Origin of the sequence: Rhodonellum sp., from assembly GCF_030656585.1 — a bacterium.
GTDB classification, from domain to species: domain Bacteria; phylum Bacteroidota; class Bacteroidia; order Cytophagales; family Cyclobacteriaceae; genus Rhodonellum; species Rhodonellum psychrophilum.
In genome coordinates, this window is sequence record NZ_JAUSPP010000066.1 from 1 (window position 1) to 57,671 (window position 57,671).

Here is a 57,671-nt window from a genome sequence, read left to right on the forward strand (position 1 = left end):
AAATTAGTTCGGTATAGGCTTCAATAGAGAAATTTTAAAAGCTAGTGGCGAAAAAAAAGAAAGCGACTAAGTCACTCTTGTCAATGACTTAGTCGCTTTCAAAATTTTACCTTCAGTTTTAGCTACTTTTTCAGTGGCCTCAAAAACATGCGCTCCTTTTTTGTTGCATCCCTATTATTTTACTCCTTTTTCGGGATACTTCGGAGTGACGGTCCGCGCAAAAACTTTCAATTCCTCAATTTGTTCATCCATATTTCCATTGGGATAAAGGACTGGACCGATGCCGGCCTCTTTCTTCTTGTAATCCAGATATCCTACTGCAATTGGGACCTCAGCGCCCATGGCGATGTGGTAAAAGCCGGATTTCCATTTGGGCGCATAATTCCTTGTTCCTTCTGGGGTTACCATAATGACCAATTCATCCGCATTTTTGAGCATGTTGATCATGGCCTCGGTATAAGTTTGTTTCCTTCCGCCGGGAATCCTTTTTCGATCTATCGCGATCCCCCCCACGGCTTTGATCAACCAACCCAAAGGACCTACCATCACTTCTTTTTTGATAGTGAATTTGACGGGGATATCCATCAGGAAAAAGGCAGCTCTTGCATACAGAAGATCCCAATTGCTGGTATGGGGAACGGCAATCAAAACACCTTTTTTCAATCCTTCCGGCCATCCGTAAGTCAATTTCCAACCGCTGATCCAAAAGATCAATCTTGACAAAAACTTCATCATTTTATCTGGTTTTTGGTATATGTTGTTGAATATTCCTTCAAGTCTTCATTTTCCTCAATAAAGGACAGTGTTTCCTGATAGCCTGCCTCGAAAATTTCATTTGCTTTTTTGATGTCAAAAACTCCGAATCTAGCCAATCCTGGAGGCTCAATAAAGAAATCGCATTTGCTTTTTCGGCTGTAGACATTGTAATTCATGGACATGACCACCGACCTTTCGATAAGGCTCTTGATGTTTTTGATATTGTGTTGCTCGGGCAATTGGTTACAGTTGACGCCAATGATGACATCACAGAAACCATCCAGAGGCTCCACCGGAAGATTGTTTAGCACCCCTCCATCGACGAAATAATTATCTCCGATGGCGATGGGGTCGAACATACCAGGAATACAAGAGGAAGCCATCAATGCCTTGATCAAGGAACCTTCCGAAAAGTAGACCACTTTTCCCCTTTTGATATCCGTGGCGGCTACGCTCAGGGGGATTTTTAAGGAGGCAAAATCATTTTCTGGAAGGTATTTTTGATAGAGGCTTTCGACAATGTCCATTTTCAGAATACCTGTCCAACTGATGGCCGGACGCATAAACTTGAAGTAATTGGTCTTGACGATGATGTCCTTGATTTCCTCAGGCGCATATCCATGGCAATACATTGCTCCAGCGATCGCTCCAGCACTTGTGCCACTTACTTTGGTCGGGAAAATTCCATTTTCATTCAAGGCCTTCAAAACGCCGAGATGGGCAATGCCCCTTACCCCCCCGCCGGAAAGCGCTATTCCGATTTTTGTTTTAGAGTTCATGGAGTGAGAATGTTTTGTCAAGTCTTACGCCTTTTTCTGTCATTTTTACAGTGCAGCATTCATTGATGGGGTCGTGTTCCAAAAATATCACATAATTGTTGAGGGCTGCTTCTTCGAGGAATTTTCCTTTTTCTTCCAATGTGATCAAAGGCCTGGTATCATATCCCATGACGTAAGGCAGCGGAATATGACCAACGGACGGTAAAAGATCGGCAGCAAATACCACTGTTCTTCCTTTGTACTGGATTTTGGGGATCATTTGCTTGTCCGTGTGCCCATCAGCAGTGAAGAAATCAAAGCCAGGAAAGAGTTGACCCTTGTTCAATTCAAGAAATTCCAGCTGTCCGCTTTCCTGCATGGGGAGAATGTTTTCTTTGAGAAAGGAAGCTTTTTCTCTCAGATTTGGAACAGTCGCCCATTTCCAATGGGCTTCATTTGTCCAATATTTTGCTTGGGGAAAAGTCATTCCGAATCGATTCGGATTATTTTCCACATACTTCACTCCACCTCCACAATGGTCAAAGTGAAGATGGGTCAGGAAATTGTCTGTGATGTCCTCGTGACCAAAGCCTTTGGCTTTCAAGGAACTTTCCAGGGAATCATTTCCATGGAGATAATAATGAGAGAAAAACTTTGCATCCTGTTTGTCACCAATGCCGTTGTCAACCAAGACAAGACGGTTTCCCTCTTCCACCAAGAGGCATCTCATCGCCCATGTGCAAAGGTTGTTTTCATCGGAAGGATTGGTTCTGGACCAAAGCGTTTTGGGGACAACCCCAAACATGGCCCCTCCATCCAATTTAAAAAATCCAGTATTGATTACGTGAAGCTTCATTTGCTATCGGATCCCATTTAAATTGCCGTAAAATAAAATTTCCCACAAGACAGGAAGATCCACGGAGATCACAAGATCTCTGTCAGCTTTCTGGCCTTGTGGGAAAGGAAAATGTGTATTTTTAACCTTCAATGAATTCTCCCATTGAACAGAATTTCTCTATTCTTTGCTCGATTCTGGTTTCGGGTTTGATTTTATCAAGTTCTTTCAGTGCCTCCAAAATGGTTTTCTTAAGGTTCTTGGCCATTCCTTTCATGTCCTTATGGGCACCTCCGAGAGGTTCTTCAATGATTCCGTCCACCAGACCATTGTTTTTCATGTCAATGGAAGAAAGTTTTAAAGCCTCTGCAGCCTGCTCTTTGTAATCCCAACTTCTCCACAATATGGAAGAGCAAGATTCTGGTGAAATAACGGAATACCAAGTGTTTTCCAGCATGAGCACCCGATCACCAATGGCAATACCCAAAGCTCCACCAGAAGCACCTTCACCGATAATGATACAGATTACGGGAACCTTCAGCATAAACATTTCCCTCAAGTTCCTTGCAATGGCTTCCCCTTGACCTCTTTCCTCCGCTTCAATCCCCGGGAAAGCACCTGGGGTATCAATAAGCGCAACGATCGGTTTCCCGAATTTTTCGGCCATTTTCATCAATCGCAGCGCCTTTCGGTATCCTTCCGGGTTGGCCATGCCAAAATTCCGTTCTTGTCTTTGTTTGGTATTTCTCCCTTTTTGCTGACCGATAAACATCACGGAACGTCCATCGATGTCTCCCAGTCCACCGATCATGGCTTTGTCATCCTTTACCGATCGATCTCCATGAAGCTCTATAAAATCATTGGTGATTTCAAAAATGTAATCGAGCGCATAAGGGCGGTCGGCATGTCTGGAAAGCTGAACTTTTTGCCAACGGGTTAAATTTTGGAAGGTTTCTTTTTTCAGAGATTGGATTCTATCTTCCAAAGTCTGGATATCTGCGGATAAATCTATGTTCTTCCCTTTTGCCAAATCTTTCATTTCCTGAAGCTTAAGTTCAAGATTGGCAATTGGCTTTTCAAATTCTAATACCATAGTGAGCGTTTTTGACTTAGACAAAGATAAAAATATTATTTCGAAGAAAAATAATTTAAAATGATTTGGGAGAAATCGAATGGAAATTAAAGCAAAGTGGGGATTTTAGGCCTATCAAAATTCAAGTTCCAAAAAATTATATGATTGAAAAAGAATGAAATAGAATCAATCTTCACTTTTTTTGGGCTTCATCATTGCAATAAAGGATCAAACAGCTACCTTTGCATCACTTCAAACGAGAAGAACATTAATGGAGTGGTAGTTCAGCTGGTTAGAATGTCCCGTTTCTCGGGAAGATCGCTGGTTCGAGTTCAATCTTCGAAAAACAATGGAGTGGTAGTTCAGCTGGTTAGAAAGTCCCGTTTCCCGGGAAGGTCGCTGGTTCGAGTTTAATCTTCGAAAACAATGGAGTGGTAGTTCAGCTGGTTATAAAGTCCCGTTTCTCGGGAAGGTCGCTGGTTCGAGTTCAATCTTCGAAAAACAATGGAGTGGTAGTTCAGCTGGTTAGAATGCCTGCCTGTCACGCAGGAGGTCGCGGGTTCGAGTCCCGTCCATTCCGCTTAATATTGAAAAATTGATCTGTGACAATCAATTGGGTTAGATTAAAGGGAAAATAAGTTTTCCAGATTAAAAATTATTGGAGTGCTAGTTCAGCTGGTTAGAAAGTCCCGTTTCCAGGGAAGTTCGCTGATTTGAGTTCAATCTTCGAAAAACAATGGAGTGGTAGTTCAGCTGGTTAGAATGCCTGCCTGTCACGCAGGAGGTCGCGGGTTCGAGTCCCGTCCATTCCGCAAAAGTCCTTGAGAAATCAAGGACTTTTTGCTTTTATACCCATCCCAAAATCCTATAACGAACATCAAATATTCATTGGAGTGCTCGTTCAGCTGGTTAGAAAGTCCCGTTTTTACGGGAAGGTCGCGGGTTTGCCTCCTCCCGTTCTTACGGGACAGGCTGTCCATTCCGCAAAAGTCCTTGAGAAATCAAGGACTTTTTGCTTTTGTAGTCTTTTCAAATCATTGACTGTGATTCAATGCTCAAAATAATGGAATAATAGTTCCACCCTATTCATCCAAGAATCAGTCTTCTTTCGTTCTGTTCCCACAAAATTCTAATTCTCCTCTCCTCTCCAATTTTTTCACTACCTCCTAAAAATTTTCCCATAAACAAGAATAGACCAATGGCTTTTCAAGGTCTTGAGGTAACAATAACTCCAAGATGCTCATTTACTCAGATGTAGAAAAACTAAAAAGAAAACATTAAGCAAATTTTGACTGTTAAGTTTAGGTATTAATTAAATTTACCATGAAAAATTATCTATTTATGAATCGAATCAAGCAAGTGGCAATGCTACTTATTATGGCTTCGACTTTTTTGGCTTGTAACGACGATAACAATCCAACAATTGATCCCGAGGCAATTTTCACGGGACAAACAAAAAGTTATGATTTGGACCCTGTTGCAAATTCAGGTGTCAGCGGAACAGCTTTAATGGAAGAAACTTCCACAGGAAATACCAAGTTGACCATTACGTTGGAAGGAACGCCTGATGGCGGTCAACACCCCGCGCACATTCATTTTAATTCCGCAGCAGTCGGTGGGGGAATCGCTATTTCTCTGACTCCAGTAAATGGAACCACAGGTGTGAGTGAAACCAACATTATGCAAAAAGACGATGGTACGGCCATTAAATTCAATGACTTACTATCATTTGATGGATATATCAACGTGCACCTAAGCGCCAATGATCTAGCCACAGTAGTGGCCCAAGGCGATATAGGATCCAATGAATTGACAGGTGTATTTAAAACTTATGACTTGAATGAGGCAGCAGTGGCTGGAATCTCCGGAGAAATAACTTTTCACGAAAGGATGAATGGTTTTGCATTGGCAACCATCACTTTAGCTGGCACTCCTGATGGAGGAATGCATCCAGCACATATTCATGCAAACGCTGCCGCAATAGGTGGAGGAATTGAATTTACCTTCAATCCAGTGAATGGAACGACAGGATTGAGCAGAACAGATACAAGGGCTGGAATGATGGATGGAGAAGCCAGTTTTACTTATGCTGAAATATTGGAAGTTGATGGTTACGTGAATGTACACCTGAGCGCCGATGACCTAGAAACAATAGTTGCCCAAGGTGATATAGGGTCAAATGAGTTGACGGGTGAGTCAAAAACCTACCCATTGAATGAAAGTGCAGTAGCTGGAATCTCAGGACAAATCATTTTCCAAGAGAGAATCAATGGTTTTGCATTGGCGACAATTACCCTTTCAGGAACTCCTGATGGAGGGATGCATCCAGCCCATATCCATCAGAATAGTGCTGCTGTAGGTGGTGGAATTCTCTTTACCTTCAAGCCTGTCAATGGAACTACTGGCATGAGCGTAAGTGATACCAGATCAGGAATGATGGACAATGAAGCAAGCTATACCTATGCACAAATCTTAACAGTTGATGGCTATGTCAATGTTCATTTGAGTGCGGCAAACCTAGCCACAATCGTGGCCCAAGGAAATATCGGATCGAATTTTCAATAATTAGAAAGCTCTATTTCCAAATAGAGCTAAAATAAATACTGCTATTCTTAGGGGAATCTTTGAAAGCATAAGACACTCTCAGACTGCCTTCCAAGACAGTCTGAGAGTTTTTTTTTTGATCACCTTGTATAGGATCATTGAATAATTGGTTATTTGATAAGCAGTATTTGGATTAAGATTTTAAACCTTTGTTTTAACTTCCTACTTCAAATATTTTTATAGTTTAAATATTGACAATACAATCCAAAATCAATAAGTTAGGATTTTCTTAAATACGCATTCCAAAATACGATTCCTTTGAAAAATGAATTCTTCAATACCTTCTCAATTTTGTTCCTTGCCCTATTTTTGGTGCTCATAAGTTGTCAGGAAAAGACACCACTAGAAGACAATCAATCCTACAGTCTCTTTGCAGGGGAAGATGGAGGGGAAATAATCATCGACAAATTTACCCGTGGGGATACTCCTGTTTGGTTGGGGGCAATGGATGATATCAGACGGTTGGAATTATTGTTGAAGGATCTCGACAGTGTTTTCCATACCCGCATTGGCTACTTTGGGGAACCGATATTGGATAAAACCAAGGAAGAGCTTTTAGCCTTTTTTGAGCTGAAACCCGAAGCTTCGAATAACAGGGGTTATCAATTCCTGGAAAGCGAAAATCTGAGGTTAATCACAAGAGAAAATCGGGTCCTGGGCATGGTGTTTAAGCAACCTGAAAAAGTCACCATTGACGGAGTATTCTTATCGAACATGGATATATTGGCTTTTAAGAAAGCCTATCCGAAATCATACGCGATGCGGAACTACCACGGAGATGAGTATAGGATTAATTTTTCCGACAGTGTTCCGGAAGTCTATGATTTCGCCATCCTGAAAATTTCCGAAATGGATAAAAAGTTACAATTGCGATGGATTGATGGTGAAATCATCGATGCGAAACTGGTTTGGTACGACTGATCCGGACACCTCACTTTCCGTTGTATTCCATAAAAAGGTTTCTCCCCCACTCTTCCCTTTCCAAATTCCCATTGATTTTCAATCTCCCCAAATTTGGGCACCGCTTCACTTTTCCGAATGAAAAGATTAAACCCGTTTTATGCATCATCAATTCTATTCCGGCCTAAAATCACCTAATAATCAGTCAGTTGTTTATTGTTTTTTACTTCACCTGATTAGATGACACATTATTCACCAAACAGTCTGATTTTCTTTCCGTTACAATGCCATTAGTTAGCCTAATCCATATTTCGGGTTAAACGAAACTCTTTTCCCTTGTAAACATTCAAAGCCAACTTGGAAATGAACGTTGATTCATTTTTGACAACATTGGTCTTTGCATCAGCGATAAACCTTTGATAACATTTTTTTCAAGATCCATTTTATTTATTTTTAGATTAAGGCTCCAAAGCTGGTAGATATCAGCAATTAACCCAAAACAACCATGAAAAAAGTAGCTGCTCCAGGGAAGGATATTTCAAGAAGGGATTTTGTAAAAGGGGCCGCACTCTCCGCGGCAGGATTTATGATCGTCCCGAGGCATGTTTTGGGAGGTAAAGATTTTACCGCTCCCAGTGACCAAGTGAGTTTGGGCATCATCGGGGCAGGTGGCAAAGGGCGGCAAAATGTTGAAGATTTCATGGTCTTGCCCAATGTCCGCATCACAGCCCTTTCAGATCCTTCCAATTATTGGAATCTGGCGGATTTTTATTATAAATCAGAAGCCGGGCGAGGTCCGGTAATCGAGCTATTGGAAGACCATTATGCGCAGCAAAATATCACTGCCAAAATAGGTGAATACATTGATTTCAGGGAAATGATGGAGAAGGAAAAAGGCCTCGATGGCATCATTTGCTCCACTCCCGACCATACCCACGCTTACATTTCCTTGATGGCGCTGAAAGCTGGCAAACATGTGTACTGCGAAAAACCCCTGACCCACAACATCTGGGAAGCCCGAGAAGTGGCCAAAGTCGCAAAAGAAAGTGGTCTTGCCACCCAAATGGGCAATCCTGGCCACAGCACCGATGGGATTCGGGAAACGGTGGAGTATCTCCGGGCAGGGGTGATCGGAAAAGTCACCGAAGCCTATGCTTGGGTTCCTGCCGGCAGATGGCTATCGGGATTGCAAGGACTTCCACAAGGCAAAACCACTTTGCCGGTGGGTTTTGATTGGGACCAATGGATCGGGCCAAGGGAAAAAGTGGACTTCCACAAAGATTATGTTCCTGTCACCTGGAGGGATTTTTGGGCCTACGGCTGTGGCGCTTTGGGTGATTTTGGCTGCCATGATTTGGATGCTGCCACCTGGGCATTCAACTTGAAAGCGCCTGAATCTGTCCAGATCTTTCCTGCGGGATTTAGCAACTCCGAAATTGCACCTTATGGCGAGATCGGTTATTATCATTTTGCGGAGAAGGGTGACCAGAAAGCGCTGAAGCTGACTTGGTATTCCGGTGGATTGACTCCAGACCTCCACCCTATGTTACCCAGAGGCTACACCTATCCGAGAAGAGGCTCCATGTTTGTGGGAGAAAAGGGCGTGATTATCAACGATGGTGGCAACCGGACCCCTCAGGTATTCCCCGAAAATGTCAGGAACAATATCAAAGCACCCAAACCAACCCTGGAACGGTCAAAAGGTCATTACAGCGACTGGATTGAGGCCATCAAAACCGGAAAACCTGCCAGTTCAAATTTTGAGTATGGCGCAAGGTTGACGGAGTTGACACTGCTGGGCGTGCTGTCTCTGAGATTGGGAGGAAAACGAATTGAATGGGATTATGAAAACATGAAGGCAAAAGGAATGCCCGAAGCGGATCAATATATCCGGGAAAGCGTTCGTCCTGGTTGGGAAATGTAGGGCATTGACACGAAAAAATCCATGCAGATCAAGATTCCCCAGTGCCGGTATTGGCTTGATGGAAAGATTTGGGTCTGCACGGACTAGCTTTTTTCTGGTTGTTTTTTTACTTGCTCAGCGAAGCCATATCGATGACAAATCGGTAATGCACGTCACCTGCAATGGTCCGCTCATAGGCCTCATTGATTTGGTCGATGTTGATGACTTCCACATCTGAAACAATGTTGTGTTCGGCACAGAAATCCAGCATTTCCTGGGTTTCCTTGATACCGCCCACCAAAGAACCGACAAGGCTTTTTCTTCCTCCGATCAAAGCGCCTGCATGGATGGTTTCCGGCATTGGGGGAACACCCAAAAGCACCATTACCCCATCGGTTTTCAATAGGGAAAGATATTCCATGTAATTGTGTTGTCCCGAAACGGTATCGATGATATGGCTGAAACTGTTCGCCATTTTCTTAAGGTTTGCTGGGTCGGTGGTCAGTTCAAAATGATGGGCACCCAATCTTTCGGCATCCTTGGCTTTTCCTGCTGATCTGCTCAGCATCGTCACTTCTGCTCCCATGGCAGCGGCGATTTTGACAGCCATATGGCCCAATCCACCCAAACCTACTACAGCTATCTTATCTCCTTTTTGAACATTCCAATGTCTCAAAGGAGAGTAGGTCGTGATCCCTGCACAAAGCAGGGGCGCAACGGCTTCCAAAGGCAGCTTGTCAGAAACCTTCAAGACAAACTTCTCGGTTACCACGATATGTGTGGAATATCCACCGTAGGTGATGGTTTTTTTGTCCTGCAAAAGGGAATTGTAAGTTTGGGAATGTCCGTTTTCACAGTATTGTTCCAAATCCTCCTCACAATTGTTGCAATGCCCGCAAGAATCCACAAAACAGCCCACGCCAACAGTATCACCGATTTTGTGGTTCGTAACCTCAGCACCAATTCTGGTGACTTTCCCGACGATTTCGTGGCCGGGGACGATTGGGTACATGGTTCCTCCCCATTCGTTTCGGGCAACGTGAATGTCAGAGTGACAAACACCGCAATACAAAATCTCAATTTCAACGTCCTTTAGTCCTGGCTCTCTTCTTTCAAGTTGAAAAGGTGCCAAAGGTTGGTCTGCTTTCTGGGCAGCGTATGCTTTTACTTGTGTCATGTATGTTTTATTTTAATGTATGGATGGACTAAGCCAAAATTTTTGAATCAAATGAAAATACCGCTCTACCGTAATGTACAATCCAGGAAAATCGGCTGATCCTATAAAAATTTAGTTTCAAATGAAAATCATTCGAATGGAAATGAAAATAAAATTTCTTTTCCTCTTGTCGAAAGGAATAACCACAGAACCAGTTTTAAAGTGCCAAAATCAGGAATGATTTTTATGATTCAGGATTGGAAAAAAAAATCATTTTGAACCCAAATCTATTTCCCAGTGCAAAAAAATAGCCCTGATTTCTCAGGGCTATCGCTATTGGTGGTTATAAACTTGTTCGATTATTTCAACACGCGGGATTCTTCCAGCTTCTGCTGCCATTTCCAGGAATCCCTCAGAGAATCCTCTAGGCTGTATTGGGCTTTCCATCCAAGCTTGCTGTTAATTTTATCTGTATTTGCCCAGGTTTTTTCAACATCTCCTGGCCTTCTTGGGCCCACTTGGTAATTCAGCGGCATGCCTGAAACTTTTTCAAAAGCATGAATTACTTCCAAAACGGTATTGCCGTTTCCAGTACCTACATTGAAGAGGTCAAAAAAATCGAGTTCCTGTTGGGCAAGATACTCAAGGGCTTTGACATGGGCATCTGCCAGATCCATGACATGGATGTAATCCCGCACACAGGTACCGTCTACGGTGTCGTAATCATTTCCATAAAGCGTCAGTTTCTCCCTGATCCCAACAGCCGTCTGGGTGATAAAGGGAACCAAGTTCGCCGGTACACCGAGCGGCAATTCTCCAATGGCTGCACTGGGATGTGCACCAATCGGATTGAAATAACGCAAAGCAATCGCTCTTGCGCCAGGCTTGCTCTTGATATAATCACGGAGAATGTCCTCCCCTATTTTTTTTGTGTTCCCGTAAGGGCTTTCGGCATCTTTTCTTGGGGTGCTTTCCAAAACTGGAAGCACATCCGGCTGGCCATAAACGGTGCATGAAGAGGAAAAAACAAGATTCTTGACCTCAAATTTTTCCATGGTTTCCAAAAGGACGAGCAAAGAACCAATGTTGTTGGCATAATACTTCAGTGGTTTTTGGGTGCTTTCTCCAACGGCCTTGAAGGCTGCAAAGTGAATGACGCCCAAAAAATCATTTTCTGCAAAAACCTGCTCGAGATAGGTCTTGTCATTGCAATTTCCTTCGTAACATTGGATATCCCGACCTAGAATATCCCTCAACCCAACAAGCATTGATTTTTCTGAGTTTGAAAAATCATCCAATATGACAGGTTCAAAACCTGAATTGACCATTGCAATTGCTGTATGGGATCCAATGTATCCGGCACCACCGGTAATGAGTATTTTTTTCATCGCCATCAAAGGGGTTAAACATTAAGTATTTCAAAAGTAAACCAATTCTTAAACAATCCATTCAATTCTTTGGGTAATTGCATATCGGCCAAAGAATTTCCTTAATTATTGATCAAGGTAAAGACTCCCCTGATTTGTCGCTTTTGGATTTCGTTTTCCAGGGTGAAGGAATACTACGTCAGGTAAGTATAGGTTCCGGTTGGCACCACATTCCCTTTGACTTTTCCATCCCAACCCTGCGTTCCCACATAGATCAATTCTCCCCATTTATTGAAGACCATCAATTGGAAACTGATATCACAATTGCTTACGCCTTGGAACAATCCGTCCAGTGGATTGAAGCCCGTCGGCATTCTCACCTGTGGGGCAGTCTCCCGCATTTCCCCATAAACTGTCTGGTTGCACCCCCTTGCGTCAGTGATGTTCAGTCCATAATTCCCACTGGAAATACCCGTGAGCGAAATCCCGGAAGTCCCGTCATGGAGCCAAGAAAGCGTGTAGGGCCCCACACCTCCCTGAGGGGTGGCCAATAGATTTCCATTGGAAAATCCCGGGCAGGGAAACCTCGCCACCTCAAATTCGGCGGACAAGGGAGGTGGTGAGGCAATACTGAAACTGATGGGGAATTCGCAATTGAGTTGGTCAAAAACACTTAAACTATATTCTCCTACGCTAAGATTAAATACTTGAATTTCATTACTTAATGATATTGCATCTGTAGTATTGATTGTATAGGGAGGCAGCCCACCTATAATTTTAATCGTTGCCGTACCATCCGCAGAGATGAAGCAAGTTGCGGGTGTGGTTTGGATTTCCCCGAACAGTTCCATTTCAGAGGATTCCTGTATGGAGAGTGATTCAAAGAACACCTCGCATCCTCCCGCATCCGATACTTTGACCTGATAAATCCCTGCAGGCAACTGATCGGCAAGGGGTGCATTCAAGGTCGAATCATGTGACCATTCGTACGTATAAATCCCTGAACCTCCCTTTGCCTCCACCTCGATTTTTCCCGTGCCGGAACCAAAGCAAATAAAATCGGTGATTTCTTTGACCGTGGCTTCCATGGGCGGATTGACTTTGACCACCAGTTTTTTGGATACCCCTCCACAGGAAGGATTCAGTTCGCTAAATTCCTCATACCAAATCAGGCCCTCTGTCCCGACGCCCGACCACTGGATTTCTACTTCCGGTTCAGTCCCACCGGACAGGAGGATTCCTCCCTCTACAAACCATTTGTATTTCCTGTCGTTGACCAAATCTTTGACTTGGTAGGAATATTTTTCATTCTCCAAAAAACAAATCTGATCGGGCCCTTTTGCCAATCCGGGCACGATGCTTTCGTTGACAAAAACCTCAAACAAAACAGGTACTCCCCTGCAACCCTCCTGGGTAATGGGAATGGCCCTGACTTTTGCATCTGGATTGGCATTTCCCCATAGGATGCGCACCGAAAAATCCGTTGCCTCGGTGATTTCTCCGCCTTCGACCTCCCAATCCACCCGAGCTGTATTTTCAGGGTTCTCGAAAACATAAAGTGATTCATCGATCAAGGGACAAACGTTTTCGGGCCCTTCTATTTTCCCGCTTGTTTCAACCACTGTGACCTCAAAAAAAGCTTCTTCGATTTGACTGCAGGATCTGTCTCCAGACAAGGCAACTATTTTGACTTGATAGGTTCCGGCATTCTCGAATTTGTGGTTGACTGTTTTTCCTTCCTGCATCGGCGTTCCATCCCCAAAGGTCCATTCGAATATTTCAAACAATGGATTTTGGGGAATTGCGGTCCAGCTCCCTGTTTCGCCCAAACAGGCCACTTTATCGCCTTCCACCTCAAAATCGTATTCGACTTCGGTTTCAAAATTGAGATTGTTCAAACTTGCTCCGGCAGCATAGGCATAGGATTCGATAAAGCCCGAGCCGTAGACATATCCGATGAGACCTTCCGGATTGGATAAGGTGTGGCTACCAGAAGAGATTTCCACCTGTGCAAAGGCGTATTCTGGATTTCCGGGAACGGGTAAGAATTGTCCTCCTATAGGGGATCCATCCAAGAGCGTATTGGCAGCACTGGAGGTTTTGGTGATGACATTGACATAGTGGTTGACAATTCCGACTACGGAAACGGCTGAAAAAACAACCCTCTTGATCAATTGGGGATTGGGACTGTAGGTGACCATGGAAGGATCTCCAAGACTGGCCAAAGGTCCATTCTGGATATTGCAGCCCTGACTTTTGGCAAAGGCTGTAACAGCTGTAGGTTTGGAAGTGGTAATATTTGCGAATTCATCCTGGCCAAAAACCAAGGAGGCGAATTTCCCAGCATTCAAGGTACTTTTCAAATCCCCATTGACAAAAACCTGGGTGTTGTTTTCAGAAGCCAATACCTTGATCATTTCGCCGGAAGTCCTTCCCTTGAAAGGAATATGGATGTATTCTTTTCCCCAAGCAAAAGTTGGGTAAATCTGTTGAAACAAATGATCCCCTGTCGTCCCTTCGCAATCCGTCCCGATACTGGTCATTTTATTCCCCCCAAAAACCACTATGTTTTTGCAATTCTCAGCATCAGACCCTACCACGCTAACCCTTGAACCGGTGAGGTCCCTTGTTCCTTTGATCTGATAACTTTGCCCTTTGTTCAGGGTTACATTGATGGGTGCTCCCGCGGGGATCGTATTCACTGTGGGAGAAGCTGGGACGATCACGATATCCGTATTGTCCTCGATGGCAATGACCAAAAGCGTGCTTTCAAAATTGACATTTCCGCCTCCCAAAACACCAGGCGCAAAATCTTCCTGGTGCGCGGTCACCCAATAATCCTTTCCCAAGGAAGCCAAGGGTAAAATAATGGTGCCGTCTGCTGATCGATCCCGAAAATTGAAGGCGTGGACAGCGATATTCCCGGAGGACCCAATATAAACACCTTTATTTTCGACCAGACCTGATGTGCGGTGAATGATGTCCAAACCATCCACAGGGAATTTATACACAAACTGCTCTCCTGCGGCCAGTGAAAATTCTATGGTAGCATTGGTATATTGAATGACTCCGGCGGCATCCTCATTTGCGGAAATGACAATGGAGGCTAGGTCAGGTCTATTGGGTTCAATCCGGTTATTTTCCATAAAACCCAAATAGAACTCCCTGCCAACGGTGGAAAGCTGTGCATGGACGACATTGAAATAAGAAAGCCCCAACAGCATCCAACAGACCAACAAAACAACTTTCCCCAATCGATGCATACAAAAATTTGGCTTTTCTAGCAGACCCTCTAATTTATCGATTTATTTTCAAACCTTTCCAATTTTGACTTAAGACACATAAAAAACTAAAATTCAGATTATTGACCAATGAGAATAGGCTTATAAAATGATTTTTTTATCGGAGGAGACTGAAAAGGCCTTTGGTTTCTTTCTTGGTCTGTTCGCCATTGAGGTTGTATTCATATTGAATGATATAAATATAAGTTCCCAAAGGAGCTTCTTGGTCTTGGACGGTCCCGTCCCAGCCCTTGGATCCCAGGTAAATAAGTTCGCCCCAACGATTGTAAATCGATAATTGATAGGACAATAAACAATTGGAAACCCCTTCATACAACCCTTCCTCTGGTCGGAAACCGGTGGGCATTCTCATTTTTGGTTCTTCCTCCAACATTTCTCCGGTACCGATGCTGATACAGCCTCGACTGTCTTGAACGTTTACCACATACGCGCCTTTCTGAACGCCGGTCAACACCATGTTTTGAGAACCATCATGATCCCAGAGATAAGCAAAGGGACCAAAATCACCGGTTGGCTCCACGATCAGTTCCCCATTGGCTTCGCCGGGACAACTGAATTTCTGTATCCTGACGTCTGCAGTGAGCGGTACCGGGGAGTCAATGGTAAAAGAAATCGGCAATTGACAACCATTGACATCTGTGACTATTCCTGAAAATTCCCTTCCTTCCAAATTCAAAAAAGAAATCTCCGATCCATTGATGTTGGCGCCAGGGATATCGAGCGCATATGGTGGCAATCCTCCCTGGATTTGGATCACCGCTTCTCCATCGGAGCGTCCAAAACATGAAACGCCCTGTGTAGAAATGCTGAGCACTTCCAAAACATCCGGCTGTGTGATCAGAATATTGTCCAATATGAATTGACAACCAAAATCATCCGTAACGGTTACGGAATAGGTTCCTACAAGCAAATTATCCACTTCAGAAATATTCAAGGAAGCCGCATGGCTCCATGAGTAGGTATATGGAGCAACACCCCCAAGCACTTCCACAGCGATGCGGCCATTGTTTCCGGCAAAGCAACGCACATCTGTTTGACTGAATGTTGCGGTTAACTCCGCGCTGATTTGCACTGCCAATTTGGGTGATTCACCTGCGCAGAAATCATCGGAAACACTTCTCTCGATATAGGCTACCTGACCAATTGTACCAGGGATATTCCACCTTATTTCCACGGTGGGGGACTCGCCACCAGAAACGATTTCCCCGCCTTCAACCAACCATTCAAATTTTCTCCCTGCAAAAGGATTCGGCACGGAATATTGGGAAGTAACGGTTGGATCGAAACAAACCTTAACTTCTCCTTCTGGCGCTTTCGGTTCGAGGAGGGGATTGATATTGATCCCCAAGGTGACTGAAGTGCCGGGACAACCTTGGGCAGTAAACGGTGTCGCCATCAGCGATGCATCGGGATTGGTATCTCCCCAGAGTACCGTTACAGACAAACCATCTTCCTTGACAATTACACCGCCCACTACGCTCCAATCGATAGTGGTAAATTCAACCTCCGACACAAAATCATAAGTAGTTTCCTCCACATTGGGACAAACTGCCAGCATTCCCTCAATCACACCCGTGATTTCTAGCACTTCTACCTCAAATACCACTTCTTCCTGCAAATCACAGGAAACTTGGCTGATGGCAGCCTTAATTTTCACCTCATACGTTCCCGGTTTTGTAAAAGTATGGTTCACTTCCTTGCCGATTTTGGATGCTGTGCCATCCCCAAAATCCCAGATGAAATAGGTGAAAATCGGGTTTTCCGGATTGATTTCCCAAAGGGCATTGGCATTTAAGCAAGCCACTTTTTCCCCTTGCACATCAAACTCGTATTCTGGTTCCACTTGAAAATTCAAGTTGTCCAAAGTGGCTCCGACTGCAAAACCATAAGATTCCAAAAATCCAAAACCATAGACGTAAGCAATAAAACCTTCTGGATTAGAAAGCTTATGGACACCTTGCTGAATATTGATTCTTGCATAGGAGAAATCAGGGGATTGGGGCAAAGGCAAAAATTGATTGCCAATATCTGCTCCATCTAATCGGGTACCGCCAACAGTCGCCGTGCTGGTGACCACATTGACATAATGGTTGGTGATGGAAGGGAGTTGAAGTGCATTGAAGGTAATGTCCTTCAGCAATTGCTGGTTGGGGCTATAGGTAATCATAAAGGGATCTCCATTGACCCAATCCGCCAAATTAATGTCATTGCATTCTTGGCTTTTTGCAAAAACAGTAACAGATGAGGGCTTGTTGGTTTGGATGCTGGCCAATTGATCCTGATCAAAATCAAAAGTCTGGAATTCTCCTGCATCGATCGTCCCCACCAGGTTTCCATCCAAGGTGATGGTTGTACCTGGTTCAGAAGCCAACACTTTGACCAATTCCCCAGAGGTTCGTCCCAATAGAGGAATATGGAAAAAATCTGTCCCCCAGGTATTCGTTGGATAGGCCTGCTGAAAAAGATGATCATTTGCCCCTCCACAATCTCCAACACTTGTCCATTTGTTTCCGCCAAAAACCGCAATGTTTTTACAGTCAGCAGCATCGTCGCCGACAACCCTCACCCTTGTTCCCGTAAGGTCCGCCCGAGCTTTCAACTGGTAGGTTTGACCCATGTTCAAATTTATGAAGAATGGATTATTGGGCGCATTGCCATTCAGGGTAAAGACCGAAGGGGTGATCTCAATGCGCGTATTGTTTTCCACTGCTACCACCAAGAGCGTACTTTCATTATTGATGTTGGGATTGAACTGAACTGGAACATTCATGGTCTCAAAGTGAGAAGTAACATAATAGTCTTTTCCCAGAGTGCCCAATGGGAGGATGACTGTACCGTCTGCACTTCTGTATCGCTCATTGAATGCATAAACCGAAACATTTCCTGTCGAAGAAATATAAATACTTTTGTTCTCTACCACGCCTGAGCTGCGGTGCAACATGTCGGTATCATCCATATTCAGCACAAATTGCTGACCTTGGTTCAATGAAAAATTGACCGAATTGCCGGCATACACAATCGAACCCGTGGTGGTTTCACTTGCAGTAACGATGACCACACCCCTATCCCGTGCATCTGGCAAAACGGCATTGTTTTCCATGAAACCGAACCAAAATTCTTTGCCAACGGTCGTCAACTGTGCGTGCGTCTGATGGGCTCCCAAAAAAAAGATCAGGGAAAAAAGAAAAATTGTCCTAACTTTTTTGAGGAGCTCAATCATAATTTGTTCTTTTCGAAAATATCGTTCAATATAATTATCTATTTTAAAAACATCGTTGTGAGGAGTGCAAAAATCTATTGAATTTAAAGCTGGTACTTTTTAGGGTCGACGTTTGGACTAATCTTCTCAATAGAAACCACCTAACAATTTCATGAAAGGTGAATTTTGATTTTTATAAGTAAAGATTGCTTAAGGTTGTTCAGATCCAAATTTTTTAATAGAAAGGTACCGATCAGCCTGCTCCCTTGGTTTTTTCCCATCAGTAATTAAGGATAAACCCTTCTCTTATAAATCCAGTCCGATTTCATCATCAGGAAGAAAGCAATATTGATTTCAAAATGCATTTTGGTTTCAAAAAAACGATTAACTTTTATCTTCCAAAAAATATTCTCATTCCTGTTCCAATACCCTTGACATGGATACCAAAAAATTCTGCTTAGCGCTGGATCTGAAAAATGATCCCAACCTCATATCCGAATACGAAAACCATCATCGTGCGGTTTGGCCCGGAATTCTGGAAAGCATCCGGGATTCTGGTGTCGTTTCCATGGAAATATTCCGGTGGGAAAACCGGTTATTCATGATCATGGAAACGCAAATGGATTTTTCATTTGAAACCAAATCCAAGATGGATGCAGCCAACCCTAAAGTTCAGGAATGGGAGACACATTTGTGGAAATACCAACAGGGCTTACCCGGCACCAAAAAAGGAGCGAAATGGCAGCTCATGGATAGGATTTTTAACTGGTCATCGGAATGAAGAAATGTTTTGATTTCAATCTGTTCGGAAGAGCTATGGGCTTATCTACTGGATTTTCTCCAAAACCAATCGGAAAGGGTGTATGCAGTCTGATTTCCATGGTCTTGTAATTTAATTAGACGCATCAAAAACCCAGCAGGGAAGGAAATATTTTGTCTTTCCAATTTTAGGTCAAAAAATCCGGACAAATGTGGGTATTTCACCTGTCCACTTAAAGATTTATTTGCTATTTTTGATTTTTACAAATTGCTGAATAAGAAGGTGCCTTACAAAGAACGGGAAATAGAGAAAAAGTATTACTCCATAGGAGAAGTTGCTACAATGTTTAAAGTAGCTCCTTCCCTCATCCGCTATTGGGAGGGAGAGTTTGAAAGTATCCGTCCAAAAAAAGACAAAAAAGGCAACCGAAGGTTTACCAAAGATGACATCGAAAAAATCCGATACATTTATCATTTGGTAAAAGTCAAAGGTTTTACGCTTCAGGGGGCTCAAGAAGTCATCAAAAAAGAAGCGCATCAGGTATATGACAAGTCCGCCATGGTGGACAGACTCAATCAAATCAAAGGTTTTTTAATTGATATCAGGGACTCACTACATGCCAAATCCCCAGAATGAAACACAGCTTTACCAAATAGCATTAAGTCTGATTCCAAAAATTGGTCCAGCGACCTATAGAAATATCATCGCCTACAGTGGCTCTGCATCCTCATTTTTCAACCTTCCTGCCGGCAAGGCTTCCAAAATCCCAAGGATCGGCGCAAAACTTGCCGAAATCGTTAAAAACAAAAATCAATACCTCAGAGAGGCCGAGGAAATACTGAACAATTGCCATAAAAAAAACATCAGAGTACTCACCCTTCAGGATCCTGACTTCCCCTCCAGATTAAAAGCCTTGGAAGATTCTCCTTTGGTTCTTTTCATCAAGGGAAATGCGGCATTGAATCCCGCCAGAGCCATTGGGATCGTGGGCACGAGACAAGCATCCGAATACGGAAAAAACATCACCAGAAAAATAATTGAAGACCTCATTCCCTACCAACCCACCATCATCAGTGGCTTGGCTTATGGCATTGACATCGAGGCGCACAAAGCCGCCCTCCAATATGATCTCCCAACCATTGGGATATTGGGTTCTTCGGTAGACAATATTTATCCTTCCATCCATAAAAACACCGCAATGTCCATGTTGGAAAACGGTGGACTTTTGAGCGAATTCCAGCCAGGAAGTGAAATGCACCCCGGCAACTTCCCCAAAAGGAATAGGATCATTTCCGGGCTTTCGGATGCACTGATTGTAGTGGAAGCAGCGAAAAAAGGTGGCGCATTGATCACCGCTGAAATCGCCTACAGCTACAACAAGGAAGTTTTCGCCGTTCCAGGCAATCTTCAATCCATTTATTCCGAAGGATGCAACAACCTTATCAGATCCATGAAGGCATCCATTTTTACAGGGGTGAAGGATTTGGAAGAGGCACTTTCTTGGTCCAAAGAGAATCCTTTGGAAAGTCGAGAAACAAAAATCCAAAGTTGGGAGAGCTTCCCTATCGAGGAGCAGCAAATCCTAGGACTCTTGCAGCAGAAAAAAGAAATGGAAATCGATCAACTTTCCCTTCAACTCGAGATGTCCATTTCCATTTTGGCATCCAAACTTTTGGGACTGGAGTTTGAAGGAATCATCAAATCCTTACCTGGAAAAAAATACAGGCTGATTTTATAAGACATAAAAAAAGGAGCGTTTCTGCTCCTTTTTTTATGTCTTTATCTTTTCCCTCCTTTAGGCATCATTGCACCGAGGGCTTTTTGGGCACCGCCCATTTTATTCATCTGTTTCATGAGTTTCCTCATGTCGTTGAACTGTTTCATCAGGTTGTTCACCTCCACGATCGTCCTTCCACTTCCGTTGGCAAGTCTTTTTCGTCTGCTGCCATCGATCATGTCTGGGTTTTCACGTTCTACAGGAGTCATGCTCCTGATGATCGCTTCGATCGGTTTGAACGAATCGTCATCGATATCCATTCCTTTCATGGCTTTTCCCATTCCAGGGATCATGCCCATGATGTCCTTCAGGTTACCCATTTTCTTGATCTGCTCCAACTGAGAAAGAAAATCATCGAAATTGAATTGGTTTTTTCTGATTTTGGAATTGATCCTTACCGCTTCTTCCTCGTCAAAGGACTGCTGGGCACGTTCCACCAAAGAAATGACATCCCCCATTCCGAGGATTCTTTGCGCCATTCTATCCGGATGGAAAACATCGATGTTTTCCATTTTCTCTCCAGTGGAGATAAACTTGATTGGTTTATTCACTACGTGGCGGATCGAAATCGCTGCACCACCCCTGGAATCACCATCCAATTTGGTCAACACGACGCCATCGAAATTCAACCTTTCGTCAAATGTCTTGGCAGTATTCACAGCATCCTGACCTGTCATGGAATCGACCACAAACAATGTCTCGGAAGGATTCAAGGCTTTTTTCAAGGCCTCAATTTCTTTCATCATCACGTCATCCACTGCCAAACGACCGGCTGTATCGACGATCACCGTCTTCTTACCGGTTTTCTTGGCGTACGCAATCGCATTGTTGGCGATCTCAATGGCGTTTTTATTTTCGGGCTCGGCATATACCTCCACGCCGATTTGCTCTCCCAATACTTTCAATTGGTCAATCGCAGCAGGTCGGTAGATATCACAAGCCACCAGGAGTACCTGTTTGCCTTGCTTCTTCAACATGCTGGCAAACTTGCCTGAAAAGGTGGTTTTACCAGAACCCTGTAAACCGGAAATAAGGACCACGGCTGGATCGCCTTTTAGGTTGATATCCGCTTTACTGCCTCCCATGAGCTTGGTAAGCTCTTCTTGGGTGATCTTGATCAACAATTGGCCTGGGGAAACCGCAATCAGGACATCTCTTCCAAGAGCTTGCTCCCTGATGGTATCGGTCACCTCTTTGGCGACTTTATAATTCACATCGGCATCTATCAAGGCCCTTCGGATTTCCTTGACGGTAGATGCGACGTTGATCTCGGTGATTTTTCCCGTACCCTTGAGGGTCTTAAAAGCTCTATCTAATTTTAAACTGAGGTTATCAAACATGCCTTGCTATTCTATTTGGAACAAAAATAGGAATTTTAATTTTATGATGGGGAATTGTGTTGAAAGAAGTATGAAGTTGACGGCACTTTGGCATCAATCCATGAAATCCTTTTTTGTAAAAATGCAAGGAAATGATGGAATTCGAAACGAAATTCAAAATATTGGGATTTGGATCCATTCATTTATTTCATTTGAATTGAACAATACCTTATAGACATTCTTTATATTTTTTTAATTTGCAGGCTATTAAAAAAAACAAAAGTCAATCCTTCGCTGATGCAAGCCAACTTTAAAAAAGATATCCTTCCCCATTTCATTGGGATTACTGTTTTTTACGCCATTGTTTTATTTTATTTTTCCCCTGTCGTTTTTGATGGCAAGATCATTTTTCAAAACGATATCCTTCAATGGGAAGGCGCCGCGAAAGAAATCTTGGATACCAGGGCGCAGACGGGTGAAGAAGCCCTTTGGACCAACCGTTTGTTTGGCGGCATGCCCGCTTACTTGGTGAGCTTTGAAATCCAGGGAGACATCACCAATTTCCTGACCAAAGTCCTCACCTTGGGTCTCCCCCATCCGATCAACTCCTTGTTTTTTGGCATGGTGGCGATGTATATCCTGCTACTCAGTTTCAAGATCCGACCGGAGTTTGCCATCGGCGGTGCCATTGCTTTTGCCTTCAACACCTTTCATCTGATCAGTTTGGATGCGGGGCACAATGCCAAGATTTGGGCCATCTGTTTGATTCCCTTGATATTGGCAGGAATTCATTTGGCTTTTAGTGGAAAAAAATTGCTGGGCCTTGCGCTGTTTACCTTGGGCTTGATGCTCCAACTCAAATTCAACCACCTTCAGATCACCTATTACACCATTTTGATCGTCGTGTTTTATGGAATTGGGCAACTCAGATTGGCTTACGTGAACAAAAAACTCCCTTCTTTTGCGAAGGTAATCCCCATTTTAATGCTCGGGGCAGTGTTGGCTGTGGGGGCAAATTTGAGCCGATTTGTAGCTGTATTTGAATATGGAGCCTATTCCACAAGGGGCAAAGCCAACCTGACTGCGGCGGGAAGTTCCCAAGATGGTTTAGGGAAAGAATATGCATTCAATTGGTCCCAGGGAAAATTGGAAACCATGACGCTTTTGGTGCCTTTCTTTTATGGAGGGGGAAGCAGCGAGGCGCTGCCAAAGGATTCGGAGACAGAAAAAGCATTGCGGGCCAATGGTGTTGAGAATGCCCAAATCCAAGGATTTATTCAAGGATCGCCAACCTACTGGGGCGATCAACCCGGGACAGGCGGCCCGATTTATGGAAGTGCCGTCATGGTTTTCCTGTTTGTGTTGGGCCTCATCTATGCGCCAAAGACCTACCGGTTTGTCTTCCTTGGCATTGTGTTGCTATCTTTCTTTTTGGCATGGGGAAAAAACCTGGAATGGTTCAATTATGCCATTTTCGATTTCTTGCCCGGGTACAATAAATTCCGGGCGGTTTCCATGGCTTTGTGTATGGCGCTTTTTGCCATTCCTGTTTTGGGAGCGATGGGATTGGAGCATTTTTTCAATGCCTCCAGAACCAATTCAACCCAGAAAAATCTACTGATCGCTTTTGGCAGCACCGGAGGATTGTGTCTTTTGCTGTTCTTGGTGGCCGGCATGTTTGGATTCACAGCCCCGGTGGATGCAAACCTTCCGGATTGGTTGATTTCTTCCATTCAGGAGGACCGAAAATCAATGTTCAAAACCAGCGCGATCAAGAGTTTCATTTTCATCTTGCTCTCAGCAGGACTGATTTTCGCAGTGCTGAAGGACAAAATCTCCTATACCATCGCAGGCTGGGGCATTGCGCTATTGCTGGTGGTGGACCTTTGGAGCATCAACAAGCGCTATTTAAACGAAGGATCCTTACAATACAGTCCGGCCGAGCAATTCTTCGCCAAAAGTCCCGCCGACGAAAAAATACTTCAGGATAAGGATTATTTTAGGGTTTTGAACCTGGAAAACCCCTTCAATGAAGCCAGAACCAGTTATTATTTCAACAGTGTCGGTGGCTACCACGGAGCAAAGATGCGACGCTACCAAGAATTGATTGAAAATGTTTTGAGTCCCGAAATCAATGCATTCATCACAAAAGCCCAAGAAGGGAATTTTGATTATGGTGGCCTGAATGCGCTCAACATGCTGAACACGAAATACATCATGGCCGGAAAAGCCGAGAATTCCGTGTTCCAAAATCCGGAAGCCAACGGACCGGCTTGGTTTCCCGCCACTATCCGAGGTATTCAAACCAACGATGAGGAAATCGGCTTGCTCAACACCATGAACACCAAAGCCGAGGCAACGGTCAATTCCCTTGAATTCGAAAACATCGTCGCCGGATCCGGTACCGTTCAACTCACCGATCGGGCAGCCAACAAGTTAAATTATACTGTCAATGCCCAGGAAGCTGGATTGGTTGTTTTCTCAGAGATCTATTACCCAAAAGGCTGGAAGGCCTTTGTCAATGGAGCGGAAACGGAAATCATCAGGACCAATTATTTGCTCAGAGGATTGGTGGTACCTGTGGGAGAATCTGTGGTGGAGATGCGTTTTGAGCCTTCGGCTTACTATTCATACAAAACCATCGTGGTCGCATTTCAATATCTGATCGTCCTGCTGTTGATAGCCGGTGTGGGTTTGCATTTCTATTCCAGAAAAAATGCCCACTAAAGACACCAAGGCATGAAGAAGCCCAAAATCCTTTTTGTCACGCCCTCTTTTCAGTCCTTCATCACCAATGACATTCAGATCCTCTCGGAGAATCATGAGGTGGTCGTGAACAGTTATTCCTGGCGAAACAAACGGCTGGCGCCGCTCTTTTTGGTACAGCAGTTTTTCTTTGTCCTACGGAATATATTTTCGATAAAGTTCATATTTATCTCTTTTGGGGGATATTGGTCCTTTTTCCCAACACTTCTGGGTAAGATTTTTGGGAAACCTGCTTTCATTGTCCTACACGGGACGGATTGTGCCTCCATACCAGAATTGAATTACGGGAGTCTGAGAATCCCAATCCTCAAATGGGTTTGCAAAAAATCCTATGAATGGGCAACATGCCTCTTCCCGGTAAGTGCATCACTCGTAAAGACCGAAAACGATTATTTTGTCAAAGGCAATAGGATTAAAAACGGGTTTCAGTACCACTTTCCGGAAATCAAAAAGGAATACCATATTATCCCAAATGGTCTGGACATAGAATTTTGGCAGGCTGAAGAGAAGGTTCAAAGGGAAGAAAAATCATTTTTGACGGTAATGTCTGCGGATCAGTTTGTCTTGAAAGGTGGAGATTTGATCTGTGATATGGCAGGGAAATTCCCCGACTGCAGATTTTATTTTGCCGGTTTGGATGCTCCCAAAAACCAATACGATTTACCGGAAAACATTTTTTTCCTGGGAAAATTGAAGCCCGCTCAACTCAAGTCTCTGTACAGCAAAGCCCGATTCTATTTCCAGCTGTCGGTGTTTGAAGGTTTTGGTTGCGCCCTGTGTGAAGCCATGCTTTGTGGCTGCATTCCCATCGGAAGCAAGGTCAATATTCTCCCCGACATCATCGGTCAATCCGGATATCTGATTGACTACCGAGATTCGGAATTGCTCCAAATATTGATGAACAAGGCCCTGATTTCCAAAGAAAACAACAGGCTTGAAAGGATCGCCCGGGAAAGGATTGTTTCGGATTACCCATTGGAAAACAGGAAAAAACAACTATTATCCTATTTACCTCATTAACTTTGCCTCAAATCCACGCTATGAAAAGTTTAGTATCTCAATTCACCCGAAGTCTTTACGTCATTCCAGGCGGATACTTTTTGGTGATGTTCATTCGGGGCCTTTTTAAAGACAAACAATTGACACCCAAATGGAGAACCATCCAATTTAGGGGGATTAAAATGAAGCTGGATCTCTCCAAACAAATGGGTTCGGCCATCTATTGGAGAGGGGCACACGATTGGGCGCCTGTTTTTGCGATGGAAAATTTGGTAAACAAAGGGCAAACCCTTGTGGACATCGGAGCAAATCAAGGGGAATACACCCTTTGGGCTGCGAGGAAAACTGGGGCATCCGGAAAGGTATTTGCCTTTGAGCCATTATCCACTTTATTTGGCCAACTGGAAGAAAACGTTCGCATCAATGAAGGTTTCGGAGCCTTCGTATTCCCAATTCGAATGGGACTTTCCGATCAGCCGGGCCGGTTGAAACTCTATTCCAATGACCCATACAACGAAGGCGTAAACACGCTTTTCCCGGGGCCTGGGAAAACAGCTTTCCTGGAAGAAATCAGCCTGAGCACCTTGGATGCGGAGGTGGAGAAGTTGAACATTCAGCAGGTGGATTTCATCAAAATTGATGTGGAAGGAGCTGAACTGATGGTCTTGAAAGGTGCCGTAGAAACCCTCAAACGCTTCAGGCCCATCCTTTTTTTGGAATTGAACGAAACTGCCTGCCAAGCCGCTGGGTACAGCAGTTCCGATATCTTTGCACTTTTGGAAAAGTTAGGTTATCGATTCGAATTGATAGGATTGAGAGGGAAAACGAGTCCTTTGGACAAAACCAAGCTTCCTGAGTTTTGCAACATCATCGCAAAAGCCTAAGGGAAAAGATAAAGTACCGATACCCGTTGGGAAATTGTTATTCCCCAAGAAACCGTTTTTGATTTCCATGAAAAAATTAGCCAAGCAAAGTCTCCTGACCACCATCTCCTCCTATCTGGGGGTTTTGATCGGGTATTTCAATGTGCTCTGGCTGATGCCCTATGCCATGGATCCGGAGCAGATTGGGATATTCCGGACCATCCAGGACATGGCTTTGCTTTTTGTCCCCTTTGCCCAGCTGGGATTGGGAAATGGCATCACACGTTTTTATCCCAAAGTCAAATCCGAACAATTTTCCTTTTTCACCCTAAGCCTCCTGCTGACGCTTCTTGGATTTATCCTGGTGGCCATTTTGTTTTTTGTATTTAAGGAAACCATCATATCCGCATTTGCGGTCAATTCGCCTGAGGTGGTCGATTTCTTCGGCGTGGTGCTTTTCATCACCCTTTTTTCTGTCCTGAACACGATTTTGGATTCCTTTTGCCGCTCCTTTATCAAAGTGGCAGTACCCGCGTTTTTCAGGGAAGTGATCCTGCGCTTGTTGGTTTCGATACTGGTAGGCACTTATTTTCTTCGATTTATCACATTTGATCACATGATGTGGGGATTGGCTTTGGTCTATTTTATCTCCTTGATGGGCATGATCCTTTACATGGTCAGGATCAAGGTTTTCAAATTGAAATTCAAATTCAAATCCTTTCCCGCTGGCTTCAAAACGGAATTTATCAAATACAGCTTGATCACCTTATTGGGTACCACAGGCGCCATCCTGATCATGAAAATCGACAGCCTGATGGTTTCTTCCATGATTGGATTGGATGCCAATGCCATTTATACCATCGCGTTTTCGGTTGCTGTAGTCATCGAGATGCCCAGAAGAGCGATTTCCCAAGTGGTCATGCCGCTTGTCTCGGAGTACTTCGAAAAAATGGAATTGGACAAAGTCGGGAAACTCTACAAAGATGTCGCGGTGCACCAACTTTTGCTCTGTACGCTGATCTTCCTGGGCGTCTGGGCAAACATTGACAACCTGTACCATTTTATCCCGAACAATGAATTGTACCGAACCGGTAAATGGGTGGTCTTGTGGATAGGCCTCGGAAAACTCTCCGATGTCCTTTTTTCCATCAATGGAGAAATCATCGTTTTTTCAAGATATTACCTCTTCAACATCACCGCGACGCTTCTGATGAGTATTGCTGTGATTGTTTTGAATCTGTTTTTGATTCCGATTTTTGGGATTGAAGGCGCAGCCGTGGCCTCATTTCTGGCCATGTTTTTCTACAACTTGATCAAATTTTTTTATATCAAATGGAGATTGGGCTTTCAGCCTTTTTCATTGGATATCCTAAAGATTGTGATTTTGGGTATTCTCATTTTCTTTGCTCAGGATTGGTTGCTAAAGGAAATGGAGCCCGGTGTAGGGGATTTGGCCTTGCGGTCGGTATTGATTGTTTTGCTGTATTTGGGAGGAACCTTTGTGTTCAATATTGCTGAGGAGACGAGAGCATCCTTTCTCACCTTCCTGAAAAAAATAAAAAGATCCGAGTCTTAGAGTGTTGCAAACCTCCGTACTGACAAGATTTGAGCTGCCTGAAAATCGCAAACTTCCACTGTTATCCTAACTTTTGAGGGCTAGGTCCACATTTACCGGAGTAAAAATGGATGAGGCCTGTTTTTGAAAAGGGCTTCACTCGGTGTAATAATAATTTGTGAAGTTTGAACAAGTCGGCGACCCGGACCTTTTGCCAAAGATAAGGAATCATCGAGGAAAAGTAAAGTATTTTTAAAATCCTTTCAGGGATTGCTCATTGAATTTTCCGTGGTATTTTGGGGTAAAATAGGCTATATCATTCAATTGACGCACTTTCAGTAGCTTACCAACCTTTAAAAAACTTACGATTTGTCATTTAAAAGCAAAAGGAAATTGACTAACCACCCCACCGTAATTTCGAAATTTTAGAGATCAACTTTCATCGCACGCGGTAAAGTGTTGTGGCTAAATTCATTACCCATTCGCTGGTTGAAAAACCCATTTTTGCAAAAATCAAGAAAAGGAAATCAGTGGTTCGGCCATCAAAAATGCGACTCTTTTCCAACTCCAATTTGAAAAAAGAGAAATCCTCCATATAAAACATTCCTTATCCCAAATTTTATTGAAAACCAATACCTTTGCAGGAGTTTGAAATAATACAAAATTTTGATTTCCAATCCATCCAAGGTTTCCCCATGAACGCAGCCAAAGTCAGTATCATCATGCCCTGCTACAACCAGGCAGCCTATTTGGAAGAGGCCGTTAATTCTGTTTTGGAAAGCCAATATGAGCACTTAGAAATCATCATCGTCGATGATGGATCCAAGGATGCTTCTTTTAAAATCGCACAGGAGTTGAGCGAAAAATTCCCGGATAAAATCAAGGCCATTACCCAAAAAAACCAAGGTCCTGCCCAAGCCCGAAATGCAGGTATCCATGTTGCCCGCGCCAAATACATCCTTCCTTTGGATGGGGATGACAAAATCAATCCAGACTATATCGCTGAGGCCGTCAAAATTTTAGAATCCGATCCCAATGTCAAAGTCGTGTATTGCGAAGCGGAGAAATTCGGTGAAAAAACAGGGCCTTGGAAACTAAAACCATTTTCCTTGCGTGCATTGGCATTGGACAATATGATTTTTGTGTCCGCGATGTACCGCAAAAGCGATTGGGAAAAATGCGGCGGTTATGACAAGAGGATGACTTGGGGATGGGAAGACTGGGAATTCTGGATGAACATGCTCAAAACTGGGGGTGAAGTCGTGAAACTTCCCATCACCGGGTTTTATTACAGAATCAGGAAAGGCTCGAGGAGAAAAACCACCAACAAGGAAGCAAAACAGAAAACCATTGACCTGATCAATGACAAACACGCCGACTTCCTGAAAGCGCATCTTGGTGGGCCTTTGCGGAATCCAAGGTCTTGGTCCAAAGAAATCAATCGCGTCTATAATTTATTCAAGTAGTATCTGTCTGCTGAAACGATATCAAGATTCAAGCCTGCAATCCATTTTTTCTAATTCACTTCAAGAACACCCAAAGCGTATTTCAAAATGATTTCCTGAAAATAGAGGGTATAAAGCGATTGGGCATAATCGGATTGGCCAGTCACCAATTGTTGGTTGGCTTGGGACAGGTCCACAAAATTGCTGACGCCCAAGCGGAATCTTTCCGAAATGGCCACTTGTGCTTCCTCAGCTGCAGTCAATTGCAATTTGGTCGCCTCTTCCCTTTTTATGGATGCTTTGTAATTTTCATAGGCAAGTTTCACTTCTTGGGAAATCCTTCTTTCCAAAGCTGATTTTTCCAATTGCTGGTTTTGGTACTCAACTTTACTTCTGGTCACTGAGAGTCTGTTTTCGAAATTATTGAAAATGGGAATGGTCAAGGATAGTCCAAGGGTGCGTTGCGGATAGATTTGGAACAATTGTTCGTTTATCCTTCTATCGTCAAAGGAGGTATAGAAGGTGTTGTAGTTGAAAAATGCGTTGATCTGAGGATAATAGACAGACCTTGCGACCGTCAGCATTTTTTTATTTCCAGCCTCCAAAAGTTGCTGCTGTTTGAAATCCTTTCGCTGACCGATTGATAAATCGTACAATTCCTCCAAAGGCATGGACAAGTATTCACTTCTACTCGGAGTCAAGGATATTCCCTCTAATTTTGGAATGGTATTGGAATCCAGCTGAAGCGTTTCAGCCAAGGTCCAAGCATCTGTTTCCCATTGGATTTTGGCATTCAAGGCAACTGTTTCCAGTCTTGCCACCTCGGATTGCTGGTTGTATTGGTCGGAAAGTGTCCGCAACCCAGCCTCCACAAACCCATCTATCTGTTCCAACAGTTTCTTTTGGTTCGCCAAATTCTCCTGCGCTATCCGATACAACTCCTCATCCAACAGCACTTGAAGATATTGCTGGGAAACAGTGAACATCATTTCTTGTGCAGCTCTTTCCATCTCATTTTCACCAGCCTCTTTGAAAAATCCTGTGGCCCTTGTCATGTTGATCCTTCTTCCTCCATTAAAAACCGGCATGGTCATATTCACGGAAGATGAAATGCTGTTATTGGTAAGGTTGGTGACGATTAACTGGTCTTCAACCTGCTGATACTGTTGGCCGCTTTGGCGAAAAAAGCTGTTGCTTGCGTTCAGACGGGGAAGGTGACCCATACGGGCAGCTTGATTCTCTATTTTGAGCACTTCCTGTTGGTTGTTCAAAGTCCGGTAGTTGAGATTTTGTCTTAGACCGATTTCAACTGCTTCTTGGAAGGTAAGCCTTAGGGTATCCTGAGCCTTTATTTCCCCGACAAACAAACCGAAAATCAAATAAGTAAAGAGTATCTTTTTCATATTAAAGGGCAATGTCTTTGTCGATTCTTCCATCGAGCATCTCTATCAATCGGGTGCCAAAATTGGCGTTTTCCCTTGAATGTGTGGCTTGGATAATTGTGGTCCCTTCCTTGTTCAATTCCTTGAAAACCTCCATGATTTCCTTTGCCTGAGCGGAGTGCAGGTTTCCCGTAGGTTCATCCGCCAACAAGATGCGCGGCTTGCCTGCGATTGCTCGGGCAATGCCTACCAGTTGCTGTTGTCCTCCAGAAAGTTGTTCGGGAAACAGATCCTTTTTTGCCACCATTTTGAATCTGTCCAACAAATCCGCAATGATGCTTTTTCTTTCGGAGGCAGAAACCCCTCTGTAGAGCAATGGCGTTTCGATATTCTCATAGACCGTTAGGTCGTCGATGAGATGATAGGCCTGAAAAATATACCCAAATTCAGATTTGTGTAGAGCCGATCGTTGCTTGTCTTTCATGTTTTGTATGGATTTTCCATCAATGCTGTATTGACCCTCAAAATCATCATCCAAAAGTCCGATAATATTCAGAAGCGTTGATTTCCCTACTCCCGAAGGGCCCATCAAAGTCAGGAATTCACCTTGCCCGACACTAAGGTTGATTCCCTTTAAAATAAACACCCGCTGAAAACGCGAGTCGATGAATTTATCAATATTGCCCAATGAAATCATAAGAAAGGGTTTGATGAAAGGTGTTCGATGGAAGCGGTACCCATGTGCGGCGTCCCTCTTCCGACCTAAAACCTATTCCCAATCCTGTGCCATAAAAAATACCCTGAATTATTCGATTCAGGGTATTTTTGGGGAAATTACAACTATTTTATTCGAACAATTTTGTTCGCTGGCGGACGAATGTGCCTTATCCTGGCATACTTGGCCTCACTTCGATTTTGCTTGGAAGCGTTCTTGGGTGCATCTGCATCAAGTCCACAACCATTTGGCCCAAATCTTCGCTTTGGATTTTCCATGCATCTTTTTCACTTGGCTCATGGTCATTGAAATGTGTGGCTACAGATCCCGGCATGATGGTGGTCACCCTGATTCCATGCTGACGCAAGTCCAACATGGCTGCCTGGGAAAATCCGGTCACTCCGAATTTGCTCGCATTGTAGGCTGATCCTCCGGCAAAGAAATTGGTGCCGGCCAAACTGGAAATCGAAATGAAGTAACCCTTCGAATCTTTCAATGCTTTCAATCCGGCTTTGATGCTGTAAAATACACCGGTAAGGTTGGTGTCGATGGTTTCATGCCATTGCGCCAAGGTCAATTCCTCAATGTTGGCAAAATGACCGATACCGGCATTGGCGACCAACAAATCCAATTTTCCCCATTTATCCAAAAGCTTGTTGATGGCGTTTTCCTGGGAAGTATAATCCCTGACATCCGCCTCCAAACCTATGGCCTTTCCTTTTCCAATTTTATTGAGCTCTTCAGCTGCTTTGTCAGCACTTTCCTGTGATCTGCTTGTGATGGCCACATTCATTCCCTGCGCCACCAAGGCTGCAGCGATTCCATAACCTATTCCTTTGGTACCTCCTGTAATGAAGGCAGTTTTGTTTTCGATATTTTGCATGTTCTCGATTGTTTAAAAATACACGTTTACCTCTATGTTACCCATTTGGGCAAGGTAAAGTTCAATCAAACTGCAAATTTATTCAGGATGAAATTTTGATTTCAAGCCCCAGTTGAATTAAGGTGAAGGGTATAATCCCGATTTCACCTTCATTCAATGGGGCGTACAATGGCAAAAAGCCAAATCCAATATTTGATGTATCCTCTTCTAGTCAACCCTGAAGGAATCCACAGGATTGATCATGGCTGCTTTTATTGACTGGGAACTGACAGTGACCAAAGCGATCAGCGAAGCGCTCAAACCGGCAATCAGGAATACCACCCAGGAAACCGAAATGCCATAGGCAAATCCACCCAGCCATTGATCCATGCCATACCAAGCGATGGGTATCGAAATGAGGAATCCCAACAAAACCAATTTCAAGAAATCCTTGCCTAACAAAGTGACAATGTTGAAGACACTCGCCCCCATCACTTTCCGGATGCCGATTTCCTTGGTTCGCTGTTCGGTTGCGTAGGCTGTAAGGCCAAACAGTCCCAATACCGAAATCAAAATGGCCAGCATGGCAAAAAACCCGAAAATGGTCCCGATCCGCTCTTCCGCTTCATATTGACGGAGAAACTGATCCTCCACAGAAGTGAATTCCACCGGAGAATCCGGACGCATGGCCATCCATTCCCCTCTGAGATATTCCATGATTTCTTCTTTCCGGTCTGATTGAATTTTGATGGCTACATTGCCAAATCGGTTTTCCGGGATCATAAAAATGATGGGGACAATGGGCTGATGCAGCGATTCAAAATGGAAATCTTTCAATACGCCCACCACATATCCCCTTCTGCCTCCATATTCAATTTGCTTGTCTACGGCTTCCTCAGGATTTGACCAGCCGATCGCCCGAATGGCGGTTTCATTCAAAATAAATGCTTGCGTAGAATCACTGGCCAAGTTGAAATCAAAATTACGCCCCGCGACCATTTTCATCCCAAAGGTTTCTTTGAATGTATGGCTGACATGCACATCTGCAATCCGGATATTGATCGGAGAAAGCTCCCCTCCCACCTCGGCCTTCGTTCCCTGGGAATCCAGCAAGCGGCCCGAAGGAATCCTGCTGGCAAGGCTAACTTCTAGAATTCCAGGCTGTTTTTTCAACCTTTCCCGCATCATTTCAAAGTTATCCGTCAATTGTGTGTAAGCTGGAAGCACCAAAATCCCCTCTTTTTCAAAGCCCAGATCCTTGCTTTTCATATAATCCAACTGATTGATCACAACGATCACACAAACGATCAGGACAATGGAAATGGCAAACTGCCCGACCACCAAAATGGACCTTAGTTTCTCATGGATAGAGCCGATTTTATAGGTGCCTTTCATCACCTTCACCGGTTCGAAACCGGATAGAAAAAGTGCTGGATAACTTCCGGAAATCAAACCCACGAAAATCACCAAAATCACTATCCAGAACAAATAAGCAGGATGTTCCAAAAAATCAAGATGCAAATCCTTATCGGTAAAATCCGAGAAAATCGGCAGCGTCAGGTAAACCAAAATCAGGGCAAACGCCAAGGCGACAAATGCCATAAATATGGACTCTCCCATAAACTGACGGATCAGGAGTTCTTTGTCAGCACCCATTACTTTTCGAAGCCCGACTTCCATGGCTCTTTTTGAGGATCGTGCCGTGGACAGGTTCATAAAATTGATGCAGGCAATCAGCAGGATAAAAAGCGCAATGGCCAAGTAGATGTACACATATTCAATGCTGCTGTTTGGTTCCATTTCTGAATCCAAATTGGAATGCAGGTGAATGTCCTTCAGCGGCCAAAGTTTCAATTGGGTACCTTTTGAAGCGGGGATGCCTTCACTGTTTGGGCTCATGTGGCGGTCTATGAATGCAGGAAGCTGATTTTCCAGCTCATGGAAATCAGCTCCATCGTTCAACAATAAAAAAGTCGAGAAATTATTGCTGCCAAAATTCTGCATCATTTGAGCCAATCCTCCATAAAATTCCTCGACCGGCTTCATGGATGCCAGCATGTCGAATTTGAAATGGGAATTGTCAGGAACATCCTCAACGATTCCCCTAACCTGCATTTCAATTGTATTGTCCCCGATCACCACTTGCATGGATTTCCCCATCGGATCTTCATTTCCGAAATAGCGCTTTGCAGTGGATGCAGTGATCACCAAGCCATCGGGAAAAGTCAGGGCATTGTCCAAATCTCCATCAATGCGTGTCCAGGAAAAAACTTTGAAAACCTCCGGATCGCCAAAATAAAAGCGCTCCTCTGTGAAGGAATTCCCTTGGTATTTCACCAAAGGATTATTGCTCATCAACCTGACGGATTCTTGGACCACGGCACCAAAATCGGACTTCAACAAAGGTGCAAATGGTGGCGCTGCATGTCCGAGATGAAGACTGATTTCACCATTCTGATCTGTCCATGACCTTGAAACACGATAAATTTTGTCCGCTTTTTCATGGTATTGGTCATAACTCAGTTCATGCTGTACAAACAAAAATATCAGGATGCTCACCGTCATGCCCAATGCAAGACCAAAAATATTGATCAGGACGTAGACTGGACTTTTTTTAAAGTTTCTCAGAAAGATGTTGAAGTAATTTTTGAGCATGGCTTTCTCCTGAAGATGAATTTTATAAAATGTTGAATGTAGTTCGGTACATCTTTTCATCTTCCATACCATAAAAAAAACAGTGATGCGGGGCATCAAGGCCGTTTTCAAATTTCAGCCTCAAAAAATCCGTACACTTTTGGTCGCAATCGGACGATTCAGTATCAATGCTATTTAAATTTCACTTTGCCGATCGACAATCGGTTCACATTATCATTTACTGGGGAGAGGAAATAAGGATCCCTAAAATTGTGAAAGTTGAAAGATGCATCATCCTCTCTTTTCCCCTTTCCATTTGCTAAACATACAATTCCTGCTCGGAGGTAAAATAGGTTTTTCGGGAATCAATCAACTTCGTTTGGATAGAAGCTCCTGTGGGACTTTTTTTCTTTTTAGGATGGTGAATAAGGAGGAAGTCCAGTATTTCTCCGCTGGCATTATCGGGATGAAGGTCAAGGATTTGTTTTGTGGTCTGCCCCAAAACTATTTTGATGGCATCTGAAAGCACATGGATTTTTTCTTGTGGAATTTTATTGCAAATCGAAAATGGAGAAATACCCGCTTTCCATAAAATTTCATCCGAATAGCGATTTCCAATTCCTTGTATAATGTCCTGATCAATCAGGAATTTTTTAATCAAGATACTTTTCCCTGCCATCTTTTCTTTTAAAAACTCCGGTGTAAGCGCGCTGGACATGGCATCGATGCCCTTGGGTTTTACAGGATTCAATAACGCCTTGGCCAACCCTCTTGGGTCAGTCAACACTATTGCTGTTCCATCTTGAAAATACAGCTCCATTACGGCGTATTTGTGCGGATTGCTTTCCTTGAAAAATTGGATCCATCCATTCAACCTCAATTGGAAACCGAGGATTTCACCACTTTCAAACTCCATCAACAATTGCTTCCCGTCTCTTCTGAACTCCCTAATGGATTGATTTTCAATTCTATTTTTCAATTTTTCAGTGGAAACATTCAGGTTTTTAGGTCGATAAACCTTGATGCCTTTTATGGTTTTCCCTTTTATTTTAGGATTCAAATTCAGACTTAAAACCTCCAAATCCGGTAGTTCTGGCATGGCATTGTTGAGTAAAATTGAGGACGAAAATTCAATTTTTTATTGGAGAATCAGAATCTGAAAACAACAGATACCTGGGAAAATTTCGCTTTCAGGAAGTTATGCGATCGCTTCTTCCAGTGTTTTGATGATCATCTTTTTCATGGGTAAAAAGGCTGCGGTAAGTTTTCTGGATTTTTCAGGGTCCGCCATTTCCCTTTCCAGCATCCTGGGCAAGATTTGCTAGGAAACACCAAATTTATCCACGAGCCAGCCGCATTGTACTTCTTCACCTTCGCTCGTGAAGCTGTCCCAATAATGATCGATTTCCTCCTGCGTATCACAATAGACCATCTGGGAAATAGCGGGTGTAAAGTTGAAAGCATGGACAAGGGAACTCTCCATGGCCATAAATGTCTGTCCCAAAAGCTTGAACTGTGCATGTTTGACTTTTCCGGGAACATCCCCATCGGCCTCATTGTACTTCAATATCCCTTGAATCTTTGAATTTTTGAAAATCGAGGTATAAAAATGTATCGCCTCCTCCGCCCTGCCAAACTGGTCGCCGACAAACATAAAAGTGGTCGTGAATTTTTGGCCAACCTCGTCAATTTTTCCGTATGAAATTTGCCAGGAGATCCCGTATTTATCATTCAACCAACCGTATTTTTCGCTCCATTCATATTTATCCAAGGCCATCATGGACGATCCTCCTGCCAAGAGCGTGTCCCATACCAAATCCACTTCCGCAATGCTTTCACACACCACAAAAAAAGATATCGATGGACTGAATTTGTACTCCGTACCCCCATTGAGCGCCATGAAATCCTGCCCCTTCAACTTAAAATTAACTGACATGACCGATCCTTCGGGCTTCCTATGGAATTCAAAACCTTCTTTCCCAAACCGGGAAATGGTACCGATCTCTGATTTCGCAAAAAGTCCTGTATAAAATTTTGCGGCTTCCTCTGCTTCAGTGTCAAACCAAAGACAAGGAGTTATTCTCTTTTGAGTTGTCATGACTTGGCTTTTATGTTCGTTTCTTTCCGATTTTAATTCACACCTTTTTCTGAATTATTGGAATTTCCAATGGTTCGGTTTCTGAATGTCCCCTTCAAACCCCTGTTTTTGAATCCTGTCTCGGCACATACATTCATGGATTTTACCTGATCTAAGAGAGGTTGATGTCTGAAAAACTTCATCATCATGGAAATTTAAATTAAGTGTTGATTTTCAGATTGTTATTCATTTCCAGACTTGGACAAATAAATCGATCCAAATAACAACATTCTGCTTTTTCCCCTCGTTCAAAACAATGATTAATGGTAGTGTTTAAAGTATTATTAATCAATTAATATTTTTATTTTAAATAAATTTATCTAATAATAATTAAATAAAAAATTCTAATATTTACTATTTACCTAAAATTTACACCATTCCTTTGCCAATAAATCAATGGGCCAGTTGATAAAACCGAAAATTCAGGATTTTAGATTTCTATCGTCTTTTGTCTTCCAGCCCATTTTTAGAAAATAAAACCCAAAAACGGATAATCTTAATTATTTAACCTCAAACTATTATTTAAATTTTAAACAAAAATTAACTTAACGTTTTGGATCATGAAAAAAACAATCATTCTTACAGCTACCTTGGCCATTTTTGCAATAGGCCACACTTTTGGCCAGGGATTGCACTTTGGCGCCAAAGCAGGAGTAAATTTCGCCAATTACACTGGAAGTGATTTGGCTGGTTATGAATTTGAAAGCATCACCAATTACCATGCTGGCATATTTGTTGAATTTGGCTTATTCGAGGCATTTTCGATTCAGCCTGAGCTTTTGTATTCCACCGCAGGCTCAAATTTGAAAGGAACTGGTGAAAACATAAAAAACGAATTGGGATATCTCTCGATTCCGGTCGTGGCCCGTTTTTATTTGATTCCTGATCGCTTGTCCGTCGATGTTGGGCCGCAGGTTTCCTTTTTATTGAATGAAAAGGAAAATGTCAACATCTCCAACTCTGAAACCTTCGATTTTGCACTGGTGGGTGGACTGACTTTTCAAATCATTGGGCCGCTATTTGTCCAGGGAAGGTATAATCTTGGACTTACGGATGTGAAAAAAGACGCGGATGTTAAAAATTCAATCATACAACTGTCCGCTGGGGTTCGTTTCTGAGCTTTTACATCATTCTTTTGCTTCAAAAGTTCCTCCTCGGAGGAACTTTTGTTTTTTAAGGTAGTTTCCCCATTTGCGCATTACAAATTATTTGATTTCAAAAATATTCAGATACCTTTTGGAATATAAAGCGGCCAAGGACATCACTGCAGATTCATTCTCATTGATTACGAATGGTTTTTTTAATTATTCCACTAAGTTGTCTATCTTAGGTTGTTTTGAATTCTAAAGGTACTTTTTTTTGAAAAAAACAGCATGTATGTAAAAAGACACTATAGTTTTTGGATGACGGTCAAGTGGTCAAAAAAACCATTGCTCTACGGTATTCTGTATGCGGCTGTTATTGTCTTGGTTTTTGAAATCACCTTTTTGGAATTTACACTTCCATGGGAACCCATAAGTGTGATCGGTATCGCAGTAGCTTTTTACCTTGGTTTCAAAAACAACAGTTCCTATGACAGGACATGGGAAGCCCGAAAAATATGGGGTTCCATTGTCAACAATAGCAGAACTTTTACCACAGCCATTCTCACCATGGTAGAGACTAAAGATGCAGCAACGGCTAAAGAACTCAAAAAAAAGATCGTTTACAGACATATCGCCTGGGTCCATGCCCTCAACCATACCTTGCGAAAAAAGAGGACTTGGGAACATCCAGAAGATCCACTCAAAATGATATTCACCCCAACATTCAGAGACAACTATTCCAAGGAACTTTCAGAAATTTTGGCTCACTTTATCTCTCCCTCGGAATGGGACAATTTAAAATCCAAAAGCAATGTTGCTGCCCAAATCCTCAAAACACAATCGGAAACCCTTCAAAAGCTGAAAGAAGATGGTCTTGTTTCCGACTACAAACATGTGTGGCTTCATGAAATCATCGGTAAACTCTATGACGATCAAGGAATGTGCGAAAGGATCAAGAACTTCCCTTTGCCCAGACAATATGCATCCGTGGCACTTTGGATGAACTATGTTTTTTGCGCTTTGATTCCTTTTGGAATGCTCAATATTTTTGAAGGATCAAAAGACTTATATATCTGGTTGACCATTCCTTTTTCGGCACTCATTATCTGGATCTTTTTTTTGATGGACAGAATTGGAGATTATTCAGAAAACCCATTCGAACCAGCCTACAACAGCTTGCCCATTTCCACTCTCTCCAGATCAATCGAAATCGACTTGCGTGAAATGTTGGATGATGACAATATTCCTGGCCAATATCCTGTGGAAAATGGTTTTTCGATGTAAGTTTAAGTGTGCTTGTTTCAGGAATTTCCTCTCTTTTTAGTCGCATTACTCACTTTTCAATATTTTGGCAGGATTGGTTTGGGAAGCAATCCATGAATGAATCCCAACGATGACAAGGCAGATTGTCAACACCCCCAATCCAGCCAAAAGGAAAATGAGATAGGGCATATCCACCCGATATTCAAATCCATTGAGCCAATCATTCAGAAAATAATAGGCGGGAAAGACGGCTAGCACAAAGGCTATTCCTATCAAAACCATGTAATTCAAGGAAATCAAATAAAGTATCTGCCGTAAAGTGGCCCCGAGAACTTTGCGAATGCTGATTTCTTTGGTCCGCTGTGAGATGGTAAACGAGGACAAAGCAAACAATCCCAGCAAACTGATGATCAAAGCCATCATTGTTGCCATGCCCAAAACTTTGCGGAGCTTTAAATCAGATTTATAAAAACCGGCCAATGTCTCATCAAAAAATTTGAATTCCTCCTCTTCAACAGGAAAGAACTTTTTTGAAATTGCATCCAATTTTCCTTTGGCAGCCATTAAATCAGTGGATGCTTCCATCCTCAAACTTAATGTGTGAGAATTTATAGGCCGATAAACCATGATCAAAGGCAAGATTTTTTCCCTGAGTGATCGGGTATGAAAATCAGGAACAATCCCAACAACAGTAAATTCCCTATCTGAATAGGAAATCTGCTGGCCTATGGCATCTGATGGGTTTGCAAATTCAATCGTTTTTGCCAATGTTTGGTTGATCAACATCTCAGTTTCCACATTCCTGATATTCCTTCCGAAAATCAAATCCACTTTGTACACCCCGAGGTAATTTTCATCAATATTCTTGACCTGAATGCCTATTTCTTTCTTTTCTCCCTCTCTTTCGATTTCAATCAAAGAAGTCCACATACTTGAAGATGCCATAATATCATTGCCCAAAGTGGATTTGAGAACAAAGGATTGGTTGTCTATATCGGTTTTGAATGCCTCTTTTTGGGACTCTGGCACCAAATAGGGCGTCCGGATATACAGGACCTGTTCTTTGTCAAAACCCATATCTTTGGTCACCATATACTTGATCTGACTCGAAACCACCAATACCGAAATGATGAATCCAATCGACAAAGCAAACTGAAAAACCGTCAGGTTTTTTTGAATAAAATGACCCAGGGAGAATCCGTTTGGCGTTTTCAGATCTCGCTTGAGTACTTTGTGGGGTTGGTATCCGGATAAGATCAAAGCAGGAAACAATCCTGACACCAAGGTCAAAACAAAAGCCAAAACAGTTAAAAACAATATATTCCTTTGTGATAGGTAATCCATCGCCAATCCTTCAGGAATAAAATCCCTGAAATACTTGACAAGCATTTCGCTGAGAAATACAGCGACGAAAATCGACAAGGTGACAATCAAGGCCGTTTCGGAAAGGAATTGAAAAACCAATTGAGACCTGCTGCTACCAAGGGTTTTTCGGATACCGACTTCTTTGGACCTGATGATGGATTGGGCGGTTTCCAGGTTGATGAAATTCATGCTTGCCAGCAAAAGAATAAAGAATCCGATGATCACCAAACCCTGTAACACCGATTTGTTGGCGCCGGACTGGTCAAAGTTTTCGTGAAAATGAATCTCAGACAAAGGCATTAGGGAAAAGACCGTGGCATTTCCCCGTTCTTTTTCCATGTATTTATCCACTATCCCTTTAAACTTTGCATCCACATCGGCTATTTTTGCATTTGGATTCAGCCTGACAAATACCTGCGAAGAAGAATTGACTGAATTCCATTGATCTACAGCATAATCGTCCCTGTTTTCCTCTACAAGCATATTTCCCATCGAAATCAAATCCGTGAATTTCAGATCTGAGTTTTCCTTATAATCTGCGACAATCCCGACGACAGTGGTGTGTACCGTGTCCATAAAATAATACACCATTTCTTTACCCAAAACCTCTGCAGGAGACATCTCTGGAAAGTAGGTTTTGGCTTTCGATTCAGTCAGGACTACCTGGTTGAGATCTGTCAACACTGTGGCAGGATTTCCTACCAACCATTCCCTTGGGAAAATGTGAAAAAATTGATTGTTCGCAAAGACAATGTTGGCTCCCCCTTTATGGATTTTGTTTTCTCCGGGTGCTGCTATTTTGACATCCCAAAGTGTATAAAAATGCGTCTTTGCTTCTATTTCAGGAATTTCATCCATGATGACATCCCCAAGGGGAAAAGGGACTCCCCCATTTTTCCAGGATTCCTCGTTGTAAAAGGTTTCTGTGTTTACCTGATAAATCCGGTCTCCATCCTTATGAAATTTATCGAAGTCAGTTTCAAACGAGACAATATGAAAAACCAAAAGGCAGACGGCAATACCGATCGAAAGTCCAAGGATATGGACCAAGGTCCTGAGCTTATTCCTTCTGAGATTTCGGAAGGCGACAAGAAAATAATTTTTAATCATTTTACAGGATGTTTAGTGGTGGAATAATCCATGAAAAGTGAATCTCATTGTTTATACGCTTATTTAATGAATCCTTCATTCTCTTTACCAAGCTTTGATGGAGCGGTATACCGTTAAATAAATTTCCGGTGGCTTATCAATCGCTTTTAACCCGTTTTATGCATTCATAACTCAATTCAATATTATAATGAACTGATATTCAATTATTTGCTGATTGTTTTTGACTTCACCCTATTGGTGTCAGGAATTTGTCTCCCAATAGGCTGATTTTCTTGTAGTTTCGATTTCATTTGGAAACCAAAAGCATATTTCGGGTTTATAGGTTTTTGCGGGATTTCTTATCGCTGCTTTAAATGATTCTTTCCCCATAGTCAAAATGACTTCGCAAATTGCACATGATGTATTTATTGAAATGCTGTAAATCAAATGGTTCCACCACAGTAGACAGGCCTTCTGTTCCTTGTTGCTGTCGCTTGGCAACCAGATAAGTAGATTCTTCTCCAGTGTTCATGATTCTTGTCTTTGAATAATCAATCTATAAAATTCTTGTTATTGGATATTTATTATTCAACTCACTCGCTCTTCAAACTTTTCACCGGATCGAGCATCGCTGCCCGGACAGCTTGGGAACTGATGGTCACCATCGCCACAATTACAGCCACAAGTCCGGCCAATGGATAGATCCACCAACCTATTTCTACTTGGTAGGCAAAACCTTCCAACCACCTGTTCATCACATACCAGGCGACCGGGGTTGCAATCACGATTGCCACCAAGACCAATTGGATAAAATCCTTGGACAGCAAGGCCACAATACTGGAAACCTCTGCACCCAACACTTTCCTGATCCCGATTTCCTTGGTTCGGATTTCTGCCGTATAAGTAGCCAATCCAAACAGACCCAAACTGGCTATCAAGATGGCCAAAACCGCAAAGACAGTAAATAGCTGTCTGAACTTGAAATCTGTCTGGTACTGTTTGGCAAAATCCTCATCCAAGAAGCTATATAGAAAAGGCCTATGGGGTGCAATTTTTTTCCAAACTTCCTCGACTTCTGCGAGGGTTTTTTCCATATTGTCAGACTTCACTTTGAGCGAAAGGAAACGACTTGCATAGGCTTCAAATGGCAAGGTCAAAGGCTCAATTTTGCGGTGTAGGGAAATGAAATTAAAATCCTTCACCACGCCGATCACTTCCCCGGATCTTCCCCATTGATCAAATTTTTTCCCCACAATGTCAGCTGGGTTGGCATAGCCATATTGCCGTGCTGCCGCTTCGTTGATCACCAAAGCTGATGTTGAATCCGATGGAAAATCCCTCGAATAGCTTCTCCCAGCCACCAGCTCCATATCAAAATGGTCTATAAAATCTATCCCCACCTGGAAAATCGCCTGTCCCATATTTGTCATTTCACCGTCGATATTCTGAATATCTGTCCCTGCATTTGGAAAATAGCCGCCTGGAACGCTTCTGGAAAAAGCCGCAGAAAGGATAGCAGGATTTGCCTCCATTTCGGCCTTTAAAACACTGGATCTGACATTGACCCTTTCATCATAGTTGTAATCCAAGACCAACATCTGTTCCTTGTCAAAGCCCATGTCTTTGTCAAGCAAGTGATTCATTTGGGAATACACAATCAGAGTTCCTGCTATCAATATGATGGACAGACTGAACTGGAATATCACCAATCCTTTTCGGAGATTTACTCCACCGCTTTCCACAACTGAGATTCCCTTCAAAATCTGCACTGGCCTAAATCCTGACAATACGAAAGCAGGATAGGAACCTGCCAAGATCCCCACAAAAAACAAAATCCCGATGAATGCTGGAACGATTTGCCAACTCATCAATGCTGTCAATTCCATTTCTTTGCCTGTAATGCTGTTCATCAAGGGCATCGCAACCGATATAAAAAACATGGAAGCCACCATGGCCAGAAATACGATAATAATGGATTCTCCCAAAAATTGGAAAATCAAGTGACTCCTGTCTGCTCCAATGGATTTTCGTATACCGACTTCCTTAGCACGCTCCATGGATCTTGCGGTAGACAAATTCATAAAGTTGATCATCGCAATGACAAGTAGGAAGATACCGATCACCGAAAACACATAGATGTTGGACAAACTCCCTGTCTCTCCAGGTTGTCTGTCAGCATCGGATCCCAGGTAAAAATCTTCCATCTTTTCTACCTTGATGGTGTAAAGCGGATCATCTTGTCTTGCGGCAAGAAAGGCAGGTATTTTCTGTTCAAATGACCCACGGTCAAAGTTGTCGTTCACTAAAAAATAAGTGTAAATGTCTACATAGCCCCACCAATCAAAAATATCAGGGTTTGATAACCTAAACGTGCTCAATGATAGCAGCATGTTAAAATTGAAATGAGAATTGGCGGGCACATCCGCAATAACAGCCGTAACTGTATAATCACCAGAATTTGACCTACCCGGTGAGTCACTTCCTTTCATCGTTTTACCAATAGGATCTTCATCTCCGAAATACCTTTTGGCAGTACTCTCTGTCATCACCATGCTGTACGGCGCAGTCAATGCGGTTTTTGGATCCCCTTTGATTATTTTCCAGCTAAATATGTCAAAGGCGGTTGAATCCATAAAAAACACCCCTTCTTCCTGATAGGAGTTTTCGCCATCTGTCAGCAATATATCTGAGCTTCCTGAAAACTGCACCACCTTGTCGATTTCGGGAAAATAACTTTGAACCGCAGGTCCCACCGGTGCATTGCCCCAGACCCAAAAGGGATTGATACTTGCGCTTTCTGGCTGATCCTTAGATGCCAGCCTCCCATGGGTCAATCTATAAATCCGGTCAGCTTTTTCATGATAGGAATCGAATGACAACTCGTCCTGCACAAACATAAATATCATGAAACAACAGGCCATCCCCAGACCCAGCCCAAAGATGTTGATAAAGGAGTAAGCCTTCTTTTTCAAAAGGTTTCTCCAGGCGATTTTAAGGTAGTTTTTAAGCATGGCGTTGAACGATGGAAAAGTGAAAAGATATTGAACTTGTCATATTGGAAGGCGATTTTGAAGTAGTTTTTGAGCATGGGAATTGTTGTTTTCCTATAGATTTTTCCGAAGGTCCGGTTAGGTTTCAATTTCTATTAGCTGTTGTAAGGATTCTCAGCATGGATCCCGAGCCAAGTCAAAGGATCGAGCCGAAAGGAGAACTACCCCTTTATTTTTATGTCTTATCTCTTGCATCCCACATCTTATTTCTTGCCTATGAATCTTGCCTCTTGTGTCTCATTCAGCTTCAGGGACTCACTTCTTCCTCCCCTCACTCATCTTTCAGCGTCTTGGCTGGATTCTGAACAAACACCTTCACTGTCCTGTATCCGATTGTCAAAACAGAAATGACACTTACCAAAAGGATAGCAAGGATATAAATCCATGGAGATACTTCTGTTTTATAAGCAAAACCTTGGAGCCATTGGTTTGAAAACCAAATCCCGAACATGACGGCCATAACAGCTGAAATCCCTAGCAGGACAAAGAAATCTGCTGAAAGAACTTTGAGCACATCAGAAACTTTGGCTCCAAGGACCTTTCTGATGCTTATCTCTCTTGTTCTTCTCAAAGCCACATAGGATACCAATCCAAACAGTCCCATACAGGCGATGAAGATGGCAATGGCGGAAAAGACACTGAAGATGGCACCGACTTTTTGCTCAGACTTATACATCTGCGCATATTCCTGATCGATAAATTTGTAATTGAATGGTCTTCCTGGGGCAAGGGTTTTCCAAATACTTTCCATTCCTGCCAAATATTTTGTTGGATTGCCTTTGGGTAGTTTTACCAAAATCACATTGGCTTGGTCCGGATCGACCATGATCACCATTGGGCCAACGCGATGGTGCAAAGAATTGAAATAAAAATCCCCGACTACAGCCTTGACATAGGTGGGTTCATCCCCAAAATCCAATTTTTTTCCAACTGCCTCTTCCGGGGTCCAGCCAAGTTCCTTGACGGCTGCTTCATTCAACATCACTGAATGTTCTGCTTTTTGTTTGAAAGCTTCGGTTCGGGTCAATTCATTTTCCGCAAAGTCCTCCCCGGCTTCTATTTTCAATCCGATGGTTTTGATCAGATCCGGATCCACAGAATAACCGGTAATCATCATTTCTTTATCATTGTCTCCACCGGGGAAAATTTTATATCCTGCTTTGATAAAAATCGGCATATCGGCAGCCAAGGCAACAGATTGGGCATTCCCGGTCCTGAGCAATTCATTTTTGAATCCTCCTACCACATTACGCATGTTGTAGTGGTAGGTCAGGGCAACTACTTCCTCTCGGTCATATCCTAGATTGACAGACTGCATGTAATCCAATTGACGCTGAACAATCAAAGTCGCCACCAATAAGCCAATGGAAACAAAAAACTGGAAAACGACCAAACCTTTGCGCAGCCAACCGCCGCGGCCAAAATGAATGTTTTTCCCCAAAGCCTTCAGGGGTTCCATGCCGGAAAGGATCATTGCAGGATAGAATCCTGACAAAAAACCAATTACCAATAATAATCCTATGATTACCCCAATGCCAACAGGGGTCATCAGCAAATCAAATCGGATTGGTACTCCTGAAATACCCTCAAATGATCCTGAATTGAAAAAAAGCACCAATAGACTGAATACAATCCCAGAAAAGGTCAGAATAAAGGATTCGGAAATAAACTGACCAAACAATTGCAACCTGTCAGCCCCCATCACTTTTCTCAGCCCGACTTCCTTCCTTCTTTCAGAGGCCTCAGCAGTCGCCAAATTCACATAATTGATGATCCCAATAAAAATCAGCAACACGGCCACAATACCAAAAATATATAGGTATTTGATATCTGAGGTGGGTTTAAGGGATTTGAGTTGGCTGTCTCCTAGGTGAATGGATGATACAGGTTGAAAATGAAAAGAACTGCTGAATCCATTGGACCTCATGGTCTCCCCCATATGTTTTTCGATCATTTGGTCCATTTTCCCGGAAAAAGCATCAAGGTCTGTATTTGGTCTCAATTTGGCATAACTGTAATAGTTGGAAGGAGACCATTCCGGATTGATGCCATGACGGTGGGATTTGAAAGAAGCAAGAAAATCAAAATCCAAATGACTATTGGAAGGAAAGTCCAACATTACACCAGTGACCGAATAGTCTTTGCCATCCACTTTGAGGATTTTCCCTATCGCATCATTGGTGTTTTTGAAATACCTCTTTGCAGTGCTTTCTGTTATAACCAATTGATTGGGTTCTTTCAATGCCAAGTCTGGATTGCCTGCCAGCATTTCAAAATCAAAAACCTTTAAGAAGTTTTCATCTGCGAATGCAACCTTCGACTCTTCCTGATTCCCCTCTCCATTGTCAATCATCACTGAGGTGAAAATACTCAGATCAAAAACCAAAGTAGCTACTTCCACCTCAGGTATTTCCTCCATCAATGTGGGAACCAATTGGGAGGGTGTTGTTCCTGCAAATTGGCTTTCCCCAGCTGCCACAAACTCTTGGTTGAATTTATAAATCCTGTCCGCATCTGTGTACATTTTGTCATAACTCAATTCATGTTGGATGTACAGAGAAATCGTCAAAAAACTCACAATGGCAATTGTCAGCCCCAAAATATTGATCCCTGTATAAAGCTTCCGTTTTGTCAGGTTTCGAAATGAAACTTTAAAATAATTTTCCCACATGTTCAATTCGTTTTATCTTTTCAAACTTTGGCTATAGGCATGGGTTTCGAAGGCAACCTAATGAATCACCCTTGAGGAAATCAGCCAGGATTGCCAATGTTTTGTTTTGGTTTGGTACCCAGACTATCTTCCAGATCAATTTTATATTCCTAATTGACTTTTTACCAGATCTGTGCCAATCAAAAAGGCTTCAAATTCGTTAGATTCAGGGTTTGTAAAGGATAAGGCTGTAAATAGCGAACAAAGTTGTCCGCATTCGGGCGAAACTTTTTCATTCGTGATAAAGTAAAAAGTGTTGGTTGGTGAATTTTTATTCTTTGAAACAAAAGTTGATTCAGAGCTGCCCACGTCATTTTGCCTTAAACACGAAATAACCATTGGCTTTACCATTGGGGTTGAAACCAAAGAAAATCAGACTATTGGGATTCTCTTTGGAAAGCATTTCTGAAATGCAGTCCGCTCAGTTACCCTGCGGTTTTTACAATCCTCACCGTAACACAATTCCACCTTGTATTGGAGGGATTGCCTTCGGTTATGGATGTTCGCCTCCATATTGATATCCTGCTTTTCAGGCGCTGTTGGAATGGGCATAGCGATATGGGTTATAGCAATTAGTTTATTAAAATTGGTATTCCCAAAAGGACGATGCAAAATCCAATAGTGGGAAAGAAATTGTATATCCTCTTCTACTTGATAATCCAATGCAAATCATTGATTTTCAAATTTTCAACCTATTTGAAAACAATACGCTGGAATAAGCCGAACATATTATTTTCGGGGACAGGCGAAAGCTTGAAAAGTTTATAAAGTGAAAATAAAAGATTTTACACTCCGTGGTGCAGGATCTAAAAGCAAGAAAGATTGTCAGGGATGCTCCTGACAATCTTTTGAATTCCATTTCACGCTAAAATCATAACTTTCTATGCCTGCGGCAAAGTCATTCTTGCTATCCTATCCGGGTCATTTTTGACTTCACAGGTGTCGTTCAGCACCATGGTTTCACCTTTTTCAGCCGTAAATTTTGGCCAATTTGGCAATGTTCCTGCATTGGGATTCCCTGTTTTCATAAAGGCCAAGAGAGAAGAAGACATCCTATCAGCCAACTGTTTGGGACGTTTTCCACCACCGGTATGGGTGTACATCCTGTCTGTATTTTCAAACCAAAAACAGATGTCAATACAATGGAAAGCACGCATTCGGCCATTGTACAGATTGGGTTCCCATCCAAACCAAGCCATATACACCGGGGCCTTTTGTTTGGCTTTGGCATTGCCACAGGCGACTGCACCTTGGCGGTTGGAGGCGACCAAAGCCATGATTTCGGCAGGTTTCTTTGAGGGGAAATTGGCTTGATAAGCATGGACGATTTCGGAGGTTTTGTCCCCAAACCTTGGTTTAAGTTGCTCAATGGCACCATTCAGATCTATGGCTTCCAATTGCGGATTGGCCCTGGTTGCACTCCACTCATGAAAAGTGGTGCAGATCATCAAAGGCATTTCGGCTTCTGGCCCGTTTGAATTGGAGAAAAATTCACCTTTTGGAATATTGACCCCATCGGCCACAGGAGCAAAACCACCCCTAAAGCCAACTTGTGGGAACTCTTTCCGCATCCTTTCCATCGCTTTGTTGGCGACATCGAGGTATTCCCTCCAAGGAATTTCCTGCAGTTTATCCAAATTAGCAGGTGACAGTCCCGCCTCTTCCATCACAAATTGCCCCAATTTCCGGCTGTATTCCTGGTCATTGGCAGTCAGCATGCTGCCACTCAGCGCAATACCTTTGTGGACCAATCCTTTTGCAGCTGGCATGGACATCGTTGCGGTAACCTTGGCCCCTCCACCGGACTGCCCCATGATGGTGACATTTCCCGGATCACCGCCGAAGTTGGCGATGTTTTCCCTCACCCATTGCAGGGAAGCGATGATGTCCAACATGCTCACATTTCCGGAATTGGCGTATTTACTCCCTCCCACCCCGGATAAATCCGTGAATCCGATCGGTCCTAGACGGTGGTTGATGGAAACAAAAACCATGTCACCGTTTTTGGCAAAATTTTCACCGTGGTATCCATCCTGTTCGATCCCATTGCCATTGGTAAATCCTCCACCGTGAAGCCAGACCAGGACCGGACGCTTTTTCCCGTCCGCAAGGGCATTTGTCCAAACATTGAGTTTCAGGCAATCTTCACTGACATCATCGTAATTCCAGTGATCGGCAAAGGAATAATGGACATTGGCGTACCTATTGTCCATGATCTGTGGGGCAGTATTTCCCCACCAAATCGTGTCCTTGACACCTTCCCATTTCTCTGGTTTTTGGGGCGCCATAAAACGGTTTTTCCCTGCAGTATTGTCTCCATAAGGCACACCCAAAAAAGTAAAGACACCATTGAGTTTATATCCCCGTATCTTTCCAAATGCCGTTTCCGCAACCGCTATTTCATCCCCGATTTGGAGGAATTGATCTTCATCTGGGGCAATGTTTTTAGAATAAGTGACGGAGGCTTGTGTCACAAAAGGTACCGCAGCGATACCGGCAGTACCCAGTCCGATTTTCTGCAAAAATTGTCGACGATTATTTTTCATTAGGTTTAAGGTTATGGGTTGAATCTATTGTCTCAATTTGTGTAAATAGAAATTCAATTCCTAACCAATCATCACATTTTAGAAAAAAGCATACCATATTGTGCCATTATAGGTCACAAGTCCACTGTTCATTAGGATATCTTTCCCCGGAATTATTTGGAAAAACAACCAAAAAAATGCTGCACAAAGAAATCAAAAAGGTATGCCCTTGAATTTGTCAGGAGGAATGAATTTCAAATCGCTCTTCCAATTTGAGGAGCCCGAGGCAGGCGACAGAAATCAATACCAACGTGATTCAGCTTGGATACGGTAGGCATTCGGAAACGTTCGATTCAATATTACTCCTAACTTCTTAAATATACTGCTTTTCATATTTACACCAATCCGCCCGCTGGATCCAAGGTGATGTTAGCCAACGCACTATTCTACTTGCTTTAAAATCCAATCTGCCATTTCCTTTAATGCTATGGGTGAAAATGTTTCTTCAATCTTAGCATACTCAGCAGGGGATCCCGTTTCACAGTTCTGGAAAAGATGATTAAGATTTGGCAACTCCCTGACCGTCACGTTTGTATTTCCTCCCTTCTTTAGTGCGTTACTAATTCCTGATAGATTCTCTTTAGGTGTCACCACCAAATCCTTTTCTCCATTTAAGGCTAGAATGGGACAAGTGACCTTTTCTAGTATTGTTGCAGGATCGTACTTCAGGAAATTTCTAAACCATTCCGATGACCACTTATCTGATTGAGTTGATACAACCTGCTCCCTGGTCATATTTAACGAAATTAGGTTAGTAGGAGTGATATCATAGGTTTCTTCGATAAGTCTAGCTAAGTCAGTTTTCAATGTACGACCATCTGTAGACATTGATATCATTTTAAATGCCTTCTTGTGTACTGGTAGTATAAATTCTTTTATGTCAGATTCCGAAATACCATCTGCCCTTGAAATTAATTCTTGCTGCGTCAGAAGGACTTTATTAATTTCAATTCCAGGACCAGCAAGCAAAACAATGAAACTTACATCTTTAGAATTAGATGCGACCATAGGCGCAATTAAACCTCCTTCACTATGTCCAATAAGCCCAATTTTGTCTCTATCTACCTCAACCCTTGTTTTTAGAAAATCTACAGCACTGGCAACGTCAGATGCAAAATCGGCAGTTGTTGCTTCTTTGAAGTTACCCGTGGATTTTGCAACACCCCTGTCGTCATACCTTAAAACGGCTATTCCATGTTTTGTTAAATGGTCTGCAATGATCAGGAAAGGTTTATGCCCGGAAATTTCTTCATCTCTGTTTTGGGCACCGCTTCCGGAAATCAAAATAACGGCCGGATAGTTTCCTGCTGCCGAGGGTAATGTTAGTGTTCCAGCTAAGGTGACCTGGGCTTGGATGTTTTCAAAAGTAACTTCTTCTGTGTAGTATGGATATGGCTTTGATGGTTCCTGCGGTCTATTTATGGAAGTTTTGAAGGAAAAAAATACAATTAGTCCAATTGCCAATACTCCGAAAGAAATCCCCATGCTGACTGCTATTCTTTTTGTTTTCATAATGGGCTTAGTTGTTGGCTAACTGGCTTATTTATTTATCCCCCTTATTGGTAAAAATCCACCTATCTAATACGCCGGTATTGGATTCATTTGCATAATAACTTCAGCAGGTGGGGTCTGAGTATCCTTGATCCTATCAAATATGAAAAAAGCCTGTGCAAGAAAATCCTTTTCATTAAAAATCTTGACCGGACTGATTCCATGATTTTCAACTTTAAAAAGTGTCCCGTATGGCCCTATGATTTCATACCCATTTGGATTTCTCTTTCGCAATACCTTGATATTTTCACCAGTCTCAAAAATGAAACGGGCCGATCCCCAAAAAAAATCACCCCTACCTCTTGCCACCTCCATCTGGGTTTCATTATCCACTATTCTTGCCTTTTTTAATATTGGTTTATTCCTGTGAAAAAAAACCCGAAAGGATTTATCTTGAAATTCGATGTCCGCAAATCTAAATCCCGGATCAATCCACATTTTAGCCATTTCTGCCTGTTTGTCTCCAAAAATAAGTTCCTGCTTTGGAATTGACCATACAGCATTTATCTGGGCATTGGTGTTGAAGACGACCGCGAACAAAAAGAAAACTAAAGGCAGAATGGATTTCATAGCTTTGAAGGTTTTAAGTTCAAATTACGGATTTAATTCAAACCGGTTGCGGTTGCAGTGTTTTAGTTTGTTAAACCCGTTTTATGCATTAAGAACTCAATTCAATATTATTATGAACTGATGTTCAATTATTTGCTGATTGTTTTTGACTTCACCCAATTGATCTCAAAAATTAGTCTCCCAATAGGCTGGTTTTCTTTCAGTTTCGATCTCATTTGGAAACCTAAAGCATATTTCGGGTTAAAGGAATGACAATTCGATTTCATAGAAAATGATTTTTTCGGTATATTAGGCAAGATGTATTTGCGCAATATTGCCAATAGTGGCTACCAAAACCCAGAAGATCCCTGCTAGGAACCTTAATTGGCAGTTTCGTCCCCAAATTATTTTCAGTAGCAGACAATATATTTTACGGATACAATAGCGGATGATCCTATCAAGGAATACCCATATCAAATAAAAATGAAAGCACTCGAGAAATTTTACCCCATAGCACTGCTGATGTTCTTCTTTTCAATCCTCACGGTATTTCAATCCATCGCCCAAACACAGCGTGAAATCCCAAAACCCAGAGGTCCGGTGGATTTTTCAGAGACCAGTAATGTGGTGATATTCATTGTCATTCCGTTGATCATTTTTATACTCTATCTGATTTGGAGGAAGGAAATAAAAAAAAGAATTGAGAAAAAAGAAAGGGAAAAGAAAAATGAATGATATAGAGAATTACCTGATTCACCTATTGCAATAATCCTACACTGTGCCATGAATTAAATCCTTGTTAGGCAAACCTGTTACAGATTGAAAGTCCTTAATCATCGGCCTTTTTTGCTGTTCTTTATTTCTCCAGGTCGATACTTTTAACATAAAAGATTTCAGGTTACCTGATAAAGCATACCAAATATGGAATCGGTTATTTTTATTATCGTACAATAAAACCCAAAGGGCATTTGCTTTCAATCCCTAAATGGCGAAGAGTTTGAAAACAGATGCACCTTTTTGAAGCGAAAACAACCAATACACCTTCGCCATCAATTAATCCCGAAATATACATTTTGTTTCTAAATGGTGTTGAAACCACAAGAAAATCAGACAATTGGGTGAATAAGTCGGCAAACCGCTATCGTGAAGACAAAACCAGTGAACAACCGACTGATTATTAAGTGATTTCAGCCTTCAGCAGAAATGACACTGCATCACAGGGGTAAAATTCTTTTTCCTCTATCATTCCCCTTTCAGTGAATCCACCGGATTGATTTGTGCTGCTTTGAGTGCCTGCATGGTGACCGTCAGGTAGGCGATGGATAAAATCACGCCTGCAGCCAATGGGATAAACCACCATTCAAAATCGATCTTGTAAGCATATCCTGACAACCAATCCTGCATCAACCAATATCCCACCCCGGAGCCGATGACAATAGAAACAGCAACAATGGTGATAAATTCCCTATTGATGACATTTAGGATAGATAAAGTGGATGCTCCCAATACTTTTCGGATTCCGATTTCTTTTGTTTTTTGCTCGGCAATGTGCGCGGATAAACCGAACAATCCCAGGCAGGAAATTAATATCGTCAGGATACTGAAGTACTTCGCCAAATCCCTGATCCTCACATCCTCATGGTACATTCGCGCATAATTTTCATCCATAAAAGTATATTGAAAAGGGAAATCCGGGTTGATTTCCTCCGCGATACCTCTGATAGAAGCAATCGTGTTTTGAATATCTGCCGTCCCAACTTTAATAAACGCACGACTCGCAAAAGTAGGATCCAGCAAAAGGATAGCAGGCTCCATCACTTGATGAAAACTTTGAAAGTGAAAGTCCTCAACTACGCCGGTTATCGTTCTGTCCGAACCCCAAAGAGTGAATGACACCGCTTCGGGATTGTTTTCAGTAATCAGTTCATAGGCTCTTTTATTGATAATCGCACCTTGGATGGAATCTGCTCCTTTATCTTTGGAGAAATCCTCTCCTTTGATCAACTGGAATCCCATCGTACCCAAAAAACCATAATCTACCCGCATAATTTCAAAAAGGGCTGAGAAGTCAGGGTCTTTTCCTTCCCAGTTGACGCCCCCCGTATTGGAATTCCTACCCAGCATAGAATGCGTGGACCTGCTGATCGACTGAACCCCAGGGTTTAGATCAATCCGATTTTTAAATACTTCATAATTATCCATCAGCCTCCCTTCCAGCGGCACCACCAAAAGCTGTTCTTTGTCATATCCCAAATTCTGGTTCAGGGCGAAACTGATCTGTTGATAAACCACCACTGTGGAAACTATCAGAATGGTGGCCAAAATAAACTGGAACAAAACCAAACCTTTACGCGCAATAACAACGCCTTTGCTTGACTTGCTATGGCTTCTGAAAACAGAAACCACCTTGGTCGCAGAGAGGTAAAAAGCAGGATAGCTCCCCGCAACCAGCCCGGTAACCAGAATAACACCAAGATATTGCATCCAGAAATACGCATCCACATAAGGGATTTGCATGGTTTTTCCGGTCAGCTCATTGAATACCGGTAAAGTCAGCTCCACGAGCAACAATGCCAAGATGGAAGAAAACAAAGTAATCAGGAGCGACTCACTCAAAAACTGTTTGACCAAGGCACCTTTTTCGGCACCTACCACTTTTCTAACCCCAACTTCCTTCGCCCTTTTTTGGGATTTTGCTGTAGAAAGATTCATGAAATTGATACAGGCGATCAGCAACACAAACAATCCGATTAAGGAGAATAACTTCACATACTCAATTCTTCCACCTTGCTGGATCCCATCTTTGAATTTGCCATGGAGGTACAATTCTTTTTGTGGATAGGCAAAAAGCTTGACATTGCTGCCCGCGTTTCGCTCTAGTATAAAATTTTCGAGTTTAGCCGAAAAAGCTTTCCAATCAGATTCCTTATTCAATTTCACAATAGTGCTTGGGCCATTGTTTCCCCAATCTTTCATCCAGGAATTATAGCCTTTGTCTGACAAAAATTCAAAGGGAAGTAAAAATTCAAAATTGTCGTTGCTGGTTGTGGGTAAAGATTCCAAAACCCCCTGAACTATAAATGAAGATTCCCCATCCGACTCTTTCATCAAAACCGATTCCCCAACAATGTCTGTCTTTCCAAATAATTTGATAGCCGCTTCTTTGGTCAAAACAATATGGCTTTTCTCAGAAAGTGCCGTTTCCCGTTCCCCGTGAAGCATATCATACTGGAGGATATGCAAGTAATCTTCGCCCGCATATAGTCCGTCCAATTTGATTTTGGTTTCTCCATTCACGAAAAGATTCTCTTCATTCCATGAAAAAGTAGCTGCCCTTTCTACTTCGGGATACACATTCTTAAGTTCCTTGGCCAAAACCCCCGGCGTAGACGTGGTGGTAAAAATATCAGACCCGTATCTCTGATGTTCCATAATCCGGTAAACCTGATCGATTTCGGTAAAATGACGGTTCATGTTCAATTCACTTTTGACCCAAAGACCAATCAGGATCGCTGCCCAAAGACCCAGCGCCAAGCCGAAGAGGTTGATAAAGAAGGTCAATTTTTGCTTGAAAAAACCTCTTAATGCGATTTTGAGATAGTTTTTAAACATAGTGGGTATCGTTTATATAGATTTGGTTCATCTTCAGGCTGAAAACAGATATAAGATGATCACTCGGAACTCAGGGAATTAACCGGATTGGTGGAAGCTGCTTTGAAAGCCTGAAAACTGACGGTAATCAGTGCCATAACCAATAAAATTGCCGCAGATCCGGCAAATAGCCAACCACTCAGGTGAGTCTGGAAGGCATAAGTTTGTAGCCATTTTGAAGAGAAATACCACCCAATCGGGACTCCCAAAAAAACAGCCCACATCACCAACTGAATAAAATCCATTGTAATCAATCCCAAAATACTAAGGACTGAGGCGCCCATGACCTTCCTTACTCCAATCTCTTTTTTCCTTCGCTCTGCGGTAAAAGTCACCAATCCAAAAAGTCCGAGGCATGACAAGAAAATCGCAATACTGCCAAAATATTTGACGAGCAAGGCGGTCCTTTGTTCCGCTTGATACAAGGATTGGTAATCCTCATCCATGAAAGCATAATCCATGGCAGACGCGCTGAATCCACGGTAAAGTTCTTCTATTTTTTTGATCGTTTCGTTCTGATTTTCGGCATTGAGGCGGACCATGATTTTTTCCACAAAGCTGTTGTCATACTTTAGGAATGCCGGTTTCACAGTTTCTTTCAAAGACTCAAAATGGAAGTCTTTTACAATACCGATCACTTCCATGTCCTTGCCCCAAAGGTTTATTGTTTTGCCTACTGGATCTAGCATTCCAATAACCTTGACGGCAGCCTCATTCAAAATTATTTTGCTTTTTTCCTCCCCAAAATCAATCGAAAAGGGTCTTCCTTCAGCCATTTCAAAACCCATGGTCTCGATCAATCCGATATCCACGGTGATGTTCTCAAACTTAACTTCCTCATTGGGATTTTTCCCTTCCCATGACAACCCAATCGTGGCACTCCTAAGCCCAACCAAAGGATGGGAAATACTGGATGCATTCACGATGTCAGGTATTCTTTTTGTTTCCGTCAAAAAAGATTGTAACTGATCCGTGCCCAAGCCTCCCGGTTTGATCTCCAACAAATGGTCTTGTCGGTAGCCCAAACTTTGGTTTTGGATAAAATCCATTTGCCTGTCCAGAACCAAAACCCCGATAATCAAGAGCAGGGAAAGCGTGAACTGAAACACAACTAGCCCCTTTCTCGCAATCAATTCTTTGATACTTCCCTTTTCCTGAGCTTTCAGCACGGCAATGGGCTTGAACTTGCTAAGATAAAAAGAGGGATAAATTCCTGCCAAAAAACCTGTAATCAACCATACTCCTACCAAAAAGGAGATTGAATACCCATTGAAAACCAAATTTATCTCTTTGGCCGTGATGCTGTTGAAGAAAGGTTGTGCCAAAAAAACCAGAACTATTGCCAAAGCCAATCCGAAAAATGAAAGTAAAAGGGACTCAGTCATAAACTGTGACCAAAGGGCAAATTTCCCCACTCCCAATGTTTTTTTGACTCCGATTTCCTTTTGACGGGTCATCGCACGGGCAGTGGCCAGGTTCACAAAATTAATACAGGCAATGATCAAAATGAACAATGCAATGGCAAGAAAAAGCCTGATGTAATCAATCCTGCCACCGGCGATCTTTCCATCTTCGTATTTTGCAAACAAGTATCTATCCTGATAGGGTTGGGCAAAAATCGTCACATTGGAAGTAGCCAGATTGGATTGGATATGACCTCCAATCTGTGCATTGAAATCGGTTAAATCAGTGTTTTCGGTCAGCAAT

40 protein-coding genes and 2 tRNA genes (1 of these 42 running past the window's edge) are annotated in these 57,671 nt (G+C 42.7%); 16 read left to right on the forward strand and 26 right to left on the reverse strand.

The genetic code is table 11. From position 1 onward, the window contains the following. Window positions 1-174 precede the first annotated feature (174 nt). From Q7J63_RS16415 to Q7J63_RS16430, 4 genes are all read right to left on the reverse strand, one after another. On the reverse strand, window positions 175-735 hold the full coding sequence (locus Q7J63_RS16415) for a 1-acyl-sn-glycerol-3-phosphate acyltransferase (protein WP_019597657.1): 561 nt from the start codon (window positions 733-735) through the stop codon (window positions 175-177). Continuing rightward, window positions 732-1,535 carry a patatin-like phospholipase family protein gene (locus Q7J63_RS16420; RefSeq protein ID WP_019597658.1) on the reverse strand — a complete coding sequence of 268 codons (804 nt, stop codon included), beginning with the start codon at window positions 1,533-1,535 and terminating at the stop codon, window positions 732-734. The genes Q7J63_RS16415 and Q7J63_RS16420 overlap by 4 nt, the downstream gene beginning before the upstream one ends. Next, window positions 1,525-2,370 (reverse strand): MBL fold metallo-hydrolase, encoded by an 846-nt coding sequence (locus Q7J63_RS16425; RefSeq protein ID WP_304887688.1) that lies wholly within the window; start codon window positions 2,368-2,370, stop codon window positions 1,525-1,527. Before Q7J63_RS16425 ends, Q7J63_RS16420 begins: the two co-directional genes overlap by 11 nt. A 121-nt stretch (window positions 2,371-2,491) precedes the next feature. Next, a complete protein-coding gene (locus tag Q7J63_RS16430) occupies window positions 2,492-3,442 on the reverse strand; it encodes an acetyl-CoA carboxylase carboxyltransferase subunit alpha (protein WP_019597661.1) in 951 nt (316 codons plus the stop codon). A gap of 485 nt (window positions 3,443-3,927) precedes the next feature. On the opposite strand from Q7J63_RS16430, the gene Q7J63_RS16435 reads away from it, so the two are divergent. From Q7J63_RS16435 to Q7J63_RS16455, 5 genes are all read left to right on the forward strand, one after another. Further along, window positions 3,928-4,001: transfer RNA gene (locus Q7J63_RS16435), tRNA-Asp, on the forward strand. Window positions 4,002-4,159: 158 nt separating this feature from the next. Further along, window positions 4,160-4,233, forward strand: a tRNA-Asp gene (locus tag Q7J63_RS16440). 511 nt (window positions 4,234-4,744) lie between these two features. Then, window positions 4,745-5,986 carry a CHRD domain-containing protein gene (locus tag Q7J63_RS16445; RefSeq protein WP_304887692.1) on the forward strand — a complete coding sequence of 414 codons (1,242 nt, stop codon included), beginning with the start codon at window positions 4,745-4,747 and terminating at the stop codon, window positions 5,984-5,986. Window positions 5,987-6,283: 297 nt separating this feature from the next. Next, window positions 6,284-6,946 (forward strand): hypothetical protein, encoded by a 663-nt coding sequence (locus tag Q7J63_RS16450; protein ID WP_304887694.1) that lies wholly within the window; start codon window positions 6,284-6,286, stop codon window positions 6,944-6,946. 484 nt (window positions 6,947-7,430) lie between these two features. Continuing rightward, window positions 7,431-8,849, forward strand: coding sequence for a Gfo/Idh/MocA family protein (locus tag Q7J63_RS16455; protein ID WP_304887695.1), 1,419 nt, complete (start codon window positions 7,431-7,433; stop codon window positions 8,847-8,849). A gap of 106 nt (window positions 8,850-8,955) precedes the next feature. Here Q7J63_RS16455 and Q7J63_RS16460 read toward each other — a convergent pair whose 3' ends face one another. The 4 genes from Q7J63_RS16460 to Q7J63_RS16475 form a co-directional block, all read right to left on the reverse strand. After that, the gene (locus Q7J63_RS16460) at window positions 8,956-10,005 is read right to left on the reverse strand and encodes an NAD(P)-dependent alcohol dehydrogenase (RefSeq protein ID WP_019597669.1); all 1,050 of its coding nucleotides are present in this window, start codon (window positions 10,003-10,005) and stop codon (window positions 8,956-8,958) included. 338 nt (window positions 10,006-10,343) lie between these two features. After that, window positions 10,344-11,372 (reverse strand): UDP-glucose 4-epimerase GalE, encoded by a 1,029-nt coding sequence (gene galE, locus Q7J63_RS16465; protein WP_304887697.1) that lies wholly within the window; start codon window positions 11,370-11,372, stop codon window positions 10,344-10,346. A gap of 173 nt (window positions 11,373-11,545) precedes the next feature. Next, complete coding sequence (locus Q7J63_RS16470; protein WP_304887699.1) at window positions 11,546-14,614, reverse strand: PKD domain-containing protein; 3,069 nt, start codon at window positions 14,612-14,614, stop codon at window positions 11,546-11,548. Window positions 14,615-14,750: 136 nt separating this feature from the next. Then, window positions 14,751-17,873, reverse strand: a complete 3,123-nt coding sequence (locus Q7J63_RS16475; RefSeq protein ID WP_304887701.1) for a PKD domain-containing protein — start codon at window positions 17,871-17,873, stop codon at window positions 14,751-14,753. Window positions 17,874-18,288: 415 nt separating this feature from the next. Here Q7J63_RS16475 and Q7J63_RS16480 point away from each other — a divergent pair, with 415 nt between their 5' ends. The 3 genes from Q7J63_RS16480 to dprA all read left to right on the forward strand — a co-directional run bounded on the left by Q7J63_RS16480 (window position 18,289) and on the right by dprA (window position 20,350). After that, window positions 18,289-18,633 carry an L-rhamnose mutarotase gene (locus Q7J63_RS16480; protein WP_304887703.1) on the forward strand — a complete coding sequence of 115 codons (345 nt, stop codon included), beginning with the start codon at window positions 18,289-18,291 and terminating at the stop codon, window positions 18,631-18,633. Between the two features lie 261 nt (window positions 18,634-18,894). After that, window positions 18,895-19,248, forward strand: coding sequence for a MerR family transcriptional regulator (locus tag Q7J63_RS16485; RefSeq protein WP_026333615.1), 354 nt, complete (start codon window positions 18,895-18,897; stop codon window positions 19,246-19,248). Then, window positions 19,229-20,350: a DNA-processing protein DprA gene (gene dprA / locus Q7J63_RS16490; RefSeq protein ID WP_019597675.1), complete on the forward strand. Its 1,122-nt coding sequence runs from the start codon at window positions 19,229-19,231 to the stop codon at window positions 20,348-20,350. The genes Q7J63_RS16485 and dprA overlap by 20 nt, the downstream gene beginning before the upstream one ends. Before the next feature lie 41 nt (window positions 20,351-20,391). On the opposite strand, the gene ffh is transcribed toward dprA, so the two are convergent. Continuing rightward, window positions 20,392-21,729 (reverse strand): signal recognition particle protein, encoded by a 1,338-nt coding sequence (gene ffh / locus Q7J63_RS16495; protein WP_019597676.1) that lies wholly within the window; start codon window positions 21,727-21,729, stop codon window positions 20,392-20,394. 276 nt (window positions 21,730-22,005) lie between these two features. Between ffh and Q7J63_RS16500 the strand changes: the two genes are divergently transcribed. From Q7J63_RS16500 to Q7J63_RS16520, 5 genes are all read left to right on the forward strand, one after another. Then, window positions 22,006-24,435, forward strand: a complete 2,430-nt coding sequence (locus Q7J63_RS16500) for a hypothetical protein (protein ID WP_304887706.1) — start codon at window positions 22,006-22,008, stop codon at window positions 24,433-24,435. Window positions 24,436-24,447: 12 nt separating this feature from the next. Then, window positions 24,448-25,494, forward strand: a complete 1,047-nt coding sequence (locus tag Q7J63_RS16505) for a glycosyltransferase family 4 protein (RefSeq protein WP_304887707.1) — start codon at window positions 24,448-24,450, stop codon at window positions 25,492-25,494. 20 nt (window positions 25,495-25,514) lie between these two features. After that, window positions 25,515-26,357: an FkbM family methyltransferase gene (locus Q7J63_RS16510; protein ID WP_304887709.1), complete on the forward strand. Its 843-nt coding sequence runs from the start codon at window positions 25,515-25,517 to the stop codon at window positions 26,355-26,357. 67 nt (window positions 26,358-26,424) lie between these two features. Next, window positions 26,425-27,912: an oligosaccharide flippase family protein gene (locus Q7J63_RS16515; RefSeq protein ID WP_304887713.1), complete on the forward strand. Its 1,488-nt coding sequence runs from the start codon at window positions 26,425-26,427 to the stop codon at window positions 27,910-27,912. 674 nt (window positions 27,913-28,586) lie between these two features. Next, window positions 28,587-29,357, forward strand: a complete 771-nt coding sequence (locus Q7J63_RS16520; protein WP_304887715.1) for a glycosyltransferase family A protein — start codon at window positions 28,587-28,589, stop codon at window positions 29,355-29,357. Window positions 29,358-29,407: 50 nt separating this feature from the next. On the opposite strand, the gene Q7J63_RS16525 is transcribed toward Q7J63_RS16520, so the two are convergent. The 7 genes from Q7J63_RS16525 to Q7J63_RS16555 form a co-directional block, all read right to left on the reverse strand. Beyond that, window positions 29,408-30,739, reverse strand: a complete 1,332-nt coding sequence (locus tag Q7J63_RS16525) for a TolC family protein (protein WP_304887717.1) — start codon at window positions 30,737-30,739, stop codon at window positions 29,408-29,410. Window position 30,740: 1 nt separating this feature from the next. Further along, window positions 30,741-31,415, reverse strand: a complete 675-nt coding sequence (locus Q7J63_RS16530) for an ABC transporter ATP-binding protein (RefSeq protein WP_304887719.1) — start codon at window positions 31,413-31,415, stop codon at window positions 30,741-30,743. Between the two features lie 187 nt (window positions 31,416-31,602). Next, the gene (locus Q7J63_RS16535) at window positions 31,603-32,316 is read right to left on the reverse strand and encodes an SDR family oxidoreductase (protein WP_304887721.1); all 714 of its coding nucleotides are present in this window, start codon (window positions 32,314-32,316) and stop codon (window positions 31,603-31,605) included. A gap of 207 nt (window positions 32,317-32,523) precedes the next feature. Beyond that, window positions 32,524-35,010 carry an ABC transporter permease gene (locus Q7J63_RS16540; protein WP_304887723.1) on the reverse strand — a complete coding sequence of 829 codons (2,487 nt, stop codon included), beginning with the start codon at window positions 35,008-35,010 and terminating at the stop codon, window positions 32,524-32,526. A gap of 238 nt (window positions 35,011-35,248) precedes the next feature. Continuing rightward, a complete protein-coding gene (locus Q7J63_RS16545) occupies window positions 35,249-36,028 on the reverse strand; it encodes a DNA-formamidopyrimidine glycosylase family protein (RefSeq protein ID WP_304887725.1) in 780 nt (259 codons plus the stop codon). 222 nt (window positions 36,029-36,250) lie between these two features. Next, a complete protein-coding gene (locus tag Q7J63_RS16550) occupies window positions 36,251-37,027 on the reverse strand; it encodes a VOC family protein (protein WP_304887726.1) in 777 nt (258 codons plus the stop codon). 32 nt (window positions 37,028-37,059) lie between these two features. Beyond that, window positions 37,060-37,215, reverse strand: a complete 156-nt coding sequence (locus Q7J63_RS16555) for a hypothetical protein (protein ID WP_304887728.1) — start codon at window positions 37,213-37,215, stop codon at window positions 37,060-37,062. A 411-nt stretch (window positions 37,216-37,626) separates the two neighbouring features. Between Q7J63_RS16555 and Q7J63_RS16560 the strand changes: the two genes are divergently transcribed. Together Q7J63_RS16560 and Q7J63_RS16565 are read left to right on the forward strand one after the other, a co-directional pair. Next, the gene (locus Q7J63_RS16560) at window positions 37,627-38,184 is read left to right on the forward strand and encodes a porin family protein (protein WP_304887730.1); all 558 of its coding nucleotides are present in this window, start codon (window positions 37,627-37,629) and stop codon (window positions 38,182-38,184) included. Between the two features lie 255 nt (window positions 38,185-38,439). Continuing rightward, window positions 38,440-39,435, forward strand: a complete 996-nt coding sequence (locus Q7J63_RS16565; protein ID WP_304887732.1) for a bestrophin family protein — start codon at window positions 38,440-38,442, stop codon at window positions 39,433-39,435. Between the two features lie 45 nt (window positions 39,436-39,480). On the opposite strand, the gene Q7J63_RS16570 is transcribed toward Q7J63_RS16565, so the two are convergent. The 8 genes from Q7J63_RS16570 to Q7J63_RS16605 all read right to left on the reverse strand — a co-directional run bounded on the left by Q7J63_RS16570 (window position 39,481) and on the right by Q7J63_RS16605 (window position 52,334). Further along, window positions 39,481-41,889, reverse strand: a complete 2,409-nt coding sequence (locus Q7J63_RS16570) for an ABC transporter permease (RefSeq protein WP_304887734.1) — start codon at window positions 41,887-41,889, stop codon at window positions 39,481-39,483. A 349-nt stretch (window positions 41,890-42,238) separates the two neighbouring features. After that, window positions 42,239-42,400: a hypothetical protein gene (locus Q7J63_RS16575; protein ID WP_304887736.1), complete on the reverse strand. Its 162-nt coding sequence runs from the start codon at window positions 42,398-42,400 to the stop codon at window positions 42,239-42,241. 61 nt (window positions 42,401-42,461) lie between these two features. Next, a complete protein-coding gene (locus tag Q7J63_RS16580) occupies window positions 42,462-44,879 on the reverse strand; it encodes an ABC transporter permease (protein ID WP_304887738.1) in 2,418 nt (805 codons plus the stop codon). Window positions 44,880-45,189: 310 nt separating this feature from the next. Then, window positions 45,190-47,589, reverse strand: coding sequence for an ABC transporter permease (locus Q7J63_RS16585; protein WP_304887739.1), 2,400 nt, complete (start codon window positions 47,587-47,589; stop codon window positions 45,190-45,192). Window positions 47,590-48,000: 411 nt separating this feature from the next. Beyond that, window positions 48,001-48,180 (reverse strand): hypothetical protein, encoded by a 180-nt coding sequence (locus tag Q7J63_RS16590; RefSeq protein ID WP_304887741.1) that lies wholly within the window; start codon window positions 48,178-48,180, stop codon window positions 48,001-48,003. A 329-nt stretch (window positions 48,181-48,509) separates the two neighbouring features. Next, window positions 48,510-50,174, reverse strand: a complete 1,665-nt coding sequence (locus tag Q7J63_RS16595; protein WP_304887743.1) for a carboxylesterase/lipase family protein — start codon at window positions 50,172-50,174, stop codon at window positions 48,510-48,512. Window positions 50,175-50,594: 420 nt separating this feature from the next. Continuing rightward, the gene (locus tag Q7J63_RS16600; RefSeq protein ID WP_031327001.1) at window positions 50,595-51,725 is read right to left on the reverse strand and encodes a S9 family peptidase; all 1,131 of its coding nucleotides are present in this window, start codon (window positions 51,723-51,725) and stop codon (window positions 50,595-50,597) included. A 66-nt stretch (window positions 51,726-51,791) separates the two neighbouring features. Next, window positions 51,792-52,334, reverse strand: coding sequence for a hypothetical protein (locus tag Q7J63_RS16605; protein WP_019597701.1), 543 nt, complete (start codon window positions 52,332-52,334; stop codon window positions 51,792-51,794). A gap of 462 nt (window positions 52,335-52,796) precedes the next feature. Between Q7J63_RS16605 and Q7J63_RS16610 the strand changes: the two genes are divergently transcribed. Then, complete coding sequence (locus tag Q7J63_RS16610; RefSeq protein WP_304887747.1) at window positions 52,797-53,048, forward strand: hypothetical protein; 252 nt, start codon at window positions 52,797-52,799, stop codon at window positions 53,046-53,048. Between the two features lie 507 nt (window positions 53,049-53,555). Here Q7J63_RS16610 and Q7J63_RS16615 read toward each other — a convergent pair. Continuing rightward, window positions 53,556-55,925 (reverse strand): ABC transporter permease, encoded by a 2,370-nt coding sequence (locus Q7J63_RS16615; protein WP_304887749.1) that lies wholly within the window; start codon window positions 55,923-55,925, stop codon window positions 53,556-53,558. Window positions 55,926-55,984: 59 nt separating this feature from the next. Further along, window positions 55,985-57,671: the 3' portion of an ABC transporter permease gene (locus Q7J63_RS16620; protein WP_304887751.1), read on the reverse strand. The gene runs 611 nt beyond the window's last position; only the last 1,687 of its 2,298 coding nucleotides appear in the window; its start codon lies off the right edge, out of view; the stop codon is at window positions 55,985-55,987.

What these genes read in the sequence shown, in the direction of transcription:
- Q7J63_RS16415 (WP_019597657.1), bottom strand. Translation starts at nt 735, where the DNA reads ATGATGAAGTTTTTGTCAAGATTGATCTTTTGGATCAGCGGTTGGAAA.
- Q7J63_RS16420 (WP_019597658.1), bottom strand. Translation starts at nt 1,535, where the DNA reads ATGAACTCTAAAACAAAAATCGGAATAGCGCTTTCCGGCGGGGGGGTA.
- Q7J63_RS16425 (WP_304887688.1), bottom strand. Translation starts at nt 2,370, where the DNA reads ATGAAGCTTCACGTAATCAATACTGGATTTTTTAAATTGGATGGAGGG.
- Q7J63_RS16430 (WP_019597661.1), bottom strand. Translation starts at nt 3,442, where the DNA reads ATGGTATTAGAATTTGAAAAGCCAATTGCCAATCTTGAACTTAAGCTT.
- Q7J63_RS16445 (WP_304887692.1), top strand. Translation starts at nt 4,745, where the DNA reads ATGAAAAATTATCTATTTATGAATCGAATCAAGCAAGTGGCAATGCTA.
- Q7J63_RS16455 (WP_304887695.1), top strand. Translation starts at nt 7,431, where the DNA reads ATGAAAAAAGTAGCTGCTCCAGGGAAGGATATTTCAAGAAGGGATTTT.
- Q7J63_RS16460 (WP_019597669.1), bottom strand. Translation starts at nt 10,005, where the DNA reads ATGACACAAGTAAAAGCATACGCTGCCCAGAAAGCAGACCAACCTTTG.
- galE (WP_304887697.1), bottom strand. Translation starts at nt 11,372, where the DNA reads ATGAAAAAAATACTCATTACCGGTGGTGCCGGATACATTGGATCCCAT.
- Q7J63_RS16470 (WP_304887699.1), bottom strand. Translation starts at nt 14,614, where the DNA reads ATGCATCGATTGGGGAAAGTTGTTTTGTTGGTCTGTTGGATGCTGTTG.
- Q7J63_RS16475 (WP_304887701.1), bottom strand. Translation starts at nt 17,873, where the DNA reads ATGATTGAGCTCCTCAAAAAAGTTAGGACAATTTTTCTTTTTTCCCTG.
- Q7J63_RS16480 (WP_304887703.1), top strand. Translation starts at nt 18,289, where the DNA reads ATGGATACCAAAAAATTCTGCTTAGCGCTGGATCTGAAAAATGATCCC.
- dprA (WP_019597675.1), top strand. Translation starts at nt 19,229, where the DNA reads ATGCCAAATCCCCAGAATGAAACACAGCTTTACCAAATAGCATTAAGT.
- ffh (WP_019597676.1), bottom strand. Translation starts at nt 21,729, where the DNA reads ATGTTTGATAACCTCAGTTTAAAATTAGATAGAGCTTTTAAGACCCTC.
- Q7J63_RS16500 (WP_304887706.1), top strand. Translation starts at nt 22,006, where the DNA reads ATGCAAGCCAACTTTAAAAAAGATATCCTTCCCCATTTCATTGGGATT.
- Q7J63_RS16505 (WP_304887707.1), top strand. Translation starts at nt 24,448, where the DNA reads ATGAAGAAGCCCAAAATCCTTTTTGTCACGCCCTCTTTTCAGTCCTTC.
- Q7J63_RS16510 (WP_304887709.1), top strand. Translation starts at nt 25,515, where the DNA reads ATGAAAAGTTTAGTATCTCAATTCACCCGAAGTCTTTACGTCATTCCA.
- Q7J63_RS16515 (WP_304887713.1), top strand. Translation starts at nt 26,425, where the DNA reads ATGAAAAAATTAGCCAAGCAAAGTCTCCTGACCACCATCTCCTCCTAT.
- Q7J63_RS16520 (WP_304887715.1), top strand. Translation starts at nt 28,587, where the DNA reads ATGAACGCAGCCAAAGTCAGTATCATCATGCCCTGCTACAACCAGGCA.
- Q7J63_RS16525 (WP_304887717.1), bottom strand. Translation starts at nt 30,739, where the DNA reads ATGAAAAAGATACTCTTTACTTATTTGATTTTCGGTTTGTTTGTCGGG.
- Q7J63_RS16530 (WP_304887719.1), bottom strand. Translation starts at nt 31,415, where the DNA reads ATGATTTCATTGGGCAATATTGATAAATTCATCGACTCGCGTTTTCAG.
- Q7J63_RS16535 (WP_304887721.1), bottom strand. Translation starts at nt 32,316, where the DNA reads ATGCAAAATATCGAAAACAAAACTGCCTTCATTACAGGAGGTACCAAA.
- Q7J63_RS16540 (WP_304887723.1), bottom strand. Translation starts at nt 35,010, where the DNA reads ATGAAAAGATGTACCGAACTACATTCAACATTTTATAAAATTCATCTT.
- Q7J63_RS16545 (WP_304887725.1), bottom strand. Translation starts at nt 36,028, where the DNA reads ATGCCAGAACTACCGGATTTGGAGGTTTTAAGTCTGAATTTGAATCCT.
- Q7J63_RS16550 (WP_304887726.1), bottom strand. Translation starts at nt 37,027, where the DNA reads ATGACAACTCAAAAGAGAATAACTCCTTGTCTTTGGTTTGACACTGAA.
- Q7J63_RS16555 (WP_304887728.1), bottom strand. Translation starts at nt 37,215, where the DNA reads ATGATGATGAAGTTTTTCAGACATCAACCTCTCTTAGATCAGGTAAAA.
- Q7J63_RS16560 (WP_304887730.1), top strand. Translation starts at nt 37,627, where the DNA reads ATGAAAAAAACAATCATTCTTACAGCTACCTTGGCCATTTTTGCAATA.
- Q7J63_RS16565 (WP_304887732.1), top strand. Translation starts at nt 38,440, where the DNA reads ATGTATGTAAAAAGACACTATAGTTTTTGGATGACGGTCAAGTGGTCA.
- Q7J63_RS16570 (WP_304887734.1), bottom strand. Translation starts at nt 41,889, where the DNA reads ATGATTAAAAATTATTTTCTTGTCGCCTTCCGAAATCTCAGAAGGAAT.
- Q7J63_RS16575 (WP_304887736.1), bottom strand. Translation starts at nt 42,400, where the DNA reads ATGAACACTGGAGAAGAATCTACTTATCTGGTTGCCAAGCGACAGCAA.
- Q7J63_RS16580 (WP_304887738.1), bottom strand. Translation starts at nt 44,879, where the DNA reads ATGCTTAAAAACTACCTTAAAATCGCCTGGAGAAACCTTTTGAAAAAG.
- Q7J63_RS16585 (WP_304887739.1), bottom strand. Translation starts at nt 47,589, where the DNA reads ATGTGGGAAAATTATTTTAAAGTTTCATTTCGAAACCTGACAAAACGG.
- Q7J63_RS16590 (WP_304887741.1), bottom strand. Translation starts at nt 48,180, where the DNA reads ATGCCCATTCCAACAGCGCCTGAAAAGCAGGATATCAATATGGAGGCG.
- Q7J63_RS16595 (WP_304887743.1), bottom strand. Translation starts at nt 50,174, where the DNA reads ATGAAAAATAATCGTCGACAATTTTTGCAGAAAATCGGACTGGGTACT.
- Q7J63_RS16600 (WP_031327001.1), bottom strand. Translation starts at nt 51,725, where the DNA reads ATGAAAACAAAAAGAATAGCAGTCAGCATGGGGATTTCTTTCGGAGTA.
- Q7J63_RS16605 (WP_019597701.1), bottom strand. Translation starts at nt 52,334, where the DNA reads ATGAAATCCATTCTGCCTTTAGTTTTCTTTTTGTTCGCGGTCGTCTTC.
- Q7J63_RS16610 (WP_304887747.1), top strand. Translation starts at nt 52,797, where the DNA reads ATGAAAGCACTCGAGAAATTTTACCCCATAGCACTGCTGATGTTCTTC.
- Q7J63_RS16615 (WP_304887749.1), bottom strand. Translation starts at nt 55,925, where the DNA reads ATGTTTAAAAACTATCTCAAAATCGCATTAAGAGGTTTTTTCAAGCAA.